This window comes from Rhodococcus sp. AW25M09 (genome assembly GCF_000333955.1).
GTDB lineage: Bacteria > Actinomycetota > Actinomycetes > Mycobacteriales > Mycobacteriaceae > Rhodococcoides.
Genome location: NZ_CAPS01000072.1, coordinates 1 through 57671, shown reverse-complemented (window position 1 = coordinate 57671; position 57671 = coordinate 1). Strand labels below are relative to the sequence as shown.

The following is a 57671-nucleotide window of genomic DNA, read 5'->3' as shown; positions in this document are numbered from 1 at the left end:
GGTGTGCGCGGTGTCGATGTACAGCGTTCCGTCGAGATGGTCGGTCTCGTGGGCCACGATCCTGGCCGGCCAGCCGCGGAGAACCTCGTCGATCTCGCGCCCCAGTTCGTCGGTGCACTCGAGCCGCACTTCGCGCGCTCGGGTCACGACGGCCTGGTAGCCGGGAACGCTGAGGCACCCCTCGAAGAAGCTGACCGTCTGCGATCCGACCGGGGTGTACCGCGGATTGACCAGCACGCGGAACGGCAGCGGAGTGCGCTCGCGGACGTGAGCGACGTCTGCGCCGACCTCGTACAGATCCTCGATCACCGCTACCTGCAACGGGATTCCGATCTGTGGCGCAGCCAAACCGACACCGGGTGCGCCGCGCATGGTCGCACGCATCACCTCGATCAACTCGGCGAACGTGTCGGTGTCCAACTGCCCCGCGTAGCGTGCCGCTCTGGACCGCAACACCGGGTGACCGGCGGCGACAATGGGCACCACACCGCCGCGAGCCTCGGCGAGAAACTCGCGGACGGAGTCGACCGTCACAGCATCTTCGGCCACGGTGACGTGGCGACCGTCGGTCACGGTGACGTGGCGACCGTCGGTCACGGTGACGTGGCGACCTTCGGTCACGACGACTTGGTGATCACTGCCCGAACCCCTTCACCGAGATCGCTGCCGTCGTCGCCGACGGTGCCGTCGACGAGCGAGAGCGCGAGTACCTCGCCCGCGATCAGATCGCGGTGGGTATCGAGCCACGCTCGCCTCTGCTCGGGAACGTCGATCACGATGTCGATGCGGTCCGAGACGTCCAATCCGTGACTGCGACGCGCGTCCTGCAGTTCTCGGATGCGGTCCTTGGCCCAACCCTCTGCTTCGAGCTCCTCGGTGACGACCGAATCGAGCACCACGAGTCCGGCGTTTCCGGGCAACGGAGCCGTCGACTCGGGCTCGGCTGCCACGAGCCTGCGGGTGAATTCCTCGGGCAACAACGCAATTCCCGCGGCACTGACCACACCGTCGGCGTCTTCGGACCAGTCGCCTGCCTTGACCGCCTTGATGACGGTCTGGACGTCCTTGCCGATCCGAGGGCCGGCCGCACGTGCATTGACGACGAGCTCGAATTTTCCGTGTACGGCAACGTCTTCGGTGAGATCGACCTTCTTGACGTTCACCTCGTCGGCGATGATGTCGAGGAACGGACGCAGGCGCTCGGCGTCGGCAGCGGCAACCGTCACCTCGGGCAGCGGCAACCGAACGCGCAGGTTCTGGGCCTTACGCAGACCGAGGACCGTCGAGCAGACAGTGCGAACCTCGTCCATACTGTCGACGAGTTCCGGATCGGACGGCAGTTCGCCGGCCTCCGGCCAATCCGTCAGGTGCACCGAGCGGCCACCGGTCAATCCGCGCCACACCACTTCGCTGATCAACGGCAACAGTGGGGCGGCGATCCGGGTGAGTACCTCGAGGACCGTGTGCAAGGTGTCGATCGCGTCGACGTCCTCGCTCCAAAAACGTGAACGAGACCTCCGCACGTACCAGTTGGTCAGCGCATCGCAGAATGTGCGCAGCTGATCGCAGGCACCGGCGATGTCGTTGCCCTCGAGCGCATCGGTGATGGCATCTCTGGTGGCAGCGAGCTTGGCCAGCACGTACCGATCGAGTACGTGCGGAGAATCGGTGCGCCACTGCCCCGGCGTCGACGCATAGAGCTGCAAGAAGCTCCACGCGTTCCAGATCGGCAACAGTGCCTGCCGCACTCCCTCGCGGATGCCCTGCTCGGTGACGATCAGGTTTCCGCCGCGCAGGATCGGCGACGACATCAGGAACCACCGCATGGCGTCGGAGCCGTCGCGGTCGAACACCTCCTTGACGTCCGGGTAGTTGCCCTTGGACTTGCTCATCTTCAGACCGTCGTCACCGAGCACGATGCCGTGTGCAGCGACGGTTTTGAAGGCCGGCCTGTCGAACAGGGCGGTGGCCAGCACATGCAGGGTGTAGAACCAGCCGCGGGTCTGCCCGTTGTACTCGACGATGAAATCGCCCGGATTGTGTGTTTGGAACCATTCCTCGTTCTCGAACGGGAAGTGCACCTGTGCATACGGCATCGAACCGGACTCGAACCAGCAGTCGAGCACCTCCGGCACGCGACGCATCGTCGACTTACCGGTCGGATCATCCGGATTGGGACGCGTCAGATCGTCGATGTAGGGGCGGTGCAGATCGGTGGGGCGCACGCCGAAGTCACGTTCGAGCTCGTCCAGGCTGCCGTACACATCGAGGCGAGGGTAGGCCGGGTCGTCGGACGTCCACGCCGGAATCGGGCTGCCCCAGTATCGGTTTCGGCTGATGTTCCAATCGCGTGCACCTTCGAGCCACTTGCCGAACTGGCCGTCCTTGATGTGCTCGGGCACCCAGGTGATCTCTTGGTTGAGCTCGACCATCCGATCACGAAACTTGGTGACCGCGACGAACCACGACGGCACCGCCATGTAGATCAGCGGCTGACCGCTGCGCCAGCTGTGCGGATAGGAGTGCTCGATGGTCTCGTGCCGTAGCAACCGGCCCGATGCCTTGAGGTCCTTGATGATCACCGGATTGGCGTCGAACACCATCAGACCCTCGTACGGCGGCACCAGCGAGGTGAACTTGCCGCCTGCATCGAGCGGTTGCACCACCTCGATGCCGTTCGCGGTGGCGACGTCCATGTCCTCTTCACCGAAAGCCGGTGCGAGGTGGACGATTCCGGTGCCCGAGTCGGTGGTGACGTAATCGGCATGCAGCACGCGGTGCGCGTTCTCGTGGCCCAGGAAGAAGTCGTACGGCGGCGCGTACTGGAGCCCGACCAGCTCGGTACCGGTGTGCTCGGAAAGCACCTCCGGCTCCTCCCCCAGCTCCTTCGCGTAGTGCGACAGACGCGCAGCGGCAAGCACGTAACGCTCACCGTCGAGTCCCCGCACCTGCACGTAGTGCACTTCCGGATGCACCGCGATCGCCAGGTTGGACGGAAGAGTCCACGGAGTGGTGGTCCAGATCAGTGCGTTCGCGCCGTCCAGGGGCGAGCCAGGAGCAGTCAAGGGCATCAGGACGGTGACCGCGGGGTCCTGACGCATCTTGTACGCGTCGTCCAGCCGGGTCTCCTGGTTGGACAACGGCGTCTGCTCGTACCAGCTGTACGGCAGCACCCGGTAGCCCTGGTAGATCAGCCCCTTGTCGTGCAACGTCTTGAACGCCCACATGACCGACTCCATGAAGTCGACGTCGAGTGTCTTGTAGTCGTTGTCGAAGTCGACCCACCGTGCCTGCCGGGTGACGTAGTCGCGCCATTCGTCGGTGTACTGCAACACCGACTGCTTGCAGTAGGCGTTGAACTTCGCCAGACCCATCTCGTCGATCTCGGACTTTTCCTTGATGCCGAGCTGCTTCTCCGCTTCCAACTCTGCGGGCAGTCCATGACAGTCCCAGCCGAAGCGGCGTTCGACCTTCTTGCCGCGCATCGTCTGGAACCGCGGGACGAGGTCCTTGACGTAGCCGGTGAGCAGGTGCCCGTAGTGGGGCAAGCCGTTCGCGAAGGGAGGCCCGTCGTAGAAGACGAACTCCTCGGCATCCGCCCGGTTGTCGATACTGGCTCGGAACGTGCCGTCCTCGGCCCACTCGTGCAGCACGATGCGCTCGAGATCGGGGAAAGGGACGCTACCCGATCGGCCTTCGGCCAAGTCGACCCGCGGGTACGACGCCGAGATCGGGCGTGCGCTTGCATCTGTCATAACGGTCTCCTCCGTGCCGGTCGCGTGCAAGACGCGACTCCAGTTGGCACGGGGACGACGCTCGGGCGTTCTGTGCGCCCGACACCGCGGTACCACCCCGCTTGCTCGCTCTCGACGACACCGCGTCGGATCGAGCCACTCCACGTGAGCTGTGACGGGCTCACCCGTTCGGTTCTACTGAACGCCGATGGCGTCGTTCTTCCGAAGACTCCGGTGATAGCCGGATCGATGCCTGAACTCTTACTGCCTGAGAACTCTTGCTGCCTCAAACATACGACTGCCCGCTATCGGTCGGGCTCGGGCGGTACCCGTCTGCCCGTTAGTGCACCGACCAGCAGCAGAACTGCACCCACGATACACACGACGATGCATGCCCAAGCCCAGATCACGGACCCCGTCATCAGGGCGAGAACCAGTAAGCCGAACCCGATCGCTGCTGCGCCGAGAGTCAGGACCAGCACGGGATTCCTCGCTCAATACTCGACGCGACAGTCGAGTTCGACGCTGCCATGAAGGACAGCGTCGACACTCGAACGTGCGTCAGTTGCCCTTGGCGTACGACTGACTGTAGCCGGACGACTGATTGTCCTGGTTGAAGTTCTCCTGGCCGTTGTCCACAGGCAACGCAGACGAACGGTTTTCGAGCTCTTCGAGCTGAGATTCGAGGTAGGACTTGAGCCGCACCCGGTACTCGCGCTCGAAGGTCTTGAGCTGTTCGATCCGGCCTTCGAGCACCGACCGCTGCTGGTTGATCGTCGCCATGATCTCGGTGTGCTTGCGCTCGGCATCCGCCTGCAGCGCGTCGGCCTTCTCCTTGGCCTGGCGCAGCTGGGTCTCGGAGCGAGTCTGCGCGTCGGAGAGCAGGGAGTCGGACTTCTGCCGAGCCTCGGTCATCATCGCCTCGGAACGCGTGCGAGCATCGGAGACCAGCCGCTCGGCGTTGGTGCGAGCGTTGCCGAGCAACTGCTCGGACTCGGACTTGGCGTCACCGGTGAGACGATCGGCCATCTCCTGCGCGAGGCCCAGAATCTTCGCGGCCTGCATGTTGGAATCGCCACCCTGCGCGGGTGCCGCAGCAACGGGTGCGACGGGTGCGGGCTGCGCAGCGACGGGCGGCGGCTTGGGGGGATCCACCGGACGCTGCGGCTCGGGCTTCGGTGCCGCGGCCTGAGCAGGCTGCGGGTTCTGCCGTGCCGAATTCTTGGAATCTGCAAGCTCCTGATCGAGCTCACCGACCCGCTGGCGTAGGTCGGCGTTCTCTTCGATCAGTCGCGACAACTCTTGCTCGACGAGGTCGAGGAAAGCGTCGACCTCGTCTTCGTTGTAACCGCGCTTACCGATGGGCGGCTTACTGAAAGCTACGTTGTGCACATCAGCTGGAGTCAGCGGCATGGAAGGATCCCTTCACGCGTCTTGGGGCGGTAGAGCAAGCATTCAGTTATATGCCATTCCGCGCGAGTGCAGAACAATCAAACTGTAACTGGCGTCCATTCTGTCACACGGGACACGCGGCTTGCGCCCGTCCCGAGTTCTAACATTCCATCCACGGCCTCAGGCCGCGAGACTGCTGGTCACATTCCACATGATGAAGACGACGAAGAGCAGGACCATGATGGAAAGATCCAGTCGCACTCCGCCGAGGTTGAGCGGCGGAATTATCCTACGCAGAAACTTCACCGGCGGGTCGGTGACCGTGAAGATCGCCTCGAGCAAGACGACGACCACCCCGGTCGGTTGCCAATCTCTCGCAAAAGTCCTGATGAACTCGACGATGATTCGACCGATGAGAAGGAGCCAAAAGAGAAACAATACGATGTTGATCACCGTGAACACGATCACGGCTATACTCTGCCTGACTTCGCCTGGCTGAGCAAAGCGCGCTGGTCACAGCCCTGAACTACCGCTTCGAGCAGCGAATGTCTCACTGCTGACTGTAGAAGCCGGTCTCGGCGATCCGCCTACGCTCCTGCGGTGACACATCCACATCGGAAGGCGAAAGCAGGAATACCTTCGTCGCCACCTTGTCGAAAGAACCACGCAGAGCGAAAGCCAGACCGGCGGCGAAATCCACCAGCCGCTTGGCATCCGCGTTGCTCATTTCGACCAGGTCCATGATGACCGGAGTTCCGTCGCGAAAGCGCTCGCCGATCGTGCGGGCCTCGCTGTAGTCGCGTGGGCGCAACGTGGTGATCTTCGACAGCGGACCGCCGTCGTCGACGATCGGGCTGCGTCGAGTTTCTGCACGCACATCCATACGAGTGTCCATGGCCAATGCTCCTCGGGTTGCCGGGCCTCGCGTCGACGGTGCCGACCCGCGTGCCCTACCACCGATCGGCGCGAGAGTGGCTGCCGGCCGAGGTGCTTCGTAGTCGTCGTACTCGTCCTCGATATGTGCGTGCCGAGATCCACCGAACGACGGCTTCACGAACTCGCGGTCGTCTACGTCGTCGTAGTCGCGACCACCACGGGAACTATGGCGCGTGTCAGGCTCGTCGAGGTAGTCGTCCTCGTAGTCGGCGAGCGGAACCATGCCGAAGTACGCCTTGAACTTGTGCAGGGTGCTCATCGTTCTGCCTTCCGTGGCGGTGTCTACTGTCGATCCCCAGGTTCGCAAGTGTCTGTTGTGACTGATGTGATCCGTGGACTGTTATTGCGAGGTTATCGGCCGCGCGCCGAGTATTGCGGTACCGACACGCACGCACGTCGATCCGTGGCGCACAGCAGCTTCCAGGTCACCGGTCATGCCCGCGGACAACTCCCGCGCCCCTGGATGATCGAGCAGCACACGGCGATGAAGGCTCTGCAGATCGGCGAACGCTGCGTCCGCATCGGCGTCGAGCGGAGGCACCGCCATCAGCCCTGCCAGGCGAACACCGGTTGCGCTCGACACAGCCTCCGCAAGTGCGTGCACTTCGTCACGCTCTACACCACCGCGGTGCGCGTCCCCGTCGAGACTGACCTGAACGAGAACGTCGAGTTCGGCCTGCCGGACGCCCTCCTCCAGTGCCGCCGTCGCCGCCTTGGACAGAGCGTTGACCAGCCGCAGGCTGTCCACGGAATGGATCGACTGCGCCCAGGCCGCAACGGACTTCGCCTTGTTGCGCTGCAGATGGCCGATCATGTGCCACCGAGGCGGGTCGTCGCGAAATTCGTCGACCGTCTCGGCCACCTTCGGCGTCGCGTCCTGTTCTCTCGACTCACCGAAGTCGCGGCATCCGAGTCGGTACAGGGTGCGAACGTCGGAGGCCGGAAAGAACTTGGTCACCGGTAGCAGGGCGACGTCCTGGGCGGTTCTCCCCGCCTCGGCGCAGGCGCGAGACAACCGCTCCCGCACCGAGGTCAACGCCGTCTCGATCTGCCGGGCACGGTCGGTGGATTCGGCGTGATCGGTGGGTTCGCTCATGACAACCTCCTCTGCTGCTTGACCTATCGCTCGCTGCCGGTCGGTCGATCGTCGGCGGATCCACTGTCCATCCACACGACACTGGCGATCCGGCCGGTCGACCCCTCGCGGCGATGACTGAACAGGGTCCTGTCCTCGATTGTGCACCGTGGATCCTGCGCCACCCCGGACAATCCCGCCGCCAGCAGCTGCGCCCGGATGCCGGCAGGGATATCGAGTCCGGGTGTATTGCGAACGGTCGTCGTGGCACTGCCGGGAAGGTGTTTGTCCACGTCCGATCGCATGTGCGCCGGGACCTCGTACTGTCGGCCGCTGGCCGCGGGGCCGAGAAATGCCCCGATTCTCGCCGGCACCGCACCGAGCTCGACCATTGCGGCCAACACCCGAGGCACGATGCCGATGCGGGCACCGACCCGGCCGGCGTGGACCGCAGCGATCACGCCCGCCTCCTCGTCGGAGAGCAGCACCGGAACGCAGTCGGCGCTCAGCACCACCAGCCCTAGATCGTGCTGCGTCGTCACCAACGCGTCGGTCATGGGTATCGGTTCGGTCGTCGGGCCGTCGACCACAGTGACGGTGCGTCCGTGCACCTGCTCCATGAACACCAGCCGCTCGAGCCCCATACCCAGCCGGTCACCGAGGCGTCGGCGATTGGCCTCGACGGCAGCGGGATCGTCGCCGACGTGGTCACCGAGGTTGAAGGTGTCGAACGGCGGTGCCGAGACACCACCCGCGCGCGTGGTCGAGACGCGGCGGACCCGAAATGGATCGGTGGAGGCTGACTCACTCACCGCCGCATGAAGGACGGCACATCGACCTCGTCTTCGCCGTCGTCCTCGGCGATCGGCACCCGACGGCCGGAACCGACGGACTCGCGGCCGCTGCCGGAAGCGGACTCGCGGCTGGACGATTCACGATTCGAAGAGCTCGACGAGTTCAACGGCGGCAGGCTGCTGCCACTCGATGTTCCGACCGGGTCACGGAACACTGCCCCGTCGGAACTCTCGCTCGATCGCGAAGACACTTCTCCCGAGCGCGCCGATCCGATCGGGCCGCGCGCGTTGGCGGCAGCCTCGATCGGGCGACGGTTCGGGGTGCCGCCGTCGAAGCCTGCCGCAATGACGGTCACGCGGACTTCGTCGCCGAGCGAATCGTCGATGACGGTTCCGAAAATGATGTTCGCATCGATGTGCGCTGCTTCCTGCACCAGCGACGCCGCCTCGTTGATCTCGAACAGACCGAGGTCCGATCCACCGGCGATGGACAGCAGCACACCGCGTGCACCCTCCATCGAAGCTTCGAGAAGTGGTGAGTTGATCGCCGACTCGGCAGCCTTGATCGCGCGACCCTCACCCCGAGAGGAACCGATACCCATCAATGCGCTGCCTGCACCGGACATGACGCCCTTGACGTCGGCGAAGTCGACGTTGATCAGGCCCGGAGTGGTGATCAGGTCGGTGATGCCCTGAACGCCGTTGAGAAGTACTTCGTCCGCGCTGCGGAACGCGTCCATGAGACTGACGGCCGCGTCGCCGAGCTGGAGCAGTCGGTCGTTGGGGATCACGATGAGCGTGTCGCACGATTCGCGGAGCTGCTGGATGCCGGTATCGGCCTGCCCTCCGCGACGCTTGCCCTCGAACGAGAACGGACGGGTGACGACACCGACGGTCAAGGCGCCGAGCTTGCGGGCGATGTTGGCGACCACGGGAGCGCCACCGGTACCGGTACCGCCACCCTCACCTGCGGTGACGAAGACCATGTCGGCACCCTTGAGCACCTCTTCGATCTCGTCCTTGTGATCGTCCGCTGCGCGGCGACCCACCTCGGGATCGGCACCTGCGCCGAGCCCGCGGGTCAGCTCGCGTCCCACGTCGAGCTTGACGTCTGCGTCACTCATCAGCAAGGCCTGAGCGTCGGTGTTGACCGCGATGAACTCGACTCCCTTGAGTCCTTGTTCGATCATGCGGTTGACCGCGTTCACGCCGCCGCCGCCGATGCCGACGACCTTGATTACGGCGAGGTAGTTGTGCGGGGGCGTCATGGGCTCTCGCCTTCCATGGAGTGTTGCGTGAAATGTGGAAAACTCTCAACCTAAACCACAGGCTTAGAGTTATGTCAAGTACTGAACTGGTCGAAACGCTATTCATCACCGACGGTTATCGCCATTAGGCGCGCCGACGCCCCGACAGAAATATGCGTCTTTCGTACCGAAACTATTTCGTGGTGGGTAGATCCGGACTCGACACGTCGAAAATCTGCCCGGGCTGCGACAACAGCGCGATCGCCACCGCGGCCTTTCGCTCCGACTTGTCCTTACTTCCCCACACCACGGTTCGCCCGTCGAGCAGCAGGATCGAGATATCGGACAACGTGCTCGCCCGAAGCTCGCCGACCTGATCACGCAGCAGTGGCGGCAACGTATCGAGCACCGCCAGTGCATCTTTCGTCACCGGATCACCGAACGCCGGATTCTCTGTCACCAGCCGAACCACCCCGGGCGGCGGTGGCGCGATTGCGAAATCGACCCCGGTCGAGTCGAGCAGATGGGTGCCGTCCGGAGAATCGAAGAACGCCACCGGGACTCGCTCCTCCACCGTCACCTGCACGGTCGAGGGATATTTGCGTTGAACACGCACCGTCGCCAACGCCGGAATCATCGCCACCCGCTGCGCCGCCGCCGCGGTATCGACCCGAACCAGCGGAAGACCGGCGGGAACGTCGAGCCGATCGAGAATTTCCTGCTCGGATACCGAGGACTCACCTGCAACCGCAATCGTCCGAACAGACATGAGAGGCGTGAAATACACCAGCGCAGCCGATCCCACCACGACAATTACGACGGCCAGCGCGATGAGCGTGGCCTTGCGCCGAGAACGTGCGACCCGGGCACGTTCTTCTTCTCGCGCCAGAGCGCGCGCCTGCTTCTCGCTCACCGTGTTCGACGAATCATCGTGTTCTGCAGCTGTTGCCGAACCCGAAGAACGGGCCGGGTCGGAGCGGCGGCTCACGTCGACGGCCGATCCTTCGATACTCCGCGGCCGGCTGCAGCACCGAAGTCGGTTTTCGATCGAAGTGCATCCAGAATCGGTTTGCCGAGCATCGTGACGTCACCGGCACCCATGGTGATGACCACGTCGCCGGGAACGCTGAGATGAGCGACCTGCTTGGCCACCAACGACAGATCCGGCTGATAGTTCACCGGTTTGGTCACCGCAGCCGCCACCAGCGCGCCGGTCACCCCGGGTAGGGGCTCCTCGCGCGCGCCGAAGACATCGAGCACCACGATCTCGTCGGCCAACGACAATGCTGCACCGAATTCATCGGCGAACGTCGCGGTTCTCGAGTACAGGTGGGGCTGAAACACCACGACCACCCGCCCCTGTCTGTCACCCGTACTGCCCTGACCGGCAACCAGAGCCTGCGCTGCCGTGAGCACCGCGCGAACCTCGGTGGGGTGGTGCGCGTAGTCGTCGAACACTCGGACACCGTGCTCCCGCCCGGTGAACTGAAAACGCCGATGAACGCCGCCGAAGCCGGTGAGACCGGCCAGCAATTCCTCGATACCGGCACCGACCTGCCGCGCCGCGACGAACGCCGCCAACGCATTGAGTGCGGTATGCCGTCCGGGAACACCGAGCCTCACCGTGCGCGCTGCGTCCTCGCCCGCGATCTGCAGCTGGGCGACACCACCGATGTCCTCGGGAACCCACGACAACAACCGAACGGCCATCTCGACCGGTCCTGCATCGATGTCCGAAGACCCGTAACCCAGCACCTTCACGCCGGGCATGTTCCGGTCGACCACGCGGCGAGCCAGCGCTGCCGAACCGGGATCGTCCATGCAGGCCACGAGGACACCGCCCGGACCGAGCAGTGCGGCGAAATCGTCGAACACCTGCACGTAGGCCTCGGTGGTGCCGAAATAGTCCAGGTGATCGGCCTCGATATTGGTCACGATGATGACGTTGGCGCTGTACTGCAGCAGCGATCCGTCGCTCTCGTCCGCTTCGGCCACGAACACATCGCCGCTGCCGTGATGGGCATTGGTCCCGGCCTCGTTGAGCTCTCCCCCGACCGCGAACGATGGATCGAACCCGCAGTGCTGGAGCGCGACGACCAACATCGAGGTGGTCGACGTCTTCCCGTGGGTACCCGAGACAAGCAACGTGCGGTACCCCTGCATGAGAGAGGACAGCACCGCCGGTCGCAACACCACCGGGATTCCGCGTTCGCGGGCTTCGACGAGCTCGGGATTGGTCTGAGGAATCGCGGCATGGGTCGTCACCACGACGGTGGGACCGCCGTCGATCATGTCGAGAGCGCTGGCATCGTGACCGATACGCACCTGGGCACCTCGTGCGCGTAGCGCGAGCACACCTCGTGATTCCTTGGCGTCCGATCCCGACACCTGCCCGCCGCGCGCCAGCAGAATACGCGCGATACCGGACATTCCGGCACCACCGATTCCCACCATGTGTACTCGTTCGAGCTCTGTCGGCAAATCCGACATCGCCCCACCCTCAGTTGTCACGCGGACGTCTCCCTCGTTCTCTTCGCTTGCTCGACGTCGCCTGCCTCAAGGCCGCGCCGCGTGCGCAGTATCGAGCACGATCTGCGCAACTGCAGCTGCTGCCCCCTTGTGCCCGGCCGCGGCCGCAGCACGAGACATGGTGGCGATTCGTTCGGTGTCGGCCACCATCGCAACCACCGTATCGGTCACGAAGTGCTGGGTGAGTGTCGCATCGGGTACCAGGATGCCACCTCCGGCGTCGACGACCGGACGAGCGTTGAGCTCCTGCTCGCCGTTGCCGTGCGGCAGGGGTACGTAGACCGCGGGTAGACCGGTCGCGGACACCTCGGCGACCGTCATGGCCCCGGACCGACAGATCGCCAGATCCGCGGCCGCGTATGCCAGATCCATCCGGTCGATGTACGGGAGCGCGACGTACGGCGCGTCCGGATTGCTCTGCTCGACGTCGAGTGTGTTCTTGGGGCCGTGTGCGTGCAGCACCGAGATGCCGGCACCGGCGAGAGCAGACGACGCTCCCGAGACCGCGTCGTTGAGTGACCGGGCTCCCTGCGAGCCACCGAACACCAGCAGCACCGGGCCATTGTCGGGTAGGCCGAAATGTGCACGGGCCTGCGCGCGCATCGCGGCCCGGTCGAGACCGGTAATAGTGGGCCGCACCGGGATTCCGATCACCTCCGCGTCCGCAGAACCGCGCGCGGCGATACCCGATCCAGAGACTGCCGCGAGCACACGCTGGGCCGACCGTGCGCCGACCTTGTTGGCGATGCCGGCCCGCGCGTTGGCCTCGTGAATGACCACGGGAATTCGGCCGCCGCGGCCGAGCAATCGACCGCGTGCGGCGAGGTAGGCAGGCAATGCGACGTAACCACCGAACCCGACTAGTACGTCGGCCTCCACGGCCGCGAAGATCTCCCTGGTTCGACGCACCGAACGCACGACGCGAACCGGCAGCTTCAGTAGATCGACGGTGGGCTTGCGAGGCAGCGGAACGGGTGGGATGAGTTCGAGTGCGTAACCCCGAGCCGGGACGAGCGTCGTCTCCAAGCCGCGGCTGCTGCCGAGGGCGGTGACGGTGACAGTGGGGTCGAGGACGCGCAGGGCGTCCGCCACGGCGAGCGCAGGCTCGATGTGCCCGGCCGTTCCGCCACCGGCAACCACTACGGAAATCGGTCGAGATGTCTTCTTCACCGTCGATATCCTCGCTCACCCGAGCGGACGGGTGGCCGACCGGGTTGTGGTTCCGGTCGAGGGCGGTACGAATTCTGTGGTTCCGGACGGGGACGGTAGGCCGACCGAGATCCGGCGGCGGTCTCTCGACGCTGCACCTCGGCTCGGCGGGCCGAGTCCGTACGGTGGCCGGACGATGTCGGCGAACCGGACCGTGTACCGGACACGCGAGTGCGGGCGCGAACCGGCTCGGGAGCTCGCGCGCCGCGGCCGTCCTTGCCCTTGGCCTTGCGTGATTCGAGCCGCTTGCGGTCCTGCGCCGCGAGGGTGGGACGAGTGGACTTCGATCGCGCCATCGCGGCTCGTTTGGGCGAGAAGACGGCAGGCAGCGGCAACCTGAGGGCCCGGGCGATACGACCCTCCTGCCCCGCATGCAGCGCCGCGATGGCTTCCGGTTCGTGCCGGGCCGCGCTCGCGATGATGCCGAACATGAGCAAGGTGATCGCAGTCGACGTGCCGCCGTAGGACACCAGCGGCAACTGCAGACCGGTCACCGGCAGCAGCCCGACGACGTAGCCGATATTGATCATGGCCTGGCCGAACACCCAGCACGTGGCACCGGCGGTCAACAGGCGCAGAAACGGATCCACCGACCGCATGGCGATGCGCAGGCCCGTGTAGACGAACAGACCGAACAATCCGATGACCGCGAGGCAGCCGATCGTTCCGAGTTCCTCGCCGATGATGGCGAAGATGAAGTCGTTGTGTGCGTTGGGCAGGTAGCTCCACTTTGCGCGGCTCTGCCCCAGCCCCCGACCGAACAGTCCGCCGTCGGCGAGTGAGTACTTGGCCTGCGTGGACTGATACGACAGACCCTGGGTGTCGTCACCCGGATTCAGCCAGGCCTTGACGCGGTTGGAGCGGTAACCGGCGGTGAACGCGAGAATCGTGGCCAGAGCCAGACCGGTCATCAGAACGGCACCGAACAGTCGGGCGTTGAGGCCGGCGAACCAGAGCAAAGCCACCAGGATGATGCCGAGGGCGATCGCGGTACTGAGGTTCGGCTGCAACACGACCAGCAGACACATCAGAAGACCTGCCGGTAGCAGCGGCACCAGCAACGACTTGATGTTGCCGTGTTCGCTGCGACGCGAGGCCAGCAGGTGTGCGCCCCACAGCACCAGCGCGACCTTCGCGAGCTCGGACGGCTGGAACGAGACGACACCGAAGTCGAACCATCGCCGTGCACCCTGGCGTTCGGCACCGATGCCGGGGATCAACACGAGCATCAGCATGGTGATCGAGACGAGGAAAAGCGGAAACGACAGCTTCCTGAGGTATCGGACCGGCAATCGAAGCGCGACGTAGAACGCGACCGCACCCAGCGCGACGCCGATCAACTGCTGAGTGAACAGGGCGTAGCCGGATTCGTCGGCCGCGAAGGACTCGGCGGACGACGCCGACAGAACCATCACCAGGCCCAGCACGGTGAGCAGTACGGCAATCGTGACGACCAGGTGGAACGACGCCAGCGGCCGGCCGAACCACAGACCGATGCGGGTGCGCGGGGCAGCGGTACGGCGCGGTGTACGCGGCGACTGCCCGGTAGTGGTCACGATCGTGTCGATCCGATGTCGGCGACCTCGAGGCGCAGCACCGAATCGGCGAAGCTACGACCGCGGTGGCCGTAGTCGACGAATATGTCCAGCGATGCGGCCGCTGGGGCCAGCAGGACGGTATCCCCCGGCGCAGCGCGTCCCGCCGCGTGGGCAACGACCGCACGCATCACCGCATCAGCATCTTCAGCACCATGAGTCACACCAGCATCGTCTCCCGAAGGGAGCCTCACGACCGGAACATCGGGCGCGTGTCGCGCCAAAGCCTCTGCGATCTGCATCCCATCACGGCCGAGAACCACCGCAGCCACGAGCCGATCGGCGATCTCGACGACCAGATCGTCGATCACGGCACCCTTCAACAACCCGCCCGCGATCCACACGACACGCTCGTGCGCCAGGATCGACGAACGAGCTGCGTGCGGGTTCGTCGCCTTCGAATCGTCGATGAACGTCACTCCGCCGAGCTCACGCACGACCGCGGCCCGGTGCGGTCCCACCCGGTAGCTCTGCAGACCCGCCCGAACTGCGTCGGCCTCGACCCCTATCGAGCGAGCCAGTGCCCCCGCCGCAAGTGCATCGAGAATGCCGGACGGTCCGCTCGGCTCTACGTCTGCAGCGGCGACGAGGTCGATATTCTCGCCGAAGGCGTTGTCCACGAGCACTCCGGCCCGCACTCCGAACTCACCCACGGCCGGCTCCCCCAGCCGGAAACCGACGGTCACGGGAGCAGACGACCCGGCCTGCAGACTCGCCGCCCGGGCATCGTCGAGGCCGACGACCGCGACGTCGCCGGTCAACGCGCGGGCCTTGGCCTGTACGTAACCGTCCATACCGCCGTGCCAATCGAGATGATCCTCGGCGATGTTGAGCACCACCCCTGCCGCCGGCCGCACCGACGGAGCCCAGAACAACTGGAACGACGACAGCTCGACGGCGAGGACACTCGGATGTGGGGTACGTCGCAACGCGTCGGCGATGGGGAGTCCGATGTTGCCGCAGGCCACCGATTCGATTCCGGCCGACTCGAGAATCGACGCCAACATCGAGGTGGTCGTCGTCTTTCCGTTGGTACCGGTCACCACCAGCCAGCGAGTTTCGGGACCGTACAGCTCGGCCCGGTCGACATGCCACGACAACTCCACGTCGCCCCACACCGGAATGCCCTGCTCGGCAACGGCGGCCAACACCGGGGAGTCGGGACGAAACCCGGGGCTGGTGACGACGAGGGAGAAGGCGGCGATTGCCTCCCGATCGGCCAGCAGGTCGTCCTGCAGCACCACCGCGGCACCGATGTTCGACGCCTCGTCGAGTGCGCTGAGATCGGAATCGGTGACGGTGACGACGGCTCCGAGGTCGAGCAGCGGCTGCACGACGGCGAGCCCCGAGATGCGGGCACCGGTCACCAACACCGCACTGCCGCGCAACCAGGTCAGGTCGGTCCGAGAGTCGTGCACAGATTCGGCCATGCCCTATCCGCCGACGGCAGCGAGATACTCGCTGTAGAACAGGGCCAGACCGACGGCCGACGCGATGGCGGCCAGCAACCAGAACCGGATGATCACCGTCGTTTCGGCCCACCCTGCCAACTCGAAATGGTGATGGAACGGTGCCATCCGAAACACGCGTCGACGACTGGATCGGAACACCGCGACTTGGATGACCACCGATGCGGCCTCGGCGACGAACAGCGCACCGATGACCACCATGATCAGCTCGGTCTTGGTGACCACCGACAGTCCTGCGATCAACCCGCCGAGGGCGAGAGATCCGGTGTCGCCCATGAAAATCTTGGCCGGCGCGGCGTTCCACCACAGGAAGCCGATGCATGCGCCCGCAGCGGAGGCGCAGACCAGTGCCAGGTCGAGGGGATCTCGAACGTCGTAGCACCCGGGAGCAGGACCCGCAGGGCCGGCGCAGGCTTGCCGGTACTGCCAGAAGGTGATGACGGTGTAGGCACCGAGCACCAACGTCATCGACCCGGCAGCGAGACCGTCGAGTCCGTCGGTGAGGTTGACCGAGTTGGACCACGCGATCACCAGCAGGCAGACGAAGAACACGAACACCACTGCCGACATCGACCAGGTGGCGATGTCGCGCACGTAGGACAGTTGGGTGCTGCCCGGAGTGAGGCCGCTGTCGCTGCGGAACTGCAGCACGAGAATCGCGAACAGCACGGCCGCCGTTATCTGACCGACGTACTTCCCGGTGGCGTTCAGGCCCAGGTTGCGCTGCTTGCGGATCTTGATGAAGTCGTCGAGGAAGCCGACGAGCCCGAGCACCGTGGTCAGTCCGAGAACGAGCAGGGCAGAGGCCGATGGACGATCTGCGTCGTACCCGATGCCGATCAGGTGTGAGCCCCAGTAGCCGGCCCAGATTCCCACGAGAATCGCAACGCCGCCCATGGTCGGCGTACCGCGCTTGGACTGGTGACTCGCGGGACCTTCCACTCGAATTTCTTGACCGAAGCCCTGTTTCGAGAACGCCTTGATCAGCACCGGCGTCAGCAGAATCGCGACGGCCAGTGCGATGCCGCCGGCGAACAGAATCTGCCTCACTGCGCATCCTCCGCGGCCGCGACGCTCGATGCGTCGGCCAACAGGGCGTCTGCGACGGTCCACATGGCACCGGATTGCGAGGCTTTCACCAGAACGATGTCGCCGGGGCGCACCTCCTCGCGCAGCACTGCGATCGCCGACTGGCGGTCGGGTACCAGCATCGACTCTTCGCCCCACGAACCTTCCATGACCGCGCCCTGATGAAGCGCCCGAGTGGGTCGCCCGGTGTCGACGATGATCAGCCGATCGACGTCGAGTCGAACGGCGAGCCGACCGATCGCGTCGTGCTCGACCACCGAGTCGGCACCGAGTTCGCCCATCTCGCCGAGCACTGCCCAACTGCGACGTTTCGGCCCGTCGTCACGGCGCGACATCGACACCAGAGCCTTGAGAGCGGCGCGCACCGAATCCGGATTGGCGTTGTACGAATCGTTGACGACGGTGACCCCATCGGCACGGGTACGCACATCCATCCGCCGGATCGACGTCGGAGCCGCAGTCGACAGGGCGTCGGCCACCTGCGTCAGAGTTGCTCCGCATTCGAGTGCGACCGCCGCTGCCGCAAGGGCGTTGCCGACCTGGTGTTCACCGTGCACCGCCAGAGTGATCGGTACCGATCCCGCCGCGCATTCGAGCGTGAACGACGCCCGGGCGTCGGTGTCGACCTGCACGTCGACCGCCTTGACGTCAGCATCGGCGTTTCGTCCGACTGTGACGATCGACGCCGTTGTGCGCGTCGCCATCTCGGCGACGAGTCGATCGTCGGTGTTGAGAATCGCCACTCCCCCGTCGGCGGCGCTCGGCAGTGCTTCGACGAGTTCGCCTTTGGCCAAGGCGATGGCCTCACGCGACCCGAATTCACCCAGGTGCGCGGTACCCACGTTGAGCACCACCCCGATCCGCGGCGGTGCAAGCAAGGCGAGTTCGGCGATGTGGCCGATTCCCCTGGCGGACAACTCGAGACAGAGAAAATCGGTATCGGCGTCGGCGCGCAGGGCCGTCCACGGATGGCCGAGTTCGTTGTTGAACGATCCGGGCGGTGCCACCACCGAGCCGAGGGGCTCGAGGACCGCGGAGATCAGATCCTTGGTGGATGTCTTTCCCGAGGATCCCGTCACGCCGACGACGGTCAGGCCGTGCTGTGAAGTCAGTTCGAGTACCGACGCTCGCGCGAGTGCTCCCAGCGCGGTCAGCACCGCCGAACCCGAGCCGTCCGGATCGTGTTCGAGTGCCATCGCGCGGCTCTCGTGCGGAACCGGGCGAACGACGACCGCCGGTACACCGACTGGACGCGCGGCGAGTACCAGCGCCGCACCGGCGGCGACCGCGCCTGCAGCGTGCTCGTGACCGTCCACCTTGGCCCCGGGAAGCGCGAGAAAAACGCTGCCGGGGGTGACCTTCCGTGAATCGAACTCCACCGGTCCGGACACCTCGACCGTCGGATCCGTGACATCGTGCACCGTGCCACCGACTATCTCGGCGATACGGGCGATCGACAGCGGAATCACCGAGTGCCCGCGCTCGTGGCGAATCGAGCGTCGATCGCGGAGGCGAGCACCACTCGGTCGTCGAACGGATGCTTCACCCCCGCCACCTCCTGGCCGGTCTCGTGCCCTTTTCCTGCGATCAACACAACATCCCCTTCACGGGCCCACACCACGGCCTGCTCGATCGCCGCTGCGCGGCCTGCCACATTTCGAACTTCACCACGAGCTTCGTTCGGAACCGACGATGCGCCGTCTTCCACTGCCTGTCGAATGGCGGCGGGATCCTCGCTTCGCGGGTTGTCGTCGGTCACCACCAGTAGGTCGGCCCCGCGCGCCCCGGCTGCACCCATCAGCGCACGCTTGGCGGTGTCGCGGTCTCCACCTGCTCCGAGCACCAGTGCGATCCGTCCACCGGACGACTCACGCAACGTTGCCAGTACGGCCTCGACTGCCGCAGGCTTGTGCGCGTAGTCGACCACCGCCAGAAAGTTCTGGCCCCGGTCGATTCGCTGCACACGCCCCGGCACGTCGACCGTTGCCAGCGCGGCCGCTGCCTTCGGCACGTCCACACCGGCCGCCGCGCACGTCGCCAGCGCGAGAACGCTGTTCGCGACGTTGTAGCGACCCGGGAGCCGAATCGAGACCGGAAGCTCGAGGCCGTGTGGGTCGGCGACGACGAACGACTGCGTACCGTCGTCGTGCTTGGCCCAGTCCGAGACCGACCATTGCGAATCGTCCCCGGTCGACGCGGTCACCACCGTCGAACCGGCAGCGCGCGCGATATCTGCCATGCGCACACCCCACGCATCGTCGACACAGACGACAGCGGTATCCGCGCGAACGGCAGAGTCGGCCGCGAACAAGCGACTCTTGGCCAGAAAATAGTCCTCGAGGGAACCGTGGAAGTCGAGATGATCCTGCGACAGATTGGTGAACGCGCCGACGGCGAAGCGGGTGCCGTCCACGCGGCCCAGAGACAGCGCGTGGGACGACACTTCCATCACCACGGTGTCGACGCCCTCCTCTTCCATGACGGCGAAGAGCGCGTGCAACTGCGGTGCCTCGGGTGTGGTGAGCGCACTCGGCACGTGTCGACCCGCCACGCGTGTCTCGATCGTGCCGATCAGCCCACAACGACATCCGGCGGCGGTCAGGCCGGCTTCCACCAGATAAGCCGTGGTCGTCTTACCCGACGTACCGGTGATCCCGATGACGGTCATCTTCGAGGAAGGATTGCCGTAGATCAGCGCGGATACTGCACCCAACACCTGACGCGGACGATCGTGCACGAGCACCGGAACCTGTCGGTCGGTGCCGGAGAAGGCGCGCTCGACGATATCGAGGCCGGCGGGGTCGGTGAGGACGGCCACGGCACCGCGATCGATCGCGTCGGCCGCGAACTCGGCACCGTGACGACTCGATCCGGGCAGTGCTGCGAAGAGATCACCGGGCAAGATGGACTGTGCTCTCAGATCGATACCGGTCACGCTCACTCCGGCGGGGTCACCGGCACCGATCGTGATACCGACTGCGGACGCGACCTCCCGAACTTCGGTGTGCGGCGGATGCGCCGGACGTGAACCCGGAGCCGGACGTGAATCCGATGTAACAGTCACTCCTGCTCCCTTCCTTTCTACTGCCGGCCGCGCATCGTCCCCGGCTCTGTCGGGCCGCGGCGGCGGCCGAACGAACGAGCTCGAACCGATGTGTCAGATTACCGGCGACCGGGATGGACATGTCGCCACCCCGACTCACGGACCGGCAGGATCGGATCTCAGTCGGCCTGCAGCACCAGCTTGGGACCCGGGTCCGCGGACATGGGCACACTGTCTCGTTGCAGCATCCAGCTGGCGATGTTGTGGAACAGGGGCGCTGCCGACTGACCGCCGGACCCGTCGGCGCTGCGCGCCGGCGCGTCGAGCATGATCCCGATCACGTAGCGGGGATCGTCGGCCGGCGCGATACCGGCGAACGTGATCCAGTACTTGGAGTTCGAGTAGCACTTGCACTCGGGGTCGACCTGCTGCGCCGTACCGGTCTTGCCACTGATCTGATAGCCCTCGACACCGGCGGACACGCCGGTTCCGCGCTGGTTGCCCGTGTCGTCCTGGGTGACGGATCGGAACATGTTCCGAACCGTCTTCGCGGTGTCCGGACTGACCACGTACACACCGTCCGGCTGCTGGGTCTCGGTCCGCTGGCCGTTGGCGTCCACCGTCGCCTCGACGATCCGCGGCGGAATGCGGACGCCGTCGTTGGCGATGGCCTGGTACATCCCGGTCATCTGCAGCAGCGTCATCGACAGACCCTGACCGATCGGGAGGTTGGCGAACGTACCGCCCGACCACTGATCGCGACTCGGCACGCTTCCGGCACTCTCGTTGGGCAGACCGACATCACTGCGCTGACCGAGGCCGAACCTGTTCAGCATGTCGGCGTATCGATCCTCGCCGACACGCTGCGCCAGCATCAGAGTGCCGACGTTGGACGACTTACCGAATACTCCGGTCGAGGTGTACGGGGCGACACCGTGTTCCCATGCATCCCGCACCGTCACCCCGGACATGAAGATGCTGCCCGGAACTTGGAGCACCTCGTCCGGTGTGGTGAGCCCGTACTCGACGGCAGCGGCTGCGGTGATGATCTTGTTCACCGATCCCGGCTCGAACGGGGTGGTGACGGGCAGGTTGCCCATCTCCTTGGTGCGGTCGTTGTTTCCGACGCCGATACCGGCATTGAAGGTGTTGTCGTTCGACATCGCCAGCACTTCGCCGGTCCGCGAATCCTGCACGTAGGCCGACGCATTCCTCGCTCCGGACAAGTCCTTCGCCAACTGGACCTGCTGCTGCACGTAGTACTGAAGGTCCGCATCGATGGTCAGTTCGACGCTGGAACCGTCGACCGCCGGCTGTTTGTCTCGCCAACTGCCGGGGATGACGGCGCCATCGGAACCACGGTCGTAGGTCTGCGAACCGTCGGTGCCGGCCAACGTTGCGTCGAGCGAATCCTCGAGACCGAGCAGACCGTGTCCGTCCCAACCGGTGGCACCGACGATGTTCGCGGCCAGCGACCCGCCTGGGTACTCGCGGATGTCCTGACGCTCCAGCCCGACCTGCTTGAAATCCGCACTGATCTTCGACGCCACAGTTGCGTCCACACCACGTGCCAGGTACGTGAATTCGTCGTTGCTCTTCAGCTTCGCGAGCAGATCCTTCTCGCTGATCACATCGCCGAGCTCCTCGTGGATGCGGGCGGCGATATCCTCGAGGTACTGGTCCGTTTCCGGCTCGGTGGGATCCTTCGCTCTGGCCTCGTCGAGTTCCTTTCGAACCCGAACCGGCTGGAACGTCAACGCTTTCGCTTGCATAGTGAACGCGATGGGGTTTCCGTTGCGGTCCAGAATCGACCCGCGCATCGCAGGATCGACGATCGTGGTGGTGCGCTGCGACGCCGACTCGGCCGACAGTCTCGGACCGTCGAATCCCTGAATCCACAGCAACTGTGCCGCCGCGACGACGAGCGCACCATACATCAGAATGCGACCGGTTCCGTGCCGGAACCGAAAAGTGGACGAGTCGAGGCGCTTCCGGCTGGGCGGCCGACGGCGCGGAGCAGGGGTGGGCCTGGTCACTGCCCGTCACCCGCAGCGTCGCCGGTGGCTCCAGCCGAAGGTGTTTCGACCGATGGTGTTTCGACCGAGGGGATGGTCATGGGAACCAATTGTTCAGCAAGCGCGGTGTTTCCAGCACCATTGCTTGCACTCGGCGTGGCGGCGCGGGTATCGACCGTGTCCGAAGGCCGGTTGGGTTGCGAGGCGCTGCGCGGAATCAGCTGCTGCTGAGTTCCTGTGGCCGGTGTCGTGTTTGCTCCTGCAGCAGAGTTCGGCACGGGATCGAGCGGGGCCACCGGCTCTCCGTCGGCCGGGGCGGGTGTGCCCACGACCTGCACACCACCGTCCGGTCCGACGATCAAGCGCGGTGGATTCTTGGCCGGAACCATGCCGAGGCCGGCGGCCTTGCGCGCCAATTCGGTCGGCGATTCCGCCAACTCGACATCTTTCTGGAGAGATGCCCGCTGCTGAGCAAGTTCGGTGTTGACGGCCTTGGCAGCGCTGAGGTCATAGGAGTCCCCTGCAGACCGCGTGGTCAGCAACAGTGTCAACCCGAGCCCGATGGCGAGTAAGCCGATGACCAAGGCGACGAACGGAATACGCGCGGCAATCGCGCTTCCGTCGATCGACCGACGCGCGCTGGAACCACGAGCGGAATCAGACGTGTGAATCGATGCGCGCTGCTGCCGGCGCTCGTACGCACGGAGAGCAGCACCGGATCGCCCGCCGCCACGACCGGACCGTTCCGGTCCTGTCCGTGGCCCGTGGGGCGCGACCCTGTCCCGGGTGGCCGGAACCCGATTGCGTTGTGTTCCAACAGTTGCGCCTGGAACCGTCATTCCGCTCTCCTTGCAATCCGTTCGGCGGCGCGCAGTCTCACGGGAGCCGAACGTGGGTTGACTTCGATTTCTGCATCCGAGGCCCGCTCGGCACCTCTGGTCAGGAGCCGGAACTCCGGACCCATTCCAGGAAGCTCGACGGGCAGCCCCTCGGGGCTACGGGATTTGACCCGGGGGGCCAACTCCTGCTTGACAACTCGGTCTTCGAGCGATTGATAGGACATGAAGACGACCCGACCACCGACGGCCAACGCATCGAGCCCGGCAGGCACTGCCGCCTTCAACGAGTCCAGCTCACCGTTGACCTCGACGCGCAGCGCCTGAAACGTGCGCTTGGCCGGATGCCCTCCCGTGCGCCGCGTCGCCGCCGGAATTGCGGCATAGAGCAGTTCCACCAAAGGACCGCTCGTAGTGAACGGTGTGTGCTCACGACGCCGCAGAACAGCGGAGGCGATCTTGCCGGCGAACCGCTCCTCACCGTATGTACTGAGCACCCGCGCGATGTCGCCGTGCGAGTACGTGTTGAGGATGTCGGCCGCAGTGATGCCCACCGTCGGATTCATCCTCATGTCCAGAGGGGCGTCGACGGAGTATGCGAATCCGCGATCGGACTCGTCCAGCTGCATCGACGACACCCCGAGATCGAACAGAATGCCGTGAACCGATTCGAGCGCGGGTAGATCGGCTTCGTCGAGTGCTTCGGCGATACCGTCGTAAGTGTTGTGGACCAACGTGATTCGATCCGAAAACGGAGCCAATCGAGCACCGGCGCGTGTCAGCGCGTCAGGATCGCGGTCGAGTCCGATGAGGTGCAGGTGCGGATAGGTCCGCAGGAAGTGTTCGGCATGACCGCCGAGTCCGAGAGTGGCGTCGATCATGACTCGAGTGCTGTCGGCGCAATCCACTGCGGGACCGAGTAATTCGACTGCCCGCTCGAGTCGAACCGGCACGTGAACCGGGCCTGCGGACCGGCGGGGGGTTCGATCGGCAGACGACTCGCTCTCGTCCTGCCCGACACCCTCCGTCATGGTTCCTCCCGGTCGTGCGTACGTACTTCTCGCCCGGGTCCGGGCCATGCGGGTTACCCACGGACGCCGAAGCGAATGCTTCGAGGTCCCTGTCCGATAGGGAACCTGGCGTTGGGGAAGAACGTCAGGGTCCTGATCTGCGAAACCTGGCGTTGGGGAAGAACGTCAGGGTTCTGATCGGGCAGAGGCCTCGCTGCACTCGCAGGCGACCTGGGCGGGCTACAAGATCCCTCCGAGGGATTCGTCGAACGCGTCGGAGAAATCCTGCTCGTTCTCGGCGGAGTAACGGGCCCATGCTTCGTCGTTCCAGATCTCGATGAAATCCATCGAACCGATCACCACGCAGTTGCGTTCGAGCCCCGCGTAGCGGCGATGCTCAGGACTGATGGTGATGCGACCCTGTCCGTCCGGCCGCTGCTCATCGGTTCCCGAGAAGAACTGACGAACATAGGCACGGGCTTTCGGGTTGGAACGAGAAGCTGCTGTCAACTTCCGAGAGCGCTCCTCGAAGTCTGCCGCGGTGTAGACAGCGAGGCTGAAATCCTGCCCCTTGCTCACCATGACACCTCCTGCAAGCGCGTCCCGAAACTTGGCCGGCAACGTGAGTCGACCCTTGTCGTCGAGCTTTGGCGTGTAGGTACCGAGAAACACTCGCCACCTCCAGCCTCGACTCTCCGCTGCGGACCACTTTACCCCACTCTCCCCCACTTCGACCCATCCGCAGCAGAGAAATCTTCGGCGAATACACGTCTATCGAGCTCAGAGCACCTAAGACTGACCCCAATTACTGCGAGGGTCTCGAATGGACATCGCTGCCACCAGGCGATCACAGCCCTCGAAAACTACTCGGGTGGGCGTGTCGACCTGGCATTTTGCACCTGGGTGGCGGGGCAGTCCAGCCTGAAGCAGCGTGATCCGGGTCCAGTGGGGAAAAGTGGGGAATCGTGATGAACGTGGGGCGAAGTGGGGAGAACGCCCCGAAACAGCTCGTGCAGCGGATGCAGCGAGGACCCCAGACGCACCGGCACAGCAGTATCGGGTGTGCAGATCCGCCCTGGCGTCGGGATTCGACACGAGAGTCAGGGGCGGTATCTCACCGGCTGCAACGACAGCAGCACCTCACCCGAAGGTGAGGTGCTGCTGTGTGTAGTGCGTGAAGTTGTAGTAGGGCCGGTACGGATCGCGCCCGGTTCGCTCGGAACCCAGCCGACCTACTCCTGGTCGAACCTCTTTCGGAACCGGTCTTCCATACGAGAGGTGAAACTGCCGCCCTTGCGGCCACCCTTCGACTTCTGCTTGGCACCACGACCGGAAATGTCGGTGACATTTTCGGCTGTGCCACCTTCCCCTTTAGCGGCTTCGGTGCCCTTCTTGGAACCACCGAAGAGGAACAGCGCCCCGGCACCGAACATGAACAAAAAGCCGATGAGACTGACGACGAGAAAAGCCAAACTGTTCGTCGACAGGGCAACACCAGCGACGAGCAACACGAGTCCCACGACGAACAGTGCGGCGGCTTGAAAACGCCTCCTGCTCGACGCCGCGCGAACGCGGCCGCCTCTCACGTGAGAAGCGAATTTGGGATCCTCGGCGTAGAGAGCGCTCTCGATTTGATCGAGCATGCGCTGCTCGTGCTCGGAGAGTGGCACGGTACCTCCCCCTGCACAGATATTGAAGGCCATTTCGGTTGCGAAATGACGGGAAGCTGACCTTGGCGGCTACCTGCTGTCGATGATACGAGCTGAATCCGCTGCTTACCACCTACTCGCACGATGTGTTCCTGAGAAACATCGAAGTTTTCGAGACGGACGTCCCGGAAACGACGGCCGAACACCGCGTGACGTGGCAGTTCACTCTTCGCGACCGGCCGCGTGGATCACGCCGACATCGGCGCCGACATCGGATCGACTGCAGTGAAGCTCGACCGGTCGCCCAGCCGATCGTCCACCGAGTTCAGAAAACGGCTGACGTGCCGGTAGAAATCGTCGGCATCGAGCTCGGCGATCGTGCTCGATGCGCCCGCCTCGACCGCAGCGCGAGTGGCCGAGAACGACGCGAAGTAGTCCGCCCAGACGGCGAGATCAGGTGCTGCCTTCGCCATCAACACCCACGCGCTGCGCGAGCGAGGACGTACTCCGATCGAGTTGGGCACCGACGCCAGCACCGCTGCCGCGCCCTTGAGCGCCGCGGCGTAACTCCCGAGAAATCGATCGCCCGCGCCACTCTCCCCGATGGACTCCGACAGCAGTGCATCGGCTCGACCGAGCAGAATCTGGGCCTGACGCGATACCGGGGACCGCACGCCGGCTTCGAACGCCTTCGTGATCGTCATACTCGAACACCTCCAGTTCGAATCTCCGGTGCGTACCTGCCGCGCCCGGAACCGTGATGAAGCCTTACAGTCGAACCCCGGGGAATCGGACTCTCGGAATCGAGTCGACGCCACCGGCGCACTCGGCCCCGATCATCGAACACCCGTTCGACACATTGAATATAGCTGTGCCCACCGACAAGTTGCCGAAGAAAGGGTGAGAACAGTCGTCACCGATGCGCAGACAACGCCCTACCTGGTCGATCTGACGCCCCCGGAATTCCGCCAGCGGCTGGTCGAGGCGCTGTCGATCTACGTCGAGGCCATGGGTTACCCCCGCGGAACCGAGAAGAGCCGAGCCCCGATGTGGAGCGAACATCTGCACCGGCCGGGTTGGCGAGCAGTCGGGGCATTGCTGCCGAACTCCGACCCGACGCAGGCCGACCCCCTGGTTGCCGTTGCCTACGGCTACCACGGCGCTGCACACCAGTGGTGGCATCAACAGGTTCGGGACGGCTTGCGGCGAACGGGGCACTCTCACCGACAGGTCGAGGCCGTGCTCGGTGACTACTTCGAGCTGACCGAGTTGCACGTCCTCCCGCGCGCCCAAGGCCATGGTCTCGGCGGCCGACTGTGCAGCCGACTGCTCGACGGTGTCACAGCGAACAACGTGATGTTGTCCACTCCCGAGGTGGCGCAGGAGAACAATCGGGCCTGGCGGCTGTACCGGCGGCTGGGCTTCGCCGACGTGTTGCGGGACTTCACGTTCGCCGGTGATCGACGCCCCTTCGCCGTGCTGGGTCGCCGGTTGCCGCTGGAGCAGCCAGTAGCCTGAAGATGTGATCGACGCTGTGGTGGTGGGCTCCGGCCACAACGCCTTGACCTCTGCCTGTTACCTGACCGATGCCGGGATGTCGGTAGAGGTTCTCGAGCGCGACACCATCGCTGGTGGAGCGGTGTCCACGGTGGAGCGCTTTCCCGGCCATCGAGTGGACCGGGGCTCGTCGGCGCACATCATGATTCGACACACCGGCATCATCGAAGAGCTCGATCTCGCGGCGTTCGGACTGCGCTACATCGACTGCGATCCGTGGGCGTTCGCGCCGGGAGCAGTCGACACCGACGAACGCGCCATCGTCTTCCATCGCAGTCTCGACCGGACGTGCGACTCCATCGCCGCCGCATGCGGGACGGCGGACGCCCGTGCCTACCGTGACTTCGTCGCTGTCTGGGGTCCCCGTAGCGAGCGCACCATGCGCGCGTTCGGTGGACCGCCCACCGGATCGAAGTTGCTCCGATCCTTCTGGGGACTCGGCGCTCCGGACGGGGGCAGCATGCTCTCGCGTGAGTTCCTCGCCACCGGAGATTCTCTGTTGGACGAGATGTTCTCGAGTGAACGCCTCAAGGCGGCACTGGCGTGGTTCGGCGCACAGTCGGGGCCACCGATGTCCGAGCCCGGTACCGCACCGATGGTCGGCTTCGCCGCTCTCATGCACACCCTTCCGCCGGGCCGCGCCGTCGGCGGCAGTGGCGCGCTGACCGAGGCGATGATCGCTCGGTTGGACCGGGACGGTGCAGCAGTGACCCTCGGAGACGGCGTGACCTCGCTCGTTCGCCGCCCGCACGGCTGGACCACGAGAACAGCGTCGGGCCGGGCGATCGACAGCCGCATCGTCGTCGCCGGGTGCCACATCCTGACCACCCTCGAGCTGCTCGCCGACGGCGGACACGACGCGGTGCAGATCGCCCGGTGGCGCAGCACGATCCGGGTGGGTCCGGGAATCGGAACCGCGGTACGGCTGGCCACCGACGCACTTCCGGTGTATCCGAGTGCCGACCGGATCGAGGACGCCACTCACGGTCTCGCACTGCTCGTCCGTGACCGAAACCAGCTGCGCCTGGCGCACGGGCATGCACTGGCCGGTGAACTCCCACCGACCCCGGCCGTTCTGGGAATGTCGTTCAGCGCCCTGGATCCCACCATCGCACCACCGGGACAGCACCAGATTTCACTGTGGTCGCAGTGGCATCCGCACACTCTCGCCGACGGTAGGCAGTGGCGCTCGAATGTTCCCGGCGAGCGCTCGCTGGCCGAGTTCGAGGCGGATCGGATCGTGGCCGAGATGGATCGGTACGCACCCGGTTTCGCCGATGCCGTGGTGGATCGGTACGTCCAGTCGCCGCCGGACATCGAGCGTGAGCTCGGTCTGATCGGAGGCAACATCATGCACCTCGACATGTCGTTGGACCAGATGATGATGTGGCGTCCGCATCCCCAGCTGGCCGGCCACCGAGTCCCGGGGGCGGATGGCCTGTACCTCACCGGTGCATCCACCCACCCCGGCGGCGGGGTCACTGCAGCCAGTGGTCGCTCGGCGGCGCGGATAGCGATCGCCGACGCCCGGGCCGGACGTCGGCGCGAATTCTTCAGGAGGAGGCAGGCATGAGGCTTGCACCGATCGTCGTGGCGGCCACCGCTGTCGGCTGCCAGATCGTGTATCCGCTGGTCTCGGGATCGACTCGAGACACGGTGACGATCGCTGTCGTAGCGTTGCTCGCGCTCGCGTCGATTCTGCACGCTGCGCTGCACCGGGGCGCGGTGTGGACCACCGCTCTGGTCGTCGTGACCGCCGGCACCGGGTTCGCGTCCGAACTCGTCGGCACCGCAACCGGCATCCCGTTCGGCGAGTACTTCTACGCGCAGAATCGTCTGGGCCCCAGCCTGTTCGAGGTGCCCCTGGTGGTCCCGCTGGCCTGGACGGCCGGTTTCTACCCGATCTGGTGCGCGGTGAGCTTCGTCGTCCGCCGTCTCGATACGTCGCCGGTGCGCAGCGCTGCGCTTCGGATCGCAGCGGTAGCGGTGGGCATGGTCGGCTGGGACCTCTATCTCGATCCACAGATGGTCACCGACGGCCAGTGGACCTGGACCGCCGGTGCCGACGGACTACCGGGGGTGCCGTCGATTCCGCTGACCAACTACCTCGGCTGGCTCGTGGTGGCCACACTGATGGCGGCCATCATGGAGTCGCTCGACCGGGCTGTCGGCATCGCACGCCTGTCCGACGGCCGGCCGCGCGCGTCCGACGACGCGGTACCCATCGGGCTGTTCCTGTGGACGTGGCTCGGGTCCGCCCTCGCCCACGCGGTATTCCTCGACGGTCCAGAACTTCGGTTCTCGGCGGTGTACGGGTTCGTGGTGATGGGTGTGGTCGGCATACCTATGGTCTATATCGCCGGCCGCGGTCGATGGCGTCGGCCACGATCGCGCGCAGCCGTCGATCGTCTCGGTAACGACACGCCTCGTTGACAACCCCTGCCGACTGACATCGGCTCGGTGCCCTGGCACGATGTCGGACGTGCAGTCGACATCGCGAACACCCTTCCGAACCCACCGACGCCGAGTTCTCTCGGTGGTCGCACTGGCGCTGCTGGTTGCGCCGATGCTGGCCGGGTGCCTTCGGGTGCAGGTCACGATGGGGGTGTCCGCAAACGACCGGGTGGCGGGCCAGATCGTGGCGGCCAGTGTGCCGACCTCCGATACCGACACCGGCCCGGAACTGGTGGTTCCCTCCTCGATCGAGGACAAGGTACGGGTCGAGCCGTACGACCAGGACGGGTACGTCGGTTCACAGGCCATTTTCGACGATCTCTCGTTCGGCGACGTGCAGACGCTCGGTTCGATCTATCAGAACGCGGCGGGATTGTTCCAATTGGAACTGCAGCGTTCGGGTGACACCGTCACTCTGTCGGGCAATGCCGATCTCTCCTCGGTCCCGGCTCAGGGTTCGGACGTGCAGTTCACCATTGCATTTCCCTCCCGCATCGGTACCACCAACGGCACTCGCGAGAGCGACAACTCGATCTCCTGGAAATTGCCTGCGGGCGAAGTCACTTCGATGCGCGCAGAGGTCAACTATCCCGATCCGAACACCCGAAGCTTCGCCGGCTGGGCCGGAATCGTAGGCGGGGTGACCGTCGGCATCGCGGCCATCGTCGGTGCAATGGCCTGGGTTTCGCGCAACCCACCACTGCTCGATCGTCGGCCGCGACATCCCAAGGCGGACGACTCGACCGGCAGAACGTCGGTGTGAGTAGCCGATTCCTCGCACGGACCACTTCGACGGCGGCCGTCCTCGCAGCGGCGTCCGCTGCGGTGTCGCTTCTCAATTCTCGGTCCATGCCGCGTTTGCGCACTCCGGAACTTGATGTCACCGAACGAGTGGTCGTCTGCATTCCCGCTCGCAACGAGGCTGCGACCCTGCCCCTGCTGATCGAGGACCTCACGCGTCAACGCTCGTGCACGAATGTGCACATCATCGTCCTCGACGACGACTCCAGCGATGGAACGGGTGCCGCGGCCCGCGAGGCCGCAGGCGGCGATCCCAGGATTCGCGTCGTGACTTCCGATGCTGCTCCCCCGACTGGCTGGACCGGCAAGGCCGCCGCCTGCGCAGAACTGGCGAGACTGGCCGCCGAGGACGACGTGCAGGCATCGATGATCGTGTTCGTCGACGCCGACGTTCGACTCGCGCCCGATGCCCTGGCGGCTGCAGCTCGGATGCTTCGCAGGCGCGGCTCGGCGCTGCTGTGCCCTTGGCCCGAACAGCGGGCCGGGAGCGTCGCCGAACGACTCGTCCAACCCCTCCTCGCGTGGTCGTGGATGTCCACCCTTCCCGTATCGGTGGCCAACTCGACGCTTCTACCTTCGATGGCGGTTGCCTGTGGTCAGTTCATGGCCTTCGACACCGCCGCCTACCGCGCCGTCGGAGGCCACGAATGCGTCGCTGCCAGCGCGACCGAGGATCTCGATCTGGCACGTGCCCTGCGCCGGCGGGGGTTTTACACTGCGGTGGCGTCGGGTGCGGGGTTCGTCAGCTGCCGAATGTACGACGGAGCCGCTGAACTGAGATCCGGCTACAGCCGCTGGCTGTGGAGCGAGTTCGGTGGCCCGATCGGTTCGGCCGTTGCAGGCCTGGCGCTGGCCACGATCTATGTGGTGCCCCCCATAGCGGCACTCACCGCCTCGGGTTCGACGCGCCGGCTCGGCGGTGCCGCCTACCTGGCGGGCGCGGTGTCGCGAATGGCCGTGCGACAGCGTGAATCGGGATCGCGGTTCGGCCGCGAGGATGTTGTCGACGCGGCGTTGCATCCGCTGTCGATTCTCGCGTTCGTCGGGCTCGTCGCCGAATCCCACCTGCGCAGGCAACGTGGCTCACTGTCGTGGAAGTCGCGCCCGATGCCCGCGCCGCAGCGCTAGACCCGCGCGGGCGCGAGACCCAGGTTGCTCAGCACCTCCCGCGTCGCGCGCGCGAAGTTCAGCGTGATGAAGTGCAACCCGGGCGCACCCTCGGAGATCAGCCGCTCGCCGATGGTCGTGGCCAGTTCGATGCCCACCTCGCGGACGGCAGCGCGATCCTCCTCCGGGCCGGATCCGGCTGCGCGAATGAACTTCTCGTCCAGGTACGAGGGGAGCGTGGTGCCCGAGAGCTCGAGCATCCGGCGAACCGACCGGAGCGAGGTGATGGGCATGATCTCGGGGATGATCGGCTTGGCACCCTGCTCGGCGTCGTACGCACTCACACGGTCTCGCAGACGCAGATAGTCGTCCACATCGAAGAACATCTGAGTGATCGAGTATTCCGCCCCGGCGCGAAGTTTGCCGACCAGGCCCCTGGTGTCCTGCTCGAGGTCGTCGGCCCGATGGTGTCCTTCGGGGAACGACGCCACGCCGACGTGGAAGTCGCCGAGATCACGTACCAGCCGGACGAGCTCCTCCGCGTACTCGACTCCGTCGGGATGCTTCTCCCAATGACCGAGCGGATCGCCCGGAGGGTCGCCGCGCAGCACGAGGATATTGGTGATGCCACGGTCGGCGTAGGACCCGACCATCGAGCGCAACTCGTCGACACTGTGCGAAACCGCTGTGAGATGCGCCACCGGCAGCAATGTGGTCTCTTCGGCGATCTGCCCGGTGACGCGCACCGTCCGGTCGCGGGTGGAGCCGCCTGCCCCGTACGTCATCGACACGAATGCGGGCTGAAGTTGCTCGAACTCGCGAACCGCCCGCCACAGTCTTGCCTCTGCGGCGGCATCTCGTGGTGGTGAGAACTCCACCGAGAAGGGGATTCTGGCCTCCGGATCGTTCCGTAGTCGGTCGACGATGGACGGCGTGCTCGTCACGAACCCTTGGCTCGACCGCCCCCGGACGGAATCTTCACTCACCAGAAGATCATATGTTGTGCTCCGGTAGAGCCCGTCGGGCCTCCCGGAGGTCGGTTGTTCGCTGCATGTCGGCGCGCTCCTGTCGAGGGCTACTAGTCTGGGGACTGAATCCGACATATCCGTAGCAAACCTTGGAGGATCGTCCTGTCCGGAGACTTGTCTTCGCCCGTCGTCGACACCCCCACCGCCGCAACCGGTCCCACATCGCTGCGCACGGCCGTGGACGCGAAGCTCACCGAGTTCTTCGCCTCGCGCCGCGCGGTCGTCGACACCGTCGGCGGCGGCTACCCCGCCGCGGTGGCCGATCTCGAGGCATTCGTGCTGCGTGGCGGCAAGCGTATGCGTCCCGCATTCGCCTGGACCGCGTGGCTCGGTGCCGGTGGCGAATCGACCGGCGCACAAGCAGACGCAGTGCTTCGTGCGTGCTCGGCGCTCGAACTGATCCAGGCGTGCGCCCTGATCCACGACGACATCATCGATTCGTCCAGCACGCGGCGCGGTTTCCCGACCGTGCACGTCGACTTCGCCCGACGGCATCGGGATGCCGGCTGGTCCGGCTCCTCGGAGCACTTCGGCGAGTCGGCCGCAATTCTCGTCGGCGATCTCGCGCTGTGCTGGGCCGACGATCTACTGCGCGAATCGGGCATCGACGCCGACGCTGCACAGCGCGTCCAGCCGGTGTGGTCGGCCATGCGCACCGAGGTCCTCGGCGGTCAACTTCTCGATATCGAGGCCGAGGCAGGCATCGACGAGAGTGTGGCGGCGGCCATGCGTGTCAACCGGTACAAGACCGCCGCCTACACCGTGGAACGGCCGCTGCAAGTCGGCGCGGTGCTGGCGGACGCCGACGAGGACTTGACAGCGGCGTACCGCAGCTTCGGTGCCGACATCGGGATCGCGTTTCAATTGCGCGACGACCTGCTCGGAGTGTTCGGCGACCCCGAGGTGACCGGCAAACCGTCGGGCGACGACATCACCGAGGGCAAACGCACCGTGCTGATCGCCTCGGCACTGCAGCAGGCCGACCTGACCCGGCCCGATCATGCCGCCACGATCCGGGCCGGCCTCGGAACCGCACTCGACGCCGAAGCCGTCGCGGAGATCCGTTCCATTCTCGTCGAACTCGGCGCAGTGGACGCAGTCGAACGGCAGATCGACGAACTCGGCACTCGGGCCGTGGCCACCCTCGACAACAGTTCGATCGAACCGGCCGCTGCCGCGCATCTGCGCGCCATGGCGACCGCCGCCATCCAACGGCAGTACTGAAAGAGAGCGTCATGTCTTCTATGCGCGCGGTCACCGGCCCCACCGACACGGTCGTGGTGGTGGGAGCCGGATTGGCCGGATTGGCCGCCGGTCTGCATCTGGTGGGAGCAGGCAAGAAAGTGATCCTCGTCGAGCGAGACGAGACCGTGGGTGGCCGGGTCGGGGTGTATCCGGTGACCGACACCGACGGTTCGCACCTGTACGACATCGACAACGGTGCCAGCGTATTGACGATGCCGAACCTGGTGCTCGAGGCACTCGCTGCCGTGGGTGCCGACTTCGAGTCGACGTCACCGCCGATTCGGCTCACGACGCTCGCGCCGTCCTATCACACGCGATACGCCGACGGTACGTCGATCGACGTCTATTCCGACCCCGAGGCGATGACAGCCGAGGTCGAACGGACCTGTGGGCCCACCGAGGCGCAGGGGTATCGCGAACTTCGCCGTTGGCTCGCCGACATATTCGATGCCGAGTTCGATCGGTACATCGATTCGAACTTCGATTCCCCGCTCGATCTCGTGGGATCGAAGGCCGCGATCCGCGACACCGCCACGCTGGCGAAGCTCGGCGGTTTCGGTCGACTCGGACCGCGTGTCGATCGCTTCCTGAAGGACACACGACTGCGTCGGGTCTTCACGTTTCAGGCGCTCTACGCGGGCATGGCACCGCAGAAGGCTCTCGCGGTGTACGGGGCCATCGCACACATGGACACCTCCCTCGGGGTGTTCTTCCCCGAGGGAGGCATGGCCACAATCGCCAAAGCGATGGCCGATGCGTTCGTCGCGGCGGGTGGAACGCTCGAGCTCGGAACCGAGGTCGTCGACATCACCGTCGACCGCGGCCGCGCAGACTCCGTGCTGACCACAACGGGCCGTCGAATCGCGTGCGACGCACTTGTGCTCACCGCAGATCTGCCCGTCGTCGATCGACTCCTCGACCGGGCATCGGTGTCGAAGAAGGGCCGAGGAAACGGCTACGGCGTTGTCTCGCCATCGGCGGTCGTCGCGCACGGCACCGTTCCCGTCGAACACACGACACTGTGGCCTGCTCGTGCGCACCACACCATCGACTTCGGTGACGAATGGGCCGAGACTTTCCGTCGGATCACCGCGAAGACGGGCAAAGGATCGTTGATGGCCGACCCGTCGTTGCTGATCACGCGGCCGTCGGTGAGCGATCCGAATCTCGAAGTGATCCGCGGCGGTGTCCGCAGTGAACCGGTATCGATTTTGGCACCGTGCCCCAACCTCGACAGCGCTCCGCTGCCCTGGGGCGAGCTGGCGCAGCCGTACCTGCGCGAGATCCTCACCACTTTGGAGGGCCGCGGCTACAAGGGCCTGCTCGACAGCTTCGTGCTCGATCACATCGACACTCCCGAGACATGGGCGCGGAAAGGCATGATCGAGGGTTCACCGTTCTCGTCCGCGCACGTCTTCCGTCAGACCGGGCCGTTCCGACGCAAGAACATGGTCTCCGGACTCGACAACGTGGTTCTCGCCGGCTCGGGCACGACTCCCGGCGTGGGCGTTCCCACCGTTCTGGTATCGGGAAAGCTCGCCGCCGAACGGGTGACAGGACGTCGCGGGCGGTAGGTTCGTTCGATTCACTGCGCCGACCAACTAAGCTGAGCGCGATCGTTTGCCGGTCGCGCTCATTGCTGCGACCATGATCGTTCGGTGAACGGCGAGAACACAACGGCTGACGTGTACATCTCGGATCCACAACTCGTTGCAGAGGAGGAGCAGGCGGCAATGTCTTCGATTTCGTCGCACTCCACCTCTGCGGATCGCTCCCCGGACGGCCCCGATTCCGCTGCTGCTCGACGGCCGTCGAGGCTGACCACCACCGGGAACTTCCTGCGCAGTCCCGAGGGAAAAGCCGCAATTCTCGGTGTCGTCGGTGCCATCTGCATCATGTTCGGCGGCTTCGGCGCTGGAAGCGTGCGCCGACGAGATCCGTTGCTCGAGGAGATGCACCTCTCCTGGCTGCGATTCGGTCACGGATTCGTCTTGTCGACCGTCATCGTCTGGGTCGGCGTGCTGCTGATGATCACCGCCTGGGTTCGGCTCGGGCGCGCGACCCTGCACGGCCGCACCACCGTCGGCGAACTGCGCTGGATCGTTCCGGCGTGGACGGCTCCGCTGCTGCTGTCGGTACCGATGTTCAGCCGCGACGCCTATTCCTACCTGGCTCAAGGTGCCCTGCTGCGCGACGGTTTCGATCCGTATGCCGTTGGCCCCGTCGCCAATCCCGGAGTCCTACTCGACAACGTCAGCAACGTCTGGACCACCACCACGGCACCGTACGGCCCGCTGTTCCTATTGCTCGGGCGCGGCATCACCAGCGTGACGGGCGACAATGTCATCACCGGCACCATGTTGCTGCGTGTGACCATGTTGCCCGGTCTGGCGCTGATGATGTGGGCGGTTCCGCGTCTGGCCCAGCACCTCGGCGGCCGCGCGACCACTGCAGTCTGGCTCGCCGTCCTCAACCCCTTGGTGCTGATCCACCTGATCGGCGGGGTGCACAACGAGCTGCTCATGGTCGGACTGATGACTGCGGGCATCGTGTTGGCGCTCGAACATCGTCACGTGTCCGGTATCGCGCTGGTGGCGATAGCGGTGGCGATCAAGGCGACAGCCGGTCTGGCACTGCCCTTCCTGGTGTGGATCTGGATGCTGCACCTGCGCGACAAGGCCAGCGCCGAAGGCCGCAAGCCGACGCCACCGCTCCTGGCGTTCACGAAGACCGCAGGAATCGGAGCCGCCGTCTTCGTTGCGGTGTTCGCCGTCGCATCCGTGGTCGCTGGAGTGGGGATCGGGTGGCTGACAGCGCTCTCGGGATCGGCCAAGATCATCAACTGGCTTTCGCTCCCCACGATTCTCGCGCACCTGGTGACCGTGAGTACCTCCTGGTTCCTCGATCTGCGCCTCGGACCGGTTCTCGACGTGACACGTCTGCTGTGCGCCATAGCGCTGGTCGGAGTTCTCGCCGCAGCCTGGTGGCTGGGCAGACGATCCGAGCGAGACGCAGTGAAGGGCATCTTGATCGCCCTCGTCGCCACCGTCGTTCTCTCCCCCGCCGCCTTGCCCTGGTACTACTCCTGGCCGCTGGCGATCGCGGCCGGGTTCGCACTGTCGCGAACCACGCTGATGGTTCTGACGGGCCTGTCGACGTGGCTCATGCTCGTCTTCCAACCCGACGGCTCGATCGGTCTGTACACCTTCGTGCACGTGGCGTTGGCCGTCTTCGCTGCCGTCGTGGCCGCCCTCGCGTTGACGCGAGTCGATCCCTTGCGTTTACGGTCGGACCGATCCAGGGAACACCGTGCCGTGCCGAACGCTCCCAAGACATCCGCACCGACCGAAGACGAGTCCACGTCATGAGAGCCACGCGATGAAAGAACTGGACAACATCGACCCGGCGCTGCACGAGGCGTACCGCATCTGTCGCGACCTCAACGCCCAGCACGGGAAGACCTACTTCCTCGCCACCCGGTTGCTCCCCACCGACAAGCGCGCGGCCGTGCACGCGCTGTACGGCTTCGCCCGAATGGTCGATGACATAGTCGACCTCGAAGGATCCGACATCGCCGTCGGATCGGACGAGCTCAACGCTCGACGCATCGTCGAACTCGACGTGATCGAATCGAGAGTGCGCGACGCTTTGGCGGGAAAACCGTTGTCCGAGAGCGTGTCCGATCAAGTATTGAGCGCCCTGTGCGACACCGCCCTGCGGTACGAGATTCCACACGACTACTTCTTCGCGTTCATGCACTCGATGCGTATGGACATTCCCGGAGGCGATGTGTTCGTCTCCCGCTATCGGACGATGGAGCAACTTCGCGAGTACATGTACGGCTCTGCTGCGGTCATCGGACTGCAGATGTTGCCGATCCTGGGAACCGTCGTCGAGCGGTCCGAAGCCGAGCCTCCCGCCGCAGCCCTGGGTGAGGCGTTCCAGCTGACGAACTTCATCCGAGACATGGGTGAGGACCTCGATCGCGACCGGATCTATCTCCCCACCGACGAACTCGAAGCCTTCGGGGTCGACGAAGAGCTACTGCTGTGGTGCCGCAACACCGGCAGTGTCGATGCCAGGGTCACCCGAGCCCTGGCGCACTTGATCGCCGTCACCCGGTCGATCTACCGCACGTCCGACGCCGGCATAGACATGTTGGATCCGCGAGTGCGTCCGTCCATGCGCACAGCATCGATTCTGTACGGCCGGATCCTGGACGAGGTGGAGTCGCAGGGATACCGCGTTCTGTCTCAGCGGGCCACGGTGCCGCAGTGGACTCGAGCCCGTATCGCGCTTCCGCAGTTCGCCGTCACCGGCTTCAAGCGCGCAACCGTTCGTTAGAAGGCCATCGCCTGTGCGCGTCTGATCACTTCACGCATCAGGTCACCGTGCAATGCGGCGACGGGCGCACCCGGCAAGCTCTCGTCCTCGGCGAACAGCCACCGCAGGATTTCCTCGTCCTCGTAGCCGCCGTCGTGAAGTACGGCCAACAAACCAGGTAGACCCTTGACGATCTCGCCCTTCGTCGTGTCGAAGAACTGTTCGGGTACGCCGGGCACCCGCGAGCGCTTCAGAGCCAGCAACTGGCGGTCACGAACGAGCTGTTCGACGCGGGTCTTGGGAACGTCGAGGATCTTCGCGACATCGGCGAACTGCAGCAGAGACACCGACGGATCGAGCACGTCGTCGGCATAGGGAATGGCACTCACGCAGGTAACGTTAACGGGTCCGGCGCCCAGACTTCAAAAGCTGTTCGACCGGGCCCACGGCTCCCGGAGACCGAACACACGAACCACGATCGCCGAGCATCGTCGGCGGCACCGATACGATCATCGTCAGACGTCCGGTGAAAAGCGGGCGCGCGAGTGGACGACGAGAGGAGGTTCGGTGATACCGGGTTCGATGCTCGATCGTCGATATCGAATAGACGCACCGATCGCACGAGGCGGTATGTCGACGGTCTACCGCGGACTCGACACCAGACTCGACCGCCCCGTCGCGGTCAAGATCATGGATCCGAAGTTCGCCGAAGACCCCCAGTTCGTCCAGCGATTCGAGTTCGAAGCGCGGGCTGTGGCCAGGCTCAGCCATCCGGGGCTCGTCGCTGTCTACGACCACGGGCGAGACGGCGAACACGCTTTCCTCGTCATGGAACTCGTGGAAGGCGGCACTCTGCGGGAGCTTCTGCGCGAGCGTGGCCCGATGCCCCCGCACGCCGCGGTCGCCGTCGTCCGGCCGGTCCTCGAGGCTCTCGCAGTGGCCCACCGAGCCGGCTTGGTACACCGCGACATCAAACCCGAGAACATCCTGATCAGCGACGACGGTGATGTCAAGATCGCCGACTTCGGACTGGTCCGAGCCATCGCGGCGTCCACCGTCACCTCGAGCAGTGTGATCTTGGGCACCGCGGCGTACTTGTCTCCGGAGCAGGTCACCACCGGCTCGGCGTCCGCGAGCAGTGACGTCTACGGCGTCGGCGTCGTGCTGTTCGAGTTGCTGACCGGCCGGACCCCTTTCACCGGCGACACCTCACTGTCCATCGCCTATCAGCGCATCGACAACGACGTACCGCTCCCCTCCACTGTCATTGCGGGTGTACCCCCGCAATTCGACGAAGTGGTCGAGCGCGCCACCGTCCGGGCCCCAGAACACCGGTACCGCAACGCCGACGACATGGCTCGCGCACTACGCGGCGCGGCGGCGGCGCTGGCACTACCCGATTACCGAGTGCCAGCGCCCAAGCGTTCGGCCGAACATCTGACGTCACTGGGGGCGGGAGCCCCGACGACGGTCGCCGGTGATCGCCCACAGTCCGCTCGCACTCAGGTCGTCCAGGATTCCCCGCCGCCGCAAGATGGGGTGCAGCACACCAGGGCAGTCACGTCGCCGACATCCCGAGGCGTCGAGTACGGCGAGGAGCATTCGGACGCACCGCCCGCCGGACCACCACCGTCCGAGCGAGGGCACTACCGATTTCCGGACTTCGAGTCCGATCGACATCGCTCACGTCGAGCGATCGTCATCTGGCTCCTCGTAGTCGCCCTACTCGCCGTACTGGTCGGCTTCGGCGGCTGGTGGATGGGGTCCGGCCGCTACACCGCCGTCCCGATGGTCGACGGACTCGATACCACCGGTGCCACCAGTGCCGTCGAAGCCGCCGGACTCGAGGCCGCGGTGCGCGGTACCTACTCCGACTCGGTGGACAACGACCTTCTCATCGGCACCGATCCCACCGGCGGATCACGAATCGCCAAGGGTCACACAGTGTTTCTCCTGGTGTCGCTGGGTAGCCCGAGTGTCCCCTCCATCGACGCGACTGCATCCGTCGCCGATGTGGAACAGCAACTGCGGGACAGAACGTTCACGCCGGTGGACGGCGGAGAGGCATTCAGTACCACCGCACCGATAGGCGGGGTCGCAGCATTGGACCCACCGCCGGGCACGGTGTTGTCCACCGGTGCCACGGTGTCGGTGCTGCGCAGCAAGGGAGCACCGCCGGTCGAGATGCCCGACGTGAGCGGGCAGAGCATCGATCAGGCCAGAACGACGCTCGAATCGGTGGGCATCACCGTCGGCGAGGTTCGGGAGACATTCGACAAGGGCACCGACGGCGGCACAGCGATCGGAACCTCGCCCGAGGCCGGGAAGACCGTGAAATCCGGAACGACGGCCGTCCTGGAGGTATCCAACGCCGTCACCGTGCCGTCGCTACTCGGACGTTCGGTGGGGTCCGCTCGAACGACTCTCGAAACGCTGGGCCTGACGATCGACGTCCGCCAGGTGGTCGACACGGACGGGTCACTGGTGATCGGCCAGAGCCCCGGAGCCGGTTCTCGCGTGAAACCGGGCTCCGAGGTCAAGGTCGTCTCGCTCCCCTGATCAGTCGCGGAGCATCTCGGCCACGAGGAAGGCCAGCTCGATGCTCTGCTGCGTGTTCAGCCGCGGGTCGCAGGCTGTCTCGTAGCGGCCGGCGAGGTCGAGATCCGAGATGTCCTGGGCACCGCCGAGGCACTCGGTGACGTCGTCGCCGGTCAGCTCGACGTGAATTCCACCCGGATGCGTACCGAGACCGTTGTGCACCTCGAAGAAGCCCTGCACCTCGTCGACGATGCGGTCGAAGTGCCGCGTCTTGTATCCGGTCGACGCTTCGTGGGTATTGCCGTGCATCGGATCGCACTGCCAGATGACCTGATGGCCGGTGGCCTGCACCTTCTCGATGATGCCGGGCAGGATGTCGCGTACCTTGCCGTTGCCCATCCGTGAGATCAGTGTCAGGCGTCCCGGCTTGTTGGTCGGGTCGAGGCGCTCGACGTATTCGACAGCCATCTCGGGTGTGGTCGTGGGTCCGATCTTGAGGCCGATCGGGTTCGAGATCAGCTCGGCCAGCGCGATGTGTGCTCCGTCGAGCTGGCGGGTGCGGTCGCCGATCCACAAGAAGTGCGCAGACAGGTCGTACAGCTTGGGGTGGTCGTCGGTGTTGTCCAGGCGCAGCATCGCGCGCTCGTAGTCGAGGACGAGCGCTTCGTGGCTGGCGAAGATTTGCGCGGTGTGCAGATTGGGGTCGGTGACGCCGCAGGCATCCATGAACCGGAGGCCTCGGTCGATCTCCCCCGCGAGTGCCTCGTAGCGCGCTCCGGCGGGCGATTGCGCGACGAACTCGCGGTTCCAGTCGTGCACCTTGTGCAGATCTGCCATCCCCGCACCGGTCAATGCGCGAACCAAGTTCATCGCCGCGCTCGCGTTGGCGTACGCGCGCACCAGGCGCGACGGATCGTGGCCCCGGACGCTGTCGTCCGCCACCAGCGAGTTGACCATGTCGCCGCGGTACGACTGCAGACCCAGCGCATCGGTGTTGGACGATCGCGGCTTGGCGTACTGCCCGGCGATGCGAGCCACCTTGACCACCGGCATGCTCGCGCCGTACGTCAGCACCACCGCCATCTGCAGCAGGGTGCGGATATTGCCCTTGATGTGTGGCTCGGTGTTGTCGACGAACGTCTCGGCGCAGTCGCCGCCCTGAAGCAGGAATGCCTCGCCGCGCGCGACGGCGGCGAGCTTGTCCGACAACGCCTCCACTTCACCGGCCACGGTGATGGGGGGAACGCTCTCGAGCACCTTGCGCATCTCGGCTGCATGGTCGGGATCCCACTGCGGCTGCTGCGCAGCGGGCTTGGCCAACGCATCGTCCAATCGAGTGCGCAGCGTCGGCGACAACGGTGGCAGGTCGGGCAAGCGATCGATGGGTACGTCGACAGTCCAGTTCACCGCTACAGGATATTCGTACCGCGGTCGCCTCAGGACAACGGGTGTTCACCCGCGATACGAAAACTCCTCTATCGCCTGGAACTTGGCCAGATTGTGCCGAGCATCGGCGAGCGCGTCGTGAGCGTCGTCCGGCACCGAGGGCAGCTCGGGACTGCCCCGGTCCTCCCAGTGCTGCCGCAACTCACGGGTGAATCGCGGCAGAGAGCGTGGCAGCTCGGTCATCGAGCCCCACAGCTGGCAGAGCGCTACGTGGTCGTACGCAGCCACCCACGCCCACAGTTCGACCTCGGCACCGTAGTGCGGGACCAGGAACTCGAGCAGTTCGTCACGGATTCGAGACCGACTCATCCAGAGCGGCGACGAGTACGGTGGCAGCTTGGGCAACACGTTGCGCCGAACCCAGCGACCCGCTCGCTCGGGATCGAACTCGGAGGAGACCGCATAGAACTCGCGACCGTCCTCCGATACCACGCCGATCGAGACCAACTCGATTGTGCGACCATCCTCGATGAACTCTGTGTCGTAGAAGTAGCGCACGCGGCTCACCCTAGCGGGTGTGCCGACGCGTCCTCCACGTACCGGTCCACCGATCCCGAACAGCCCTGAAAGGCAACGTTGTGACTTCGCCCGACACCAACCGTCCGATCGCCGAGGCATCGGACCAGGCTCGGCCGACGCCACGCCGATGGCCGAGTTGGGTCGTCGCGTCGAGCAGGATCCTGGTGGTCGCTGCTGCGGCCGTGGGCGTCCTGTTCCATCTCAACGGTTTTCCGGGCCTACGCGCCCTGGGCGAGCACTATCGACTCGATCTGGATGTGTATCGACTGGGCGGTCAGGTGTTCGCCGAGGGCGGGGATCTCTACGGGCAGCTGCCACCGATCGCCACCGGAACCACGTTGCCGTTCACCTATCCCCCGATCGCCGCTGCCTTGTTCAGCCCGTTGTCGTCGGTGTCGCTGTACGACGCGTCGATCACAGTCACAGCGCTGTCGATGATCCTGCTGCTGGTGACAGTCGTAGCGACACTCACCTCGCTCGGGGTGCGGCCTCGCACCGTGGTGTGGTGGTCGGCCGGTGCAGTGTTCGCGGTGTCCGTGCTGGTGCTCGAGCCGGTCACCTCGACACTGAACTACGGCCAGATCAACATCGTGCTGATGACCTTCGTTGCCCTCGACTGCCTGCCGAAGAAGACGCCGTGGCCCCGAGGTGTGCTGATCGGTCTCGTGGCCGCCGTCAAGCTCACTCCCGCCGTGTTCGTGTTGTTCTTTCTGCTGCGCAAAGATTTTCGTGCCGCTGTGATGTCGGTCCTCAGTTTTGCAGTGTTCACTGCGATCGGCTTCGCGCTGACGTGGTCGGACTCGGTGAAGTACTGGACCGAGACCATCGTCGACTCCGATCGCATCGGTGGCCCGGCCTATCCGCCGAACCAGTCGATCACCGGCGTGCTCGCACGTCTGGGCATGGACGAGCTACCCCGGTCGATCCTGTGGCTCGCACTGTCGGTGGTGGTGCTGATCATCGCGGCGGTGGCGATGCGAAAGGCGTTCGCGGCCGATGAGATTGCGCTTGCCCTCACGCTCAATGCCATGTTGGGACTGCTGGTGTCGCCGGTCTCCTGGTCGCATCACTGGGTGTGGGCGGTGCCGTTCACCGTCGTGCTTGCTGTCCTCGGTTACCGCCGACGCAGCGCGCTACTGCTGGGTCTGGTTGCCGTCGGACTCGTACTGATGGTCTATCCGCCGCACTGGAAGCTCAGCGAAGGCCGATCGAGCGGTCTCGGTTGGCCACTGATCGACCAGTTCGCAGCCTCCGCCTACGTGTGGTGGGCCCTGGCGTCGATCGTTGCCCTCGCCGCGATCGACCTCGCCGGCCGTACCGAGGGAGCAAGAAGCCCGGCCGCGATTCACTGATCCCGGCGTCATGCGGGTGAATTCAGCTGGCTTTGGAGTCGGGGATGCGCGGCACCGCCGGAGTCGAATCTGCAACCGGTGCAGTCTTCTTCAGGGATGCGGCATACACGTCCACGTACTCCTGACCGGACAGCAACATCAGGTCGTACATCACTTCGTCGGTGACAGCCCGCTCGACGAATCGATTGCCGGCCATCCCCTCGAAACGTGAGAAATCGATCGGTTTCCCGACGCGAATGGTCACCTTGGCCGGCCGCCACATGCGCGAACCGATCGGATTCATCTTCTCGGTACCGATCATCGCAACCGGTACGACCTGAACTCCGGTCTGCAGCGCCAGACGCGCCATTCCGGTCTTGCCCTTGTACAACCGGGCATCGGGTGATCGGGTGCCCTCGGGGTAGATGCCGAGCACCTTGCCCGCTTCGATCACGCGCGCTCCGGCGTTGAGGGCGTCCTGTGCGGCGTCGGCTCCGGTGCGATCGATCGGCACCTGCCCCACCGCGGTGAAGAACCACTTCTGGAACGCACCCTTGAGCCCGGAGCCGGTGAAGTACTCACTCTTGGCCAGGAAGGTGATGCGGCGAGGTGTCTTGAGTGGGAGGTAGAAGGAATCGAGAACGGCTTTGTGGTTGCTGGCCAGAATGACCGGACCGCTCGTCGGAATATTCTCCGCGCCCTCGATCGTGGGCCGACCGAGGGCGATCAGCAGGGGCCCGACGATGACGAATTTGAACAGCCAGTACCACATTGACGTGCTCCCTGATTATGGTCGGGAAATCGTTGGTGCCGATTCGCTCGGGAGAGAACCGACGCGGCGTACGTCCTCGGACCGCGCCGCGTAGTGAACTGTACCCACGGTTTATGACACCAGCCACACCACCGGCCACACCGGGACGATGCTCACATGCTGCGGCCCGAACACGGTCAGCGCACGCCGGTGACGAACTGCGCCCGTGCCAGCTCCGCAGCCCCGATCATGCCCGCTGCCTCGCCGAGTTGGGTACTGCGAATACGAGCCAACGGCCGATGGCCGGCACCGGTCACGAGCTCCGCGTACTTATCGGTCGCGCGGGCGAGGAACTGACTCGACGAGGTGGCCACTCCCCCGGCCAAGACGATCAGATCAGGATCGTAGACGTCGCTGACCATGGACAATCCGACTCCGAGCCACTGCGCGAAATCCTCCATCGTGCGGCGGGCGATCGGGTCACCGTCGTGCGCGGCACTGGCGATTCGACGACCGGTCAACGAACCGGGATCGAGAAACACCTCGCGGGCCAGAGTGGTCGAGGACGATGGGTCCGCGGCGAGGAACTCGACCGCAGTGTCCACCAGAGCGGTGCCACTGCAATACCGCTCCCAACAGCCGCGCTTGCCGCAGGGACATGCCCGGCCGTCCGGCACGACTTGGATGTGACCCAGTTCCGGTGCCACGCCGTGGCTGCCGCGGTAGATCTTGCCGTCGATCAGGAGCGCTGCACCGATCCCGGTGCCGATGGCCACCATCACCACGTTGCGGCCACCGGAGGCGGCACCGAAGCGATATTCGGCCCACGCCGCCGAGTTGGCGTCGTGCTCGAGCAACACCGGCAACCCGACACGCGCACTCATCTCGGTTGCGACCGCGGTGTCCACCCACGGAAGATGCGGAGCGAATCGAACGGTGGTGCGATCGGAATCGATGAATCCTGCGACGGCGAGACCGACGGCTGCGATGTCATGTCGACCGGCCAGCTCCTGCACGGCCCGGTCGAGCCCACGTTCGAGCGCACGAGCGGTGTGCGGAGTGGGAGCGGCAGTCGAGTCGAGCACTTGACCGTCGGCGTCGACGACGGACGCGCGCAAGCTAGTACCGCCCACGTCGATGCCGACGGTCAGTCGCTGGTGGTGCCGCTTCATCGGTCCTTACTTTCCTCGGGCATCCCCGGTACGAGATCGGCCGGAGTCTGTGCATCGGTCACGGACGATTCTGCTCGTCCGTGCGCGAATCGTTCACTCGAACGGTAATCGGAACGAAGACCGACTGGCGATCGCCCGAGAGTTTCGTGTCCATCGACGCGTCGGCCGGCTCGCGGCCGGTGCCGGTGGAATGGGTGGAATCGGTGGATCCGGACGGCGGTGCGCTCGACCCGGCGTGCGAAGTACCTGAGTGCGAAGTCGCGGCGTGCGAAGTACCTGAGTGCGAAGTATCCGAGTGCGACGTGCCGGTGCTCGTGTGATCGGCGAGAAACTGACGCAGCAGCGCGATCACCACAGCGCCCTCGGTGGCCACCAGCTCGACGAGATCGTGGCGTTCGCCGCGCACCAGTGCCGCGAGTGCACAGACCGGGCACCAGCTACAACCCTGCTGATCACGATCCTGCTGTGTCTCGGAGACGCCACGAAGGATGGGCTCGAGCCGAGTCAGTACGGTCTCGGCCAGGGCGAGCAGGTCTGCACCCAGCTCGGAATGGTCCGAGGTCATTGCAGCACCCCGGATCGCGTCGTTGTCGGGGTCGCCGGGATCACAGCGGCCACAGGTCGGGGTTCGGCCGAAAACGCACCACCAGGCACGGTCCGTCCAGTTCGGCGGATTCGGCCACGCACCGACGCAGCACCGACGCCAACCTGATGCGCCGTCGCCTCCCGTCGGCACTGACTATCAAGTCGTCCTCCACTCGCCCCAAGCCCAAGGTCGTCGAATCCACTACCGGCAGCAGCATTCTCATCGCGTACACGGATTCCAGTCCGAGCCCCGATTCGAGCACCACGGAGGGCTGCTCGCCCCAGCCCGACGCGCGCCGTTCGAGTGAGTTCGGCGCGAGCAGTTCGAGGGAGCTCCGCTCCAGGCGATCGGCTACGTCCTGCAAGGGTCCCAACCCTACCGGTTCACCGTGGGAGTGCTCCACCTCCACTATCGGTACCGTTGTGACCCTTCGGCGCAGCTCGGCGATGGCGTCGAGCTGCGCCGCCCGCCATCTTTCGAACCAGAACACGGCCGGATGAGCGCCGACCAGACCGATCGACGACGAGTTCAGCGCCGGCAGAACCTTGTTGACGAGAACCCGATCGATTCTGATCCCGAGCAGCGCAGCGGCAGACAGCGTTCGTTCGGCGTCGGCGATCGACAGTTGTTCGGCGGTGACGACCACGGTTGCGCCGGTACGCGCAGAATCGGCGATCAGGGATCGCACCGACTCGATCTGCGCGAGAACACGCTCGATCATCGCCACCACGAGGGTCAGCCGCACGTCGGAACCGGTGCCGGCGACCATCCGGTCGTGGTGCGGCCAGATCCGCTCGACGTATGCAGCGACGGTGTCGGGCAGCTGCAGTGTGCGGAGGGCGTCGGCGGATGCGGGCAGGTCCACCACGACTGTGTCCCAACGATCCTCGTCGGCCAGGCGACAGATCTCGTGCATTCCCAGCAATTCTTCGATTCCCGGAAAACCGAGCAGCTCCTCCGGTTCGATCGCCCCGAAACTCACCCCGTGCTCGTGGCCCGCGGACGCCATCGCCATCAACGAACCCAGCCCCCGGTACCGCTCTTCGAGCAGCGTGAACGTATCGATCTCGACGATGTCGAGGCCCGGCGCGATCGGCCGGATTCCGGACGGCTCCCCCGACGCGGCATCGCCGTCGACCGTGCCCGAGAACGCGTCGACGAGCGAATGCGCCTGGTCGACGGAAGCGATCAGCACCCGCTGGCCGGCTCGGGCGAGCCGCAACCCCGTTGCAGCCGCCAGCGTGGTCTTGCCCGCACCACCGTTGCCGAGGAACAGCAACACAGTGGTGCGGGCTTCGGTGCGAGCTTCGCTCAGCCTTCGACCCGCTTCTTCAATTCCTTGAGGGCGGTGTCGGTGATGACCTTCTCGGCCTTGCGCTTGAACAGACCTATCATCGGAATGTTCAGGTCCACGGTGAGCTCGTACGTCACATCGGTGCCACCACCGCTCTCGCGCAGGGAATACGAGCCGTTCTGCGACTTCTGCATTTCACCCGAGACGAGATTCCACGACACCGAATTACCGTCGGCCGCCCAGTCGTACTCGAGCTCGTAGGTGTCCTTCACCATGCCTGCGTCCAACACGAACTTCACGCGCTTTCCGCGCCCGCTCGCTCCTACTTCCAGGACCTCGACGGACTTCGCGGCCGACACCCACTCGGGGTACGCGTCGAAATCGGCGATGACATCCATGACCGCGCTGGGTGGGGCGTCGACGACGATCGACCTCTGGGTTTTCTCCGCCATGACTTCTCGTCCGCTTCCTCTCGGGTACATCGATCGATTCGTTCGCTGTGCCGTGCAATCGACAGCAGACCCATCTCACATGATCGATCCGCCGACGCACAATGTGAACCGGCCGACCGTACCGCGCGGTTCATTCACCGGTTGAACTCGACGCTACGTGGCTGGGTACCTCACCAGCAGACCGCCCGGCCTCCAGCTCTCGTTTGAGCTGGAACGTCATCGCTCGTCCTGCCACCCGGCGAGTGTGCTGCTGCGCCGCGACCCCACCGGAGCCGGCGAACTCGGCGTGCAGGAAGTAATGCACGATCACACCGTCGAGCGCGGGCTCGAGCCACAGCTCCATCGTTCCGACGACACCGCCGCGCACGGCCCAGCGGATCCCCTTCGCACCCCGGTCCTCGGTGATCGTCAGGTTCAGGTCCGGCCACCAACGGCGCCACCGCTCGGGCGAGGCGAACGCCTGCGCCACCCGTTCGCCGGGGGCGGCCACGAATGTCTGATCCGCAACTTGAATACTGCTCATCGACAGAGCTTCACATATCGGGTCGCCGACCGCGCGCGTCGAGGCGCGTTTCGATGTCCACGCGCCGGGTCTAGAGTAACCGTGAAGCCGAGCTGTCGACTTTCGCTCTCCCCTTTTATCCGGAGGTAATCCCGTGCGCGAGTTCACCGTCGCCGCAAAATACGCCATCGAGGACACCGACTCGGCTGTCGATACTGTCTTCGCCCGTGCCCGCACCTCGCCGGATGCAGTGGTGTTCCGACGCCTGGTGGACGGACGCTGGACCGACGTCACCGCCGCCGAGTTCGAGCGTCTGGTCGTGGGCGTGGCGCAGGGCCTGATCGCAGCAGGCATCGAACAGGGTGATCGGGTCGGACTGATGTCGTCCACCCGATTCGAATGGTCGGTCGTCGATTACGCGATCTGGGCCGCCGGTGGCGTAACGGTGCCGATCTACGAAACGTCCTCGGCGGGGCAGGTGGAGTGGATTCTCGAAGACGCCGCGCCGGTCCTACTCGTTCTCGAGAACGACGCACAGCTGCAGGAGACGAAGGCCGTTGTGGCGGCCTCGCCAACCGTGCGCCAGACGTTCGTGATCGAGAACTCGTCCGGTACCGACGCCGTGCAGGCTCTGACAGGCGAAGGCTCCGATATCCCCGAAGAGCAGGTGCATCAACGGGTTTCGGCTCTCGGCTCGTCCGACCCGGCAACATTGATCTACACCTCGGGCACCACCGGTCGCCCCAAGGGCGTCCAGCTGACCCACGCCAATCTGCTCGCCGAGTCGCTCGGCATCCGTGAGACGTCACTGAAGTCCCTCATGACGCAGGGCCGAAGCACCTTGATGTTCCTTCCTCTGGCCCACGTCCTCGCCCGCGCAGTGAGTATCGCGTCGTTCGACGCCGGAGTCACCCTCGGCCACACCAACGACATCCCCAACCTGGTGTCCACGTTCGGAACCTTCCAACCGGACTTCATTCTCTCGGTGCCGCGAGTGTTCGAGAAGGTATTCAACACCGCCAAGCAGAAAGCGCACTCCGACGGAAAGGGCAAGATCTTCGATCTCGCCACCGAATGTGCAGTGTCGTGGAGCGAGGCACAGGACACCGGCGGACCCGGAATCGTGTTGCGCGCCAAACACACCGTGTTCGACAAGCTGGTGTACGACAAGCTGCGAGCCGCGCTCGGCGGCAGATGCGAACTCGCCATCTCCGGTGGCGCGCCCCTCGGTAGCCGGCTCGGCCACTTCTATCGGGGTATCGGCGTGCCGATCTACGAGGGCTACGGCCTCACCGAAACCACAGCGGCATTCGCTGTCAACACCATCGGATCCCAACGCGTCGGCAGCGTCGGGCGTCCACTGCCCGGTAACACCGTACGAATCGCCGAAGACGGCGAGATCCAACTTCGCGGTCCTGTGGTCTTCGACGGCTATTGGCGCAACGAGGACGCGACCGCAGAGTCACTGGACGACGGTTGGTTCCGCACCGGAGATCTCGGCTCTGTCGACGAGGACGGTTTCATCACGATCTCGGGCCGCAAGAAGGAACTGATCGTCACGGCCGGCGGCAAGAACGTCTCACCCGCCGGTTTGGAAGACAGCCTTCGTGCCCACGCTCTGATCAGTCAGGCCGTCGTCGTGGGCGATCAGAAGCCCTTCATCGGGGCGCTCATCACCCTCGACCCGGATGCGTTCGATCGGTGGAAGTCCGACCACGGCAAGTCCGCCGACGCCACCCCTGCGGATCTGCAGAAGGATCCCGATCTCGTGGCCGAGATCGATGCTGCAATCGCCGACGCGAACAAGTCCGTCTCGCACGCGGAGTCCATCAAGAAGTACCGGTTGCTTCCGCACGACTTCTCGGAGGACAGCGGCGAACTGACCCCCACGATGAAACTCAAGCGCAACGTCATCACCGAGGCGTACGCCGACGAGATCGAGTCGATCTACGCTCGGTGAGAGGCCGTACCGCCTAGATCAACGAACGCAGCTTTTCGGTCAGGACGTCCCAGCGCCATTCCGCGTCCACCCACGCGCGGCCGGCGTTGCCCATCTGCGTGGCCAGCGTGCGATCGGACAGGATTCTCACGATCGCGTCGGTGATGTCCGAGACCGAAGTGCCGTCGACGACCAGCCCGGTCTTGTTGTGCTGCACAGCTTCCGGCGCTCCCCCGGACATTCCGGCAACCACGGGCACACCACAGGAGGATGCTTCGAGATAGACGATTCCGAGTCCTTCGACATCGAGACCGGCACCGCGGGTGCGGCTCGGCATCGCGAACACGTCGGCGATGGTGTGGTGCGCGGCGAGTTCCGCGGACGGCACAGTGCCGGTGAACACCACGTGCTGCTCCATTCCGGTGGATCGGACGAGCTCGCGCAGAGTTTTCTCGTAGGGTCCACCTCCGACGATCACCAGAACGGCCCCGTCGACGGCCCGCCGAATCCCCGGGAGCGCGCGGATCAAGAAATCTTGTCCCTTGCGAGGGACCAAGCGCGACAGGCACAGCACGGTGGGCCGGTCACCGAGGCCGTAGCGAGCACGAAGTTCGACTCGTGCGGCGTCGTCGGGAACGAAGCGATCGGTATCGACCCCCGGCGGCAGATGTTCGAGGGCGGCGGTCGGTCCGAACGCCGAGCTGAACCGCCCCCGGGTGTACTTGCTGACGTAGGTCACCACGTCGGTGTTCTTGCCGATCGTGCGCAGCGTCGCGCGTCCACCCGGCACCATCGACCATCCGACCTCGTGCCCGTGAGTACTCGCCACGATGCGATCCGCTCCGGCCTTGCGCAGATACGACGACATGACCGCCAGCGGTGCCGATGCACCGAACCACACCGAGTCGCACTCGTGCGACTTCAGTATCCGAGCTGCCCGACGTGCGACGAGCGGGGTCGGCAACATCAGCGTCGTCGGATGCCTGATCACCTCGAACGGTTGCCGAGCATCGAACTTCTGGTGTGAGTCGCCGCGCCACCGCGGCGCGTACACCACCAGCTCGTCGGCAGGCAACTGCGAGGCGAAGCTGTGCAGATACGACTGGATACCACCCGGTCGCGGGGGAAAGTCGTTCGTCACCAGCAGAGTACGACGCATGGCGTCAACCGTAGCGGTCCGCGTCATCGAGACCGAGCGGCCACCCAGTCGCCCCACGAGGCGACGAACCGGTCACGATCCAACCCGAGCACCGACGCGAGAGCGACTTCGACGGTGCCGTCGGACGCCAACGCTTCGTAGAGCCTGCGCAACCTCGACTCACCGAATCGATCGGCCACGAACGCGAACACCGACCACGCGGACTCGTAGGCCACACTCGACCGGGCACCGCCGGCACCGAAATCCTCGTCCTTCGGCAGCACCGTCGGCGGCCCGCCAGACGCCACGATCGCGCCGAGAGTAGGCGCCAGCTGCGCGAAGGCGGCACCGGAATTGCGGTAGCCCGAGTAGTCGGCGAACCCCTCCGATACCCACAACGCCGTACCGTCCGCGGTCCGCGCCCTCACCGCCACATGGGTCAGTTCGTGTCGCAGGACCGAGCGAACGGTGAACGGGGTCAACCGCGATGCGGCGTCGGGACCGAACACCACCCTCTGACCGGTCGGACGTGTGCCGTCGCCGGCCGCCGCGTCGGACACAGTCACCGCGGCGACATCGCTCGACGGGTCGGACCCGGTCAATTCATCGAACTCCTCGGCAGAGGACGCGACGAACACCAGCCCGTCTCGCGCCCAGTCGTCTCCCCAGAACTCGGTGACGGCAGCGACTGCCGATGGGAGCTCGGCGGCCAGGTCGACGACGAACTGCTCACGATCAGGATGTCCCACCACCACCGAGTTACCTGCGGCGGTGGGCACAGAGCGCACGATCACCGGTCCGAAATCCCACGGCCCACGCCAGGTGTGACGTCGATACGCGGCCAGGTCCGCGTCGTCGACCAGCCGCCATCGACCGTCTCTCTCGGCAACGACGAGCGAGACCGGTCGACGCGTCGGCGACGCATCCGGCCCCGCGACGGCGTAGCTCAGGTACACCGAGGGTGCCCAGATATCGGTGGCATCGAGTGGCTCTGCGATCGAGGGCGGAACCGGGGTTTCGGGCTCGTCGCCCAGTTCGTACCCGAAGTCGGAGAACGGAACGGCCGACATCGCCGCTGTCCGGCGCACCTGGGCCTCCACGAAACTCGGATCGGCCCGCGGGTCCATCAGGCCTCGCACCGCATCCACGTCTCCGGCTCGAACCGCGCGAGCCCACTGGTCGAGGAGGACGGTCACCTCGGCGCGGCGCTGCTGATCGTAGGTGGGCGGGTTCTGACCGAGGGAGACCTCGCTGGGCTGTGCGTCGGATGCAGCGTCAGTGCGGTCGAGACGATGGAACAGGACGAGCGAGAGTGTCACGGCAGCGACGAGAACAACCGCAGTCCACCGAAGCCGCGCCGATCCGACCAGGATGCGGAACCCGGGGCTCATACAGGCATTCGCCGATCGTGGCGGCTCACCTCAGTATCGACGCGCCCCGTAGTACGGGAACGATGCCATCGACTGCACCTTGACGGGGACCCCGAAGGTGGACGCGTGCAACACGTTGCCCCCACCGGCGTAGATACCGACGTGCGAGATGTCCGGATAGAACAGCACCACATCTCCCGGCTGTAGATCCTTCTGATCGACCGGGGTTCCGCCTTGGGCCTGAGCCTGACTGGACCGCGGCAGCGTCTTTCCCACCTGTTTGTACGCCCACACGACCAATCCCGAGCAGTCGAAGCCGTCAGGGCCGGTCCCGCCCCAGACGTACGGCTTGCCGATCTGCGTCAGGCCGGCCTCCAACGCGCTGGCACCCGATCCCGGCGTCAGGTTCTGCAAAATCGTCGTGGGATCGAAACCCTCGGGCATGGATGATCCGGCAAGCGCGAGCTGCTCGGAGGACGACAGCGCACTGTAGGCAGCCATCACCTCGGCGATCTGTCCCTGAAGTTCGCTCTGCTTGGCCTGTAGGTCATCGCTGACCGCCTTGGCCTGCTCGGCAGCCACACGTGCCTGATCGGCGGCCGTCGCGGCGACCTGCTCGGCGGAGGCGGCATCCGAGCTCACCTGCTTGAACCGGGCAACCTGATCGGCGGTATCGGCCGAGATCACGTCGAGGGCCGACATCTGGTCGAGCAACTGCTGCGGAGAATCGCTGACCATGACCGCGAAGAGTCGGTTCGTCCGCGCACCCTGGTAGTTGACGTTGGCAACTTTGTCCATTGCCGGCTTGAGCTCGGCCAACTGCGCCTGCGCTGCGTCGAGCGCGGCGCGGCTCTGATCGACGGCGGCCTGCGCTTCCGTCTGCTGTTGGTTCTTGGCGTCGAGATCGATCTGAGCGTTGTGTACTGCCTCGTTGGTCTGTTCCGACTCCTCGGAGAGCTCGGCAAGCTGAGCCTGTGCGTCGGACGCGGAGTCGAATCCCGGTTGCGCTGCTGCTGTCGTCGTCGGCACCACAGCGATGCATGCCGCCAACGCGGCAGCCGCCACAGAGTTACCAGCCAGCCGCCATACACGGGTAGATCTCGATATCGCCACGGAAAGCGACTCTCCGTCCTCACATTTGTCGCCTCGACCGAGGCAACGGTTTGAAAAGTACTCCGAAAACGAACCATACCCATTGCATTTACGGGCGCGGACGTGAACACGGTCCGAAATCGGCGGGGGTTCTGGGTGACAGGTCACAAAATAAACGTCGACCAGGTCTCGATCAGATTACGAACCGAACGCTCTGCTGTCCACCGCACCGGCGTGTCGCATGGCATGTCCGGATACGCCGACAGGGTCGAGCCGGTAGACGGCTCGACCCTGTCGGTCGGTCACAGCGAACGTCGGCTGCTCGGATCAGTAACGGCGAGCGCCGTCGTACGGCATCGAGGCAACCGGAGCAACCTTGACCGGGACGCCGGACGTGGATGCGTGCACGACATTGCCGTCGCCGATGTACATGCCCGAGTGCGAGCCGCCGTAGAACGAGACGACGTCGCCGGGCATCAGGCTGTCACGCGAGACCGGAGTGCCCGCGGCTGCCTGGTCGTAGCTCGTACGGGGCAGGCTGACGCCGGCCTGCTTGTAGGCCCACTGGATCAGACCCGAGCAGTCGAACGAATCCGGACCCGAAGCGCCGTACACGTACGGAGACCCGATCTTGGACTCTGCGGCCTGAACGGCCTTCGCTGCCGGCGTGACCTGCGGAGCCAACGGTGCACCCGGCGCAGGCACATTCGGAAGGTTGAGGGGAGGGAGGCCCGGGATGTCAGGAATCTCGAAGGTTCCGACGCCGGGAATGGTGAGGGGGGCCGCCATAGCGGGTGCAGCGGGAAGAACGACCACGCCTGCCGTGAGCGCTCCGGCTACGAGAACTCGCCGCAATGATCGGTTGGAAAGTTGTGACGCCACGAAAGATGGTGCTCCGTTTCTTCCTATCGTCCGCCGACCGAGTTAGCTGACGGGTTCGGGCTGGGAAGAGCAGCCCTACCCACCGGCCACACAGGGTGGCTCAGCGGGATTCACCCCAGTAGATATCGGGTTCCCGGTACGAACACTCTCGCGAGTGAACGATTAGGCGGTGACTTGCGACGCCACTCCGGTTTGGACTGGCGAGACTCCGCAAGGTCTCAGGAAGGTTACGAAATGGCATACCCCCGTGTCGACCCCAACTCGCCGAAACGGCCGAATTCGGATCGATTCTCGCTAACCGGCGCGCTGATCCCCCGGTGTGTCACGAGTCGGTAACAGCGCCCCGGGGGCGGTGCCGTCCTCGTTCGTCACGAGCTTGAGCGGGGGCACGAGACCCACATCGGCCAGCACCCCCATCGCCCCGAGTTCTTCCTGCTCGAGCGTGATGCGAGAGGGTGCTCGAACCCACCGACCATCCGAACTCGACGGCATCCCAGGGTCGCCCAGAAGGACCGTCACGACGCAGTCCGCGCAGGCGATGTCACGGACGATGCAGTCACTGCAATCGATGATCATTGTGATCCTCATCTCTTTGCTGTTTGCGGCGGCCTAATCGGCCGGTCGGGCGAAACGTAGCGTCCACTACCGACAGGTTTCGTGACACGTCACTGCCCGAGAGGCGACACGGCTCCCGATGCGGCCGCGCTGAGCGTTCTTGTCGGACGTCGGCCCTACCGTCGTCCGAGTGAGCCTGCCCATCCAGTTGACGTTCGACGAACTGGACACCCCGCTGCACGAGACCACGTTCGTTGTCGTCGACCTCGAGACCACCGGCGGCAGCGCCGACACCGAGGCCATCACCGAAATCGGGGCGGTCAAAGTTCGAGGCGGCGAGATTCTCGGCGAATTCGCCACGCTCGTCGATCCGGGCCGATCGATTCCGCCGTACATCGTCGAGCTCACCGGCATCACGTCGGCGATGCTCATCGGTGCGCCCCGGATCGAACGAGTGCTGCCCGGCTTCCTCGAATTCGCCCGAGGCTCGGTGCTGGTAGCCCACAACGCCGGCTTCGACACGGGGTTTCTCAAGGCCGCCGCCAGTCGCCTCGACATAGCGTGGCCCCGGTTCCAGGTGTTGTGCACCGTCAAGCTCGCTCGACGGGTTCTCACGCGCGACGAAGCGCCGTCGGTGAAGCTCTTGGCGCTGTCCACCCTGTTCCGGTCGGGCACGCGGCCGACACACCGCGCGCTCGACGACGCCCGCGCCACCGTCGACGTTCTGCACGGCCTCATCGAACGAGTGGGCAATCAGGGAGTCCACAGCTACGCCGAGTTGGTCGACTATCTTCCGGCGGTGTCGGCGGGGCAGCGCGCGAAACGGGGGTTGGCCGCCCACCTGCCCGGCACTCCGGGTGTCTATCTGTTCCGCGGCCCGTCCGACGAGGTGTTGTACGTCGGCACTTCCAACAATCTCAAACGCCGCGTACGCAACTACTTCACCGGCTCGGAGACCAGGGGCCGGATGAAAGAGATGGTCGCGCTGGCCACTCGCGTCGACCACGTCGAGTGTGCACACGCACTCGAGGCAGGTGTCCGAGAGCTGCGCCTGCTCTCGGCACACATCCCGCCGTACAACCGACGCTCGAAGTTTCCGAGGAAGGGGTGGTGGATCACCCTCACCGACGAGGCGTTCCCGCGTTTGTCGATCGTGCGCACGCCGACACCCAACAGCCTCGGACCGTTCTCGGTTCGAGGTGACGCAGCGGAGGCTTCCGCGCTCGTGGCGGAGTTCTGTCGGCTGCGCACGTGCACCCGACGTCTGGCCCGATCGGTTCGGCACGGTGACGACTGCCCGTCGACCGATGTCGGAGGCTGCCCAGCCTCCCTGTCGGGGCCGCTGACGGCAGACGAGTACTCGGATGCACCGACGCAGTTCCTCGCGCTCGTGTGCGGCCAGGACGACGCGATCCTCTATTCCATGCGCCGCCGCGTCGCCGAGCTCGCAGACAAAGAGCTCTACGAGACAGCGGCGCGGCTGCGAGACCGAATCGCGATCACCGTCGATGCGCTACGCAGAATGCATCGAGCGGCGGCGGTGGCCGCCATCGCCGAACTCGTCGCGGCACGGCGCACGGCAGACGGTGGGTGGGAGTTGATCGTGGTGCGTTTCGGTCGCCTCGCCGGAGCTGCGGTCGCCCCGCGTGGTGTGCACCCGATGCCCGTCGTCGACGCCATCACCGCATCCGCCGAGACGGTCATACCCGATACGACGCCGCTTCGGGGCGCGCCGCCCGAGGAGGTGGGGCTCATCGCCTCCTGGCTGCGCACCGATGGGGTTCGCATCGTCCGCACGAGTAGTGGCTACTGCAGCCCCGCGCGCTCTGCGGGTTCGTGGGAGGAGTGGTGTCGAACGGCGAGAGAAGCCGCGCGGCAGGAGTGGAGCCCGCGGAATGACCATCGGGAGCAGGAGTGGAGCCCGCGGAACGACCGGTAAGGCAGGAGTGGAGCCCGCGGAACGACCA

The 57671-nt window shown here is 65.3% G+C and carries 51 protein-coding genes and 1 riboswitch (1 of these 52 running past the window's edge); of the genes, 13 read left to right on the top strand and 38 right to left on the bottom strand.

Annotated elements, in window-relative coordinates:
* The 23 genes from RHODMAR_RS14510 to RHODMAR_RS14400 all read right to left on the bottom strand — a co-directional run.
* On the bottom strand, nt 1–621 hold the 5' portion of the coding sequence (locus RHODMAR_RS14510) for a peptide deformylase (protein WP_008715787.1). 99 nt of this gene lie to the left of the window's left edge; the window shows 621 of its 720 coding nt (coding positions 1–621); the start codon lies at nt 619–621; the stop codon falls past the left edge of the window.
* The gene (gene ileS / locus RHODMAR_RS14505; protein WP_008715785.1) at nt 618–3755 is read right to left on the bottom strand and encodes an isoleucine--tRNA ligase; all 3138 of its coding nucleotides are present in this window, start codon (nt 3753–3755) and stop codon (nt 618–620) included. Before ileS ends, RHODMAR_RS14510 begins: the two co-directional genes overlap by 4 nt.
* Nucleotides 3756–4039: 284 nt before the next feature.
* A complete protein-coding gene (locus RHODMAR_RS28690; protein ID WP_008715783.1) occupies nt 4040–4216 on the bottom strand; it encodes a hypothetical protein in 177 nt (58 codons plus the stop codon).
* Between the two features lie 79 nt (nt 4217–4295).
* Nucleotides 4296–5147: a DivIVA-like cell division protein Wag31 gene (gene wag31 / locus RHODMAR_RS14495; RefSeq protein WP_008715781.1), complete on the bottom strand. Its 852-nt coding sequence runs from the start codon at nt 5145–5147 to the stop codon at nt 4296–4298.
* Nucleotides 5148–5306: 159 nt separating this feature from the next.
* A complete protein-coding gene (locus tag RHODMAR_RS14490; RefSeq protein WP_008715779.1) occupies nt 5307–5594 on the bottom strand; it encodes a YggT family protein in 288 nt (95 codons plus the stop codon).
* Nucleotides 5595–5676: 82 nt separating this feature from the next.
* Nucleotides 5677–6321, bottom strand: a complete 645-nt coding sequence (locus RHODMAR_RS14485) for a cell division protein SepF (RefSeq protein WP_008715776.1) — start codon at nt 6319–6321, stop codon at nt 5677–5679.
* An 81-nt stretch (nt 6322–6402) separates the two neighbouring features.
* Nucleotides 6403–7158 (bottom strand): YggS family pyridoxal phosphate-dependent enzyme, encoded by a 756-nt coding sequence (locus RHODMAR_RS14480; protein WP_008715773.1) that lies wholly within the window; start codon nt 7156–7158, stop codon nt 6403–6405.
* 23 nt (nt 7159–7181) lie between these two features.
* Nucleotides 7182–7949 carry a peptidoglycan editing factor PgeF gene (gene pgeF, locus RHODMAR_RS14475; RefSeq protein ID WP_042939270.1) on the bottom strand — a complete coding sequence of 256 codons (768 nt, stop codon included), beginning with the start codon at nt 7947–7949 and terminating at the stop codon, nt 7182–7184.
* Nucleotides 7946–9199, bottom strand: coding sequence for a cell division protein FtsZ (ftsZ, locus tag RHODMAR_RS14470; protein WP_008715770.1), 1254 nt, complete (start codon nt 9197–9199; stop codon nt 7946–7948). The genes pgeF and ftsZ overlap by 4 nt, the downstream gene beginning before the upstream one ends.
* Nucleotides 9200–9371: 172 nt before the next feature.
* Complete coding sequence (locus RHODMAR_RS14465; protein ID WP_008715768.1) at nt 9372–10166, bottom strand: cell division protein FtsQ/DivIB; 795 nt, start codon at nt 10164–10166, stop codon at nt 9372–9374.
* Nucleotides 10163–11668, bottom strand: a complete 1506-nt coding sequence (murC, locus tag RHODMAR_RS14460; RefSeq protein ID WP_042939268.1) for a UDP-N-acetylmuramate--L-alanine ligase — start codon at nt 11666–11668, stop codon at nt 10163–10165. Before murC ends, RHODMAR_RS14465 begins: the two co-directional genes overlap by 4 nt.
* Before the next feature lie 66 nt (nt 11669–11734).
* The gene (gene murG / locus RHODMAR_RS14455; protein ID WP_008715764.1) at nt 11735–12877 is read right to left on the bottom strand and encodes an undecaprenyldiphospho-muramoylpentapeptide beta-N-acetylglucosaminyltransferase; all 1143 of its coding nucleotides are present in this window, start codon (nt 12875–12877) and stop codon (nt 11735–11737) included.
* Complete coding sequence (gene ftsW, locus RHODMAR_RS14450; RefSeq protein WP_008715761.1) at nt 12874–14472, bottom strand: putative lipid II flippase FtsW; 1599 nt, start codon at nt 14470–14472, stop codon at nt 12874–12876. Before ftsW ends, murG begins: the two co-directional genes overlap by 4 nt.
* Entirely contained in the window at nt 14469–15941 is a 1473-nt protein-coding gene (gene murD, locus RHODMAR_RS14445; RefSeq protein WP_008715759.1) for a UDP-N-acetylmuramoyl-L-alanine--D-glutamate ligase, read from the bottom strand. Before murD ends, ftsW begins: the two co-directional genes overlap by 4 nt.
* Nucleotides 15942–15944: 3 nt before the next feature.
* Nucleotides 15945–17030 carry a phospho-N-acetylmuramoyl-pentapeptide-transferase gene (mraY, locus tag RHODMAR_RS14440; protein WP_008715756.1) on the bottom strand — a complete coding sequence of 362 codons (1086 nt, stop codon included), beginning with the start codon at nt 17028–17030 and terminating at the stop codon, nt 15945–15947.
* Nucleotides 17027–18538 carry a UDP-N-acetylmuramoyl-tripeptide--D-alanyl-D-alanine ligase gene (locus RHODMAR_RS14435; protein ID WP_008715754.1) on the bottom strand — a complete coding sequence of 504 codons (1512 nt, stop codon included), beginning with the start codon at nt 18536–18538 and terminating at the stop codon, nt 17027–17029. Before RHODMAR_RS14435 ends, mraY begins: the two co-directional genes overlap by 4 nt.
* Complete coding sequence (locus RHODMAR_RS14430) at nt 18535–20133, bottom strand: UDP-N-acetylmuramoyl-L-alanyl-D-glutamate--2,6-diaminopimelate ligase (RefSeq protein ID WP_008715752.1); 1599 nt, start codon at nt 20131–20133, stop codon at nt 18535–18537. Before RHODMAR_RS14430 ends, RHODMAR_RS14435 begins: the two co-directional genes overlap by 4 nt.
* 158 nt (nt 20134–20291) lie before the next feature.
* Complete coding sequence (locus RHODMAR_RS14425) at nt 20292–22148, bottom strand: peptidoglycan D,D-transpeptidase FtsI family protein (protein WP_008715750.1); 1857 nt, start codon at nt 22146–22148, stop codon at nt 20292–20294.
* Complete coding sequence (locus RHODMAR_RS14420) at nt 22145–22966, bottom strand: hypothetical protein (protein ID WP_008715748.1); 822 nt, start codon at nt 22964–22966, stop codon at nt 22145–22147. The genes RHODMAR_RS14425 and RHODMAR_RS14420 overlap by 4 nt, the downstream gene beginning before the upstream one ends.
* Complete coding sequence (gene rsmH / locus RHODMAR_RS14415; RefSeq protein ID WP_008715747.1) at nt 22963–23994, bottom strand: 16S rRNA (cytosine(1402)-N(4))-methyltransferase RsmH; 1032 nt, start codon at nt 23992–23994, stop codon at nt 22963–22965. The genes RHODMAR_RS14420 and rsmH overlap by 4 nt, the downstream gene beginning before the upstream one ends.
* Before the next feature lie 219 nt (nt 23995–24213).
* The gene (gene mraZ, locus RHODMAR_RS14410) at nt 24214–24645 is read right to left on the bottom strand and encodes a division/cell wall cluster transcriptional repressor MraZ (RefSeq protein WP_008715745.1); all 432 of its coding nucleotides are present in this window, start codon (nt 24643–24645) and stop codon (nt 24214–24216) included.
* Nucleotides 24646–25205: 560 nt separating this feature from the next.
* Entirely contained in the window at nt 25206–25643 is a 438-nt protein-coding gene (locus RHODMAR_RS14405; RefSeq protein WP_008715743.1) for a DUF3040 domain-containing protein, read from the bottom strand.
* Nucleotides 25644–25870: 227 nt separating this feature from the next.
* Nucleotides 25871–26326 (bottom strand): SAV_6107 family HEPN domain-containing protein, encoded by a 456-nt coding sequence (locus tag RHODMAR_RS14400; protein ID WP_008715742.1) that lies wholly within the window; start codon nt 26324–26326, stop codon nt 25871–25873.
* A gap of 196 nt (nt 26327–26522) precedes the next feature.
* Here RHODMAR_RS14400 and RHODMAR_RS14395 point away from each other — a divergent pair, with 196 nt between their 5' ends.
* From RHODMAR_RS14395 to RHODMAR_RS14375, 5 genes are read left to right on the top strand one after another with little or no spacing between them, the layout of a single operon-like run.
* Complete coding sequence (locus RHODMAR_RS14395) at nt 26523–27140, top strand: GNAT family N-acetyltransferase (protein ID WP_008715741.1); 618 nt, start codon at nt 26523–26525, stop codon at nt 27138–27140.
* Nucleotides 27141–27144: 4 nt separating this feature from the next.
* Complete coding sequence (locus RHODMAR_RS14390; RefSeq protein ID WP_008715740.1) at nt 27145–28752, top strand: phytoene desaturase family protein; 1608 nt, start codon at nt 27145–27147, stop codon at nt 28750–28752.
* Entirely contained in the window at nt 28749–29612 is an 864-nt protein-coding gene (locus RHODMAR_RS14385) for a carotenoid biosynthesis protein (protein ID WP_008715739.1), read from the top strand. The genes RHODMAR_RS14390 and RHODMAR_RS14385 overlap by 4 nt, the downstream gene beginning before the upstream one ends.
* Before the next feature lie 40 nt (nt 29613–29652).
* Nucleotides 29653–30396: an LppM family (lipo)protein gene (locus RHODMAR_RS14380; protein ID WP_051048032.1), complete on the top strand. Its 744-nt coding sequence runs from the start codon at nt 29653–29655 to the stop codon at nt 30394–30396.
* Entirely contained in the window at nt 30393–31562 is a 1170-nt protein-coding gene (locus tag RHODMAR_RS14375; protein ID WP_008715736.1) for a glycosyltransferase, read from the top strand. The genes RHODMAR_RS14380 and RHODMAR_RS14375 overlap by 4 nt, the downstream gene beginning before the upstream one ends.
* Here the strand turns inward: RHODMAR_RS14375 and RHODMAR_RS14370 are convergent.
* Nucleotides 31559–32485 carry a methylenetetrahydrofolate reductase gene (locus tag RHODMAR_RS14370; RefSeq protein ID WP_042939264.1) on the bottom strand — a complete coding sequence of 309 codons (927 nt, stop codon included), beginning with the start codon at nt 32483–32485 and terminating at the stop codon, nt 31559–31561. The genes RHODMAR_RS14375 and RHODMAR_RS14370 overlap by 4 nt on opposite strands.
* 198 nt (nt 32486–32683) lie before the next feature.
* Between RHODMAR_RS14370 and RHODMAR_RS14365 the strand changes: the two genes are divergently transcribed.
* From RHODMAR_RS14365 to RHODMAR_RS14350, 4 genes are all read left to right on the top strand, one after another.
* A complete protein-coding gene (locus RHODMAR_RS14365) occupies nt 32684–33793 on the top strand; it encodes a polyprenyl synthetase family protein (RefSeq protein WP_008715732.1) in 1110 nt (369 codons plus the stop codon).
* 20 nt (nt 33794–33813) lie between these two features.
* The gene (crtI, locus tag RHODMAR_RS14360; protein WP_042939261.1) at nt 33814–35388 is read left to right on the top strand and encodes a phytoene desaturase family protein; all 1575 of its coding nucleotides are present in this window, start codon (nt 33814–33816) and stop codon (nt 35386–35388) included.
* A gap of 159 nt (nt 35389–35547) precedes the next feature.
* On the top strand, nt 35548–37182 hold the full coding sequence (locus RHODMAR_RS14355; RefSeq protein WP_008715726.1) for an alpha-(1->6)-mannopyranosyltransferase A: 1635 nt from the start codon (nt 35548–35550) through the stop codon (nt 37180–37182).
* A 10-nt stretch (nt 37183–37192) separates the two neighbouring features.
* A complete protein-coding gene (locus tag RHODMAR_RS14350; RefSeq protein WP_008715725.1) occupies nt 37193–38158 on the top strand; it encodes a phytoene/squalene synthase family protein in 966 nt (321 codons plus the stop codon).
* On the opposite strand, the gene RHODMAR_RS14345 is transcribed toward RHODMAR_RS14350, so the two are convergent.
* Complete coding sequence (locus RHODMAR_RS14345; protein ID WP_008715723.1) at nt 38155–38526, bottom strand: Rv2175c family DNA-binding protein; 372 nt, start codon at nt 38524–38526, stop codon at nt 38155–38157. The two genes, RHODMAR_RS14350 and RHODMAR_RS14345, sit on opposite strands and share 4 nt — an antisense overlap.
* 193 nt (nt 38527–38719) lie before the next feature.
* On the opposite strand from RHODMAR_RS14345, the gene pknB reads away from it, so the two are divergent.
* Nucleotides 38720–40696: a Stk1 family PASTA domain-containing Ser/Thr kinase gene (gene pknB, locus RHODMAR_RS14340; protein WP_051048030.1), complete on the top strand. Its 1977-nt coding sequence runs from the start codon at nt 38720–38722 to the stop codon at nt 40694–40696.
* Here the strand turns inward: pknB and RHODMAR_RS14335 are convergent, their stop codons facing one another.
* On the bottom strand, nt 40697–42082 hold the full coding sequence (locus RHODMAR_RS14335; protein WP_008715720.1) for a class II 3-deoxy-7-phosphoheptulonate synthase: 1386 nt from the start codon (nt 42080–42082) through the stop codon (nt 40697–40699). It abuts the gene before it with no gap.
* Nucleotides 42083–42127: 45 nt separating this feature from the next.
* Nucleotides 42128–42619 carry a polyadenylate-specific 3'-exoribonuclease AS gene (locus RHODMAR_RS14330; protein WP_008715719.1) on the bottom strand — a complete coding sequence of 164 codons (492 nt, stop codon included), beginning with the start codon at nt 42617–42619 and terminating at the stop codon, nt 42128–42130.
* 80 nt (nt 42620–42699) lie between these two features.
* Here RHODMAR_RS14330 and RHODMAR_RS14325 point away from each other — a divergent pair, with 80 nt between their 5' ends.
* Nucleotides 42700–43992: a glycosyltransferase 87 family protein gene (locus RHODMAR_RS14325; RefSeq protein WP_042939259.1), complete on the top strand. Its 1293-nt coding sequence runs from the start codon at nt 42700–42702 to the stop codon at nt 43990–43992.
* 22 nt (nt 43993–44014) lie between these two features.
* Here the strand turns inward: RHODMAR_RS14325 and RHODMAR_RS14320 are convergent, their stop codons facing one another.
* The 6 genes from RHODMAR_RS14320 to RHODMAR_RS14295 form a co-directional block, all read right to left on the bottom strand.
* The gene (locus tag RHODMAR_RS14320; protein ID WP_008715717.1) at nt 44015–44743 is read right to left on the bottom strand and encodes a lysophospholipid acyltransferase family protein; all 729 of its coding nucleotides are present in this window, start codon (nt 44741–44743) and stop codon (nt 44015–44017) included.
* A gap of 176 nt (nt 44744–44919) precedes the next feature.
* Nucleotides 44920–45894 (bottom strand): ROK family protein, encoded by a 975-nt coding sequence (locus tag RHODMAR_RS14315; protein WP_008715716.1) that lies wholly within the window; start codon nt 45892–45894, stop codon nt 44920–44922.
* Between the two features lie 58 nt (nt 45895–45952).
* Nucleotides 45953–46459: a hypothetical protein gene (locus tag RHODMAR_RS14310; protein ID WP_008715715.1), complete on the bottom strand. Its 507-nt coding sequence runs from the start codon at nt 46457–46459 to the stop codon at nt 45953–45955.
* A 40-nt stretch (nt 46460–46499) separates the two neighbouring features.
* Entirely contained in the window at nt 46500–47762 is a 1263-nt protein-coding gene (locus RHODMAR_RS14305; RefSeq protein ID WP_008715714.1) for an ArsA family ATPase, read from the bottom strand.
* 29 nt (nt 47763–47791) lie between these two features.
* A complete protein-coding gene (locus RHODMAR_RS14300) occupies nt 47792–48226 on the bottom strand; it encodes an SRPBCC family protein (RefSeq protein ID WP_008715713.1) in 435 nt (144 codons plus the stop codon).
* A gap of 130 nt (nt 48227–48356) precedes the next feature.
* The gene (locus RHODMAR_RS14295) at nt 48357–48749 is read right to left on the bottom strand and encodes a hypothetical protein (RefSeq protein WP_008715712.1); all 393 of its coding nucleotides are present in this window, start codon (nt 48747–48749) and stop codon (nt 48357–48359) included.
* A gap of 133 nt (nt 48750–48882) precedes the next feature.
* Here RHODMAR_RS14295 and RHODMAR_RS14290 point away from each other — a divergent pair, with 133 nt between their 5' ends.
* Nucleotides 48883–50688, top strand: a complete 1806-nt coding sequence (locus tag RHODMAR_RS14290; protein WP_008715711.1) for an AMP-dependent synthetase/ligase — start codon at nt 48883–48885, stop codon at nt 50686–50688.
* A gap of 13 nt (nt 50689–50701) precedes the next feature.
* Here RHODMAR_RS14290 and RHODMAR_RS14285 read toward each other — a convergent pair whose 3' ends face one another.
* From RHODMAR_RS14285 to RHODMAR_RS14265, 5 genes are all read right to left on the bottom strand, one after another.
* A complete protein-coding gene (locus RHODMAR_RS14285; RefSeq protein ID WP_008715710.1) occupies nt 50702–51826 on the bottom strand; it encodes a glycosyltransferase family 4 protein in 1125 nt (374 codons plus the stop codon).
* Nucleotides 51827–51849: 23 nt separating this feature from the next.
* Nucleotides 51850–53196, bottom strand: coding sequence for a peptidase MA family metallohydrolase (locus RHODMAR_RS14280; protein WP_008715709.1), 1347 nt, complete (start codon nt 53194–53196; stop codon nt 51850–51852).
* A gap of 30 nt (nt 53197–53226) precedes the next feature.
* Nucleotides 53227–54240: an NlpC/P60 family protein gene (locus tag RHODMAR_RS14275; protein WP_008715708.1), complete on the bottom strand. Its 1014-nt coding sequence runs from the start codon at nt 54238–54240 to the stop codon at nt 53227–53229.
* A gap of 354 nt (nt 54241–54594) precedes the next feature.
* Nucleotides 54595–55149, bottom strand: coding sequence for a C40 family peptidase (locus tag RHODMAR_RS14270; protein WP_042939256.1), 555 nt, complete (start codon nt 55147–55149; stop codon nt 54595–54597).
* Nucleotides 55150–55165: 16 nt separating this feature from the next.
* A riboswitch (cyclic di-AMP (ydaO/yuaA leader) is annotated at nt 55166–55328 on the bottom strand.
* 115 nt (nt 55329–55443) lie between these two features.
* Nucleotides 55444–55737 (bottom strand): hypothetical protein, encoded by a 294-nt coding sequence (locus RHODMAR_RS14265; protein WP_442970054.1) that lies wholly within the window; start codon nt 55735–55737, stop codon nt 55444–55446.
* A 157-nt stretch (nt 55738–55894) separates the two neighbouring features.
* Between RHODMAR_RS14265 and RHODMAR_RS14260 the strand changes: the two genes are divergently transcribed.
* Entirely contained in the window at nt 55895–57643 is a 1749-nt protein-coding gene (locus tag RHODMAR_RS14260) for a DEDD exonuclease domain-containing protein (protein WP_008715705.1), read from the top strand.
* The last annotated feature ends 28 nt before the right edge of the window (nt 57644–57671 follow it).

Bases quoted from the DNA above. Each gene is read 5' to 3' on its own strand.
- RHODMAR_RS14265 (WP_442970054.1), bottom strand. From the start codon at position 55,737: ATGAGGATCACAATGATCATCGATTGCAGTGACTGCATCGTCCGTGAC.
- RHODMAR_RS14385 (WP_008715739.1), top strand. From the start codon at position 28,749: ATGAGGCTTGCACCGATCGTCGTGGCGGCCACCGCTGTCGGCTGCCAG.
- RHODMAR_RS14285 (WP_008715710.1), bottom strand. From the start codon at position 51,826: ATGCGTCGTACTCTGCTGGTGACGAACGACTTTCCCCCGCGACCGGGT.
- RHODMAR_RS14485 (WP_008715776.1), bottom strand. From the start codon at position 6,321: ATGAGCACCCTGCACAAGTTCAAGGCGTACTTCGGCATGGTTCCGCTC.
- RHODMAR_RS14420 (WP_008715748.1), bottom strand. From the start codon at position 22,966: ATGACGGTTCCAGGCGCAACTGTTGGAACACAACGCAATCGGGTTCCG.
- RHODMAR_RS14400 (WP_008715742.1), bottom strand. From the start codon at position 26,326: ATGACGATCACGAAGGCGTTCGAAGCCGGCGTGCGGTCCCCGGTATCG.
- RHODMAR_RS14480 (WP_008715773.1), bottom strand. From the start codon at position 7,158: ATGAGCGAACCCACCGATCACGCCGAATCCACCGACCGTGCCCGGCAG.
- pknB (WP_051048030.1), top strand. From the start codon at position 38,720: ATGCTCGATCGTCGATATCGAATAGACGCACCGATCGCACGAGGCGGT.
- ileS (WP_008715785.1), bottom strand. From the start codon at position 3,755: ATGACAGATGCAAGCGCACGCCCGATCTCGGCGTCGTACCCGCGGGTC.
- murD (WP_008715759.1), bottom strand. From the start codon at position 15,941: ATGGCCGAATCTGTGCACGACTCTCGGACCGACCTGACCTGGTTGCGC.
- RHODMAR_RS14320 (WP_008715717.1), bottom strand. From the start codon at position 44,743: ATGTGGTACTGGCTGTTCAAATTCGTCATCGTCGGGCCCCTGCTGATC.
- crtI (WP_042939261.1), top strand. From the start codon at position 33,814: ATGCGCGCGGTCACCGGCCCCACCGACACGGTCGTGGTGGTGGGAGCC.
- RHODMAR_RS14310 (WP_008715715.1), bottom strand. From the start codon at position 46,459: ATGACCTCGGACCATTCCGAGCTGGGTGCAGACCTGCTCGCCCTGGCC.
- murC (WP_042939268.1), bottom strand. From the start codon at position 11,668: ATGTCGGATTTGCCGACAGAGCTCGAACGAGTACACATGGTGGGAATC.
- ftsZ (WP_008715770.1), bottom strand. From the start codon at position 9,199: ATGACGCCCCCGCACAACTACCTCGCCGTAATCAAGGTCGTCGGCATC.
- rsmH (WP_008715747.1), bottom strand. From the start codon at position 23,994: ATGACGGAGGGTGTCGGGCAGGACGAGAGCGAGTCGTCTGCCGATCGA.
- RHODMAR_RS14380 (WP_051048032.1), top strand. From the start codon at position 29,653: ATGTCGGACGTGCAGTCGACATCGCGAACACCCTTCCGAACCCACCGA.
- RHODMAR_RS14355 (WP_008715726.1), top strand. From the start codon at position 35,548: ATGTCTTCGATTTCGTCGCACTCCACCTCTGCGGATCGCTCCCCGGAC.
- RHODMAR_RS14315 (WP_008715716.1), bottom strand. From the start codon at position 45,894: ATGAAGCGGCACCACCAGCGACTGACCGTCGGCATCGACGTGGGCGGT.
- RHODMAR_RS14295 (WP_008715712.1), bottom strand. From the start codon at position 48,749: ATGAGCAGTATTCAAGTTGCGGATCAGACATTCGTGGCCGCCCCCGGC.
- RHODMAR_RS14300 (WP_008715713.1), bottom strand. From the start codon at position 48,226: ATGGCGGAGAAAACCCAGAGGTCGATCGTCGTCGACGCCCCACCCAGC.
- wag31 (WP_008715781.1), bottom strand. From the start codon at position 5,147: ATGCCGCTGACTCCAGCTGATGTGCACAACGTAGCTTTCAGTAAGCCG.
- RHODMAR_RS14280 (WP_008715709.1), bottom strand. From the start codon at position 53,196: ATGAGCCCCGGGTTCCGCATCCTGGTCGGATCGGCGCGGCTTCGGTGG.
- RHODMAR_RS14350 (WP_008715725.1), top strand. From the start codon at position 37,193: ATGAAAGAACTGGACAACATCGACCCGGCGCTGCACGAGGCGTACCGC.